Annotated in this window: 53 protein-coding genes (1 of these 53 cut by a window edge); 28 read left to right on the top strand and 25 right to left on the bottom strand. The window is 72.3% G+C overall.

What is annotated here, in order from left to right; translation table 11 throughout:
• Positions 1–25 carry the start of a GNAT family N-acetyltransferase gene (locus ABZU53_RS12020; protein WP_355065614.1) on the bottom strand. It extends 509 nt beyond the left edge of the window, so 25 of the gene's 534 nt are visible here — the first part of the coding sequence; the start codon lies at positions 23–25; its stop codon lies beyond the left edge, outside the window.
• Between the two features lie 157 nt (positions 26–182).
• On the opposite strand from ABZU53_RS12020, the gene ABZU53_RS12015 reads away from it, so the two are divergent.
• Together ABZU53_RS12015 and ABZU53_RS12010 are read left to right on the top strand one after the other, a co-directional pair.
• A complete protein-coding gene (locus tag ABZU53_RS12015; protein WP_354860163.1) occupies positions 183–668 on the top strand; it encodes a MarR family transcriptional regulator in 486 nt (161 codons plus the stop codon).
• Positions 669–678: 10 nt separating this feature from the next.
• Positions 679–1665: a pirin family protein gene (locus ABZU53_RS12010; protein ID WP_354860165.1), complete on the top strand. Its 987-nt coding sequence runs from the start codon at positions 679–681 to the stop codon at positions 1663–1665.
• Between the two features lie 55 nt (positions 1666–1720).
• Here the strand turns inward: ABZU53_RS12010 and ABZU53_RS12005 are convergent, their stop codons facing one another.
• Positions 1721–1918, bottom strand: coding sequence for a DUF397 domain-containing protein (locus ABZU53_RS12005; RefSeq protein ID WP_355065612.1), 198 nt, complete (start codon positions 1916–1918; stop codon positions 1721–1723).
• 618 nt (positions 1919–2536) lie between these two features.
• Between ABZU53_RS12005 and ABZU53_RS12000 the strand changes: the two genes are divergently transcribed.
• The gene (locus tag ABZU53_RS12000) at positions 2537–4030 is read left to right on the top strand and encodes a hypothetical protein (RefSeq protein ID WP_355065610.1); all 1494 of its coding nucleotides are present in this window, start codon (positions 2537–2539) and stop codon (positions 4028–4030) included.
• 109 nt (positions 4031–4139) lie between these two features.
• Here the strand turns inward: ABZU53_RS12000 and ABZU53_RS11995 are convergent, their stop codons facing one another.
• On the bottom strand, positions 4140–4268 hold the full coding sequence (locus tag ABZU53_RS11995) for a hypothetical protein (protein WP_354860174.1): 129 nt from the start codon (positions 4266–4268) through the stop codon (positions 4140–4142).
• Positions 4269–4396: 128 nt separating this feature from the next.
• On the opposite strand from ABZU53_RS11995, the gene ABZU53_RS11990 reads away from it, so the two are divergent.
• Positions 4397–5986, top strand: a complete 1590-nt coding sequence (locus ABZU53_RS11990; protein WP_355065767.1) for a phospholipase D-like domain-containing protein — start codon at positions 4397–4399, stop codon at positions 5984–5986.
• Here the strand turns inward: ABZU53_RS11990 and ABZU53_RS11985 are convergent.
• Entirely contained in the window at positions 5935–6690 is a 756-nt protein-coding gene (locus ABZU53_RS11985; RefSeq protein WP_355065608.1) for a hypothetical protein, read from the bottom strand. The genes ABZU53_RS11990 and ABZU53_RS11985 overlap by 52 nt on opposite strands.
• Positions 6691–7069: 379 nt before the next feature.
• Here ABZU53_RS11985 and ABZU53_RS11980 point away from each other — a divergent pair, with 379 nt between their 5' ends.
• The gene (locus ABZU53_RS11980) at positions 7070–7903 is read left to right on the top strand and encodes a SigB/SigF/SigG family RNA polymerase sigma factor (RefSeq protein WP_354860179.1); all 834 of its coding nucleotides are present in this window, start codon (positions 7070–7072) and stop codon (positions 7901–7903) included.
• Positions 7904–8020: 117 nt separating this feature from the next.
• On the opposite strand, the gene ABZU53_RS11975 is transcribed toward ABZU53_RS11980, so the two are convergent.
• Genes ABZU53_RS11975 through ABZU53_RS11965 form a run of 3 tightly spaced genes read right to left on the bottom strand, consistent with a single transcriptional unit; the run spans position 8021 to position 10806 of the window.
• Positions 8021–8611, bottom strand: coding sequence for a GNAT family N-acetyltransferase (locus ABZU53_RS11975; protein WP_354858269.1), 591 nt, complete (start codon positions 8609–8611; stop codon positions 8021–8023).
• Positions 8608–10131, bottom strand: a complete 1524-nt coding sequence (locus ABZU53_RS11970; RefSeq protein ID WP_355065606.1) for an APC family permease — start codon at positions 10129–10131, stop codon at positions 8608–8610. Before ABZU53_RS11970 ends, ABZU53_RS11975 begins: the two co-directional genes overlap by 4 nt.
• Positions 10132–10179: 48 nt before the next feature.
• Complete coding sequence (locus tag ABZU53_RS11965; protein ID WP_354858351.1) at positions 10180–10806, bottom strand: GPP34 family phosphoprotein; 627 nt, start codon at positions 10804–10806, stop codon at positions 10180–10182.
• Positions 10807–10990: 184 nt separating this feature from the next.
• Between ABZU53_RS11965 and ABZU53_RS11960 the strand changes: the two genes are divergently transcribed.
• From ABZU53_RS11960 to hrpB, 3 genes are read left to right on the top strand one after another with little or no spacing between them, the layout of a single operon-like run.
• Positions 10991–11815: a helix-turn-helix transcriptional regulator gene (locus ABZU53_RS11960; protein ID WP_355065765.1), complete on the top strand. Its 825-nt coding sequence runs from the start codon at positions 10991–10993 to the stop codon at positions 11813–11815.
• Between the two features lie 41 nt (positions 11816–11856).
• Positions 11857–12057 (top strand): DUF397 domain-containing protein, encoded by a 201-nt coding sequence (locus ABZU53_RS11955; protein ID WP_354858273.1) that lies wholly within the window; start codon positions 11857–11859, stop codon positions 12055–12057.
• 28 nt (positions 12058–12085) lie between these two features.
• Positions 12086–14605 carry an ATP-dependent helicase HrpB gene (hrpB, locus tag ABZU53_RS11950; RefSeq protein ID WP_354858355.1) on the top strand — a complete coding sequence of 840 codons (2520 nt, stop codon included), beginning with the start codon at positions 12086–12088 and terminating at the stop codon, positions 14603–14605.
• A gap of 7 nt (positions 14606–14612) precedes the next feature.
• Here the strand turns inward: hrpB and ABZU53_RS11945 are convergent, their stop codons facing one another.
• Complete coding sequence (locus ABZU53_RS11945) at positions 14613–15338, bottom strand: protein phosphatase 2C domain-containing protein (RefSeq protein WP_354858276.1); 726 nt, start codon at positions 15336–15338, stop codon at positions 14613–14615.
• A 250-nt stretch (positions 15339–15588) separates the two neighbouring features.
• Between ABZU53_RS11945 and ABZU53_RS11940 the strand changes: the two genes are divergently transcribed.
• The 5 genes from ABZU53_RS11940 to ABZU53_RS11920 all read left to right on the top strand — a co-directional run bounded on the left by ABZU53_RS11940 (position 15589) and on the right by ABZU53_RS11920 (position 21753).
• Positions 15589–18198, top strand: coding sequence for a glycoside hydrolase family 9 protein (locus tag ABZU53_RS11940; RefSeq protein WP_355065604.1), 2610 nt, complete (start codon positions 15589–15591; stop codon positions 18196–18198).
• A gap of 75 nt (positions 18199–18273) precedes the next feature.
• Positions 18274–18537: a hypothetical protein gene (locus tag ABZU53_RS11935; protein WP_355065602.1), complete on the top strand. Its 264-nt coding sequence runs from the start codon at positions 18274–18276 to the stop codon at positions 18535–18537.
• Between the two features lie 191 nt (positions 18538–18728).
• Positions 18729–19979, top strand: coding sequence for a DUF222 domain-containing protein (locus tag ABZU53_RS11930; protein ID WP_355065600.1), 1251 nt, complete (start codon positions 18729–18731; stop codon positions 19977–19979).
• A 311-nt stretch (positions 19980–20290) separates the two neighbouring features.
• A complete protein-coding gene (locus ABZU53_RS11925; protein WP_354858284.1) occupies positions 20291–20431 on the top strand; it encodes a hypothetical protein in 141 nt (46 codons plus the stop codon).
• The gene (locus tag ABZU53_RS11920) at positions 20431–21753 is read left to right on the top strand and encodes an MFS transporter (RefSeq protein WP_355065598.1); all 1323 of its coding nucleotides are present in this window, start codon (positions 20431–20433) and stop codon (positions 21751–21753) included. Before ABZU53_RS11925 ends, ABZU53_RS11920 begins: the two co-directional genes overlap by 1 nt.
• A gap of 43 nt (positions 21754–21796) precedes the next feature.
• Here the strand turns inward: ABZU53_RS11920 and ABZU53_RS11915 are convergent, their stop codons facing one another.
• From ABZU53_RS11915 to ABZU53_RS11895, 5 genes are read right to left on the bottom strand one after another with little or no spacing between them, the layout of a single operon-like run.
• Positions 21797–22054: a UBP-type zinc finger domain-containing protein gene (locus tag ABZU53_RS11915; protein ID WP_354858289.1), complete on the bottom strand. Its 258-nt coding sequence runs from the start codon at positions 22052–22054 to the stop codon at positions 21797–21799.
• Positions 22051–23625, bottom strand: a complete 1575-nt coding sequence (locus ABZU53_RS11910; protein ID WP_355065596.1) for a Na+/H+ antiporter — start codon at positions 23623–23625, stop codon at positions 22051–22053. Before ABZU53_RS11910 ends, ABZU53_RS11915 begins: the two co-directional genes overlap by 4 nt.
• Positions 23626–23662: 37 nt before the next feature.
• On the bottom strand, positions 23663–24628 hold the full coding sequence (locus ABZU53_RS11905) for a TIGR03885 family FMN-dependent LLM class oxidoreductase (protein ID WP_355065594.1): 966 nt from the start codon (positions 24626–24628) through the stop codon (positions 23663–23665).
• A 52-nt stretch (positions 24629–24680) separates the two neighbouring features.
• Complete coding sequence (locus ABZU53_RS11900; protein WP_355065592.1) at positions 24681–26096, bottom strand: NADP-dependent succinic semialdehyde dehydrogenase; 1416 nt, start codon at positions 26094–26096, stop codon at positions 24681–24683.
• Positions 26097–26108: 12 nt separating this feature from the next.
• On the bottom strand, positions 26109–26372 hold the full coding sequence (locus ABZU53_RS11895; protein ID WP_354858297.1) for a DUF6343 family protein: 264 nt from the start codon (positions 26370–26372) through the stop codon (positions 26109–26111).
• Positions 26373–26559: 187 nt separating this feature from the next.
• Here ABZU53_RS11895 and ABZU53_RS11890 point away from each other — a divergent pair, with 187 nt between their 5' ends.
• Complete coding sequence (locus ABZU53_RS11890; protein WP_355065590.1) at positions 26560–27411, top strand: GDSL-type esterase/lipase family protein; 852 nt, start codon at positions 26560–26562, stop codon at positions 27409–27411.
• A gap of 19 nt (positions 27412–27430) precedes the next feature.
• Here ABZU53_RS11890 and ABZU53_RS11885 read toward each other — a convergent pair whose 3' ends face one another.
• The 3 genes from ABZU53_RS11885 to ABZU53_RS11875 all read right to left on the bottom strand — a co-directional run bounded on the left by ABZU53_RS11885 (position 27431) and on the right by ABZU53_RS11875 (position 29337).
• Positions 27431–28180 (bottom strand): EcsC family protein, encoded by a 750-nt coding sequence (locus tag ABZU53_RS11885; protein WP_355065588.1) that lies wholly within the window; start codon positions 28178–28180, stop codon positions 27431–27433.
• A 46-nt stretch (positions 28181–28226) separates the two neighbouring features.
• Positions 28227–28373 (bottom strand): hypothetical protein, encoded by a 147-nt coding sequence (locus ABZU53_RS11880; protein WP_354858304.1) that lies wholly within the window; start codon positions 28371–28373, stop codon positions 28227–28229.
• A gap of 106 nt (positions 28374–28479) precedes the next feature.
• Complete coding sequence (locus ABZU53_RS11875) at positions 28480–29337, bottom strand: peptidase M23 (protein WP_355065586.1); 858 nt, start codon at positions 29335–29337, stop codon at positions 28480–28482.
• A gap of 401 nt (positions 29338–29738) precedes the next feature.
• Here ABZU53_RS11875 and ABZU53_RS11870 point away from each other — a divergent pair, with 401 nt between their 5' ends.
• The 4 genes from ABZU53_RS11870 (at position 29739) to ABZU53_RS11855 (ending at position 32050) form a co-directional block, all read left to right on the top strand.
• Positions 29739–30659: a PAC2 family protein gene (locus ABZU53_RS11870; protein ID WP_354858309.1), complete on the top strand. Its 921-nt coding sequence runs from the start codon at positions 29739–29741 to the stop codon at positions 30657–30659.
• A gap of 37 nt (positions 30660–30696) precedes the next feature.
• The gene (locus ABZU53_RS11865; RefSeq protein ID WP_354858311.1) at positions 30697–31494 is read left to right on the top strand and encodes an exodeoxyribonuclease III; all 798 of its coding nucleotides are present in this window, start codon (positions 30697–30699) and stop codon (positions 31492–31494) included.
• A gap of 26 nt (positions 31495–31520) precedes the next feature.
• Positions 31521–31838 (top strand): antibiotic biosynthesis monooxygenase, encoded by a 318-nt coding sequence (locus tag ABZU53_RS11860; RefSeq protein WP_354858312.1) that lies wholly within the window; start codon positions 31521–31523, stop codon positions 31836–31838.
• A 71-nt stretch (positions 31839–31909) separates the two neighbouring features.
• On the top strand, positions 31910–32050 hold the full coding sequence (locus ABZU53_RS11855) for a hydrolase (RefSeq protein ID WP_354858314.1): 141 nt from the start codon (positions 31910–31912) through the stop codon (positions 32048–32050).
• A gap of 20 nt (positions 32051–32070) precedes the next feature.
• Here ABZU53_RS11855 and ABZU53_RS11850 read toward each other — a convergent pair whose 3' ends face one another.
• Complete coding sequence (locus ABZU53_RS11850; RefSeq protein ID WP_355065584.1) at positions 32071–32736, bottom strand: class F sortase; 666 nt, start codon at positions 32734–32736, stop codon at positions 32071–32073.
• 178 nt (positions 32737–32914) lie between these two features.
• On the bottom strand, positions 32915–33631 hold the full coding sequence (locus ABZU53_RS11845; protein WP_354858356.1) for a hypothetical protein: 717 nt from the start codon (positions 33629–33631) through the stop codon (positions 32915–32917).
• Positions 33632–33842: 211 nt separating this feature from the next.
• Between ABZU53_RS11845 and trmB the strand changes: the two genes are divergently transcribed.
• Positions 33843–34463, top strand: a complete 621-nt coding sequence (gene trmB / locus ABZU53_RS11840) for a tRNA (guanosine(46)-N7)-methyltransferase TrmB (RefSeq protein WP_354858358.1) — start codon at positions 33843–33845, stop codon at positions 34461–34463.
• Positions 34464–34539: 76 nt separating this feature from the next.
• The gene (locus tag ABZU53_RS11835; protein ID WP_355065582.1) at positions 34540–37053 is read left to right on the top strand and encodes a DUF3516 domain-containing protein; all 2514 of its coding nucleotides are present in this window, start codon (positions 34540–34542) and stop codon (positions 37051–37053) included.
• A gap of 14 nt (positions 37054–37067) precedes the next feature.
• Here the strand turns inward: ABZU53_RS11835 and ABZU53_RS11830 are convergent, their stop codons facing one another.
• Positions 37068–38171 (bottom strand): hypothetical protein, encoded by a 1104-nt coding sequence (locus ABZU53_RS11830; RefSeq protein ID WP_355065580.1) that lies wholly within the window; start codon positions 38169–38171, stop codon positions 37068–37070.
• A 403-nt stretch (positions 38172–38574) separates the two neighbouring features.
• Here ABZU53_RS11830 and ABZU53_RS11825 point away from each other — a divergent pair, with 403 nt between their 5' ends.
• From ABZU53_RS11825 to ABZU53_RS11815, 3 genes are all read left to right on the top strand, one after another.
• The gene (locus ABZU53_RS11825) at positions 38575–39798 is read left to right on the top strand and encodes an MFS transporter (protein WP_355065578.1); all 1224 of its coding nucleotides are present in this window, start codon (positions 38575–38577) and stop codon (positions 39796–39798) included.
• A gap of 456 nt (positions 39799–40254) precedes the next feature.
• A complete protein-coding gene (locus ABZU53_RS11820; protein WP_354858325.1) occupies positions 40255–40899 on the top strand; it encodes a hypothetical protein in 645 nt (214 codons plus the stop codon).
• Positions 40900–40963: 64 nt separating this feature from the next.
• Positions 40964–41998 (top strand): hypothetical protein, encoded by a 1035-nt coding sequence (locus tag ABZU53_RS11815; protein WP_355065576.1) that lies wholly within the window; start codon positions 40964–40966, stop codon positions 41996–41998.
• Positions 41999–42127: 129 nt separating this feature from the next.
• Here ABZU53_RS11815 and ABZU53_RS11810 read toward each other — a convergent pair whose 3' ends face one another.
• Genes ABZU53_RS11810 through ABZU53_RS11795 form a run of 4 tightly spaced genes read right to left on the bottom strand, consistent with a single transcriptional unit; the run spans position 42128 to position 46189 of the window.
• A complete protein-coding gene (locus ABZU53_RS11810; protein WP_355065575.1) occupies positions 42128–43075 on the bottom strand; it encodes an iron-siderophore ABC transporter substrate-binding protein in 948 nt (315 codons plus the stop codon).
• Positions 43075–44028: an ABC transporter ATP-binding protein gene (locus tag ABZU53_RS11805; RefSeq protein WP_355065573.1), complete on the bottom strand. Its 954-nt coding sequence runs from the start codon at positions 44026–44028 to the stop codon at positions 43075–43077. The genes ABZU53_RS11810 and ABZU53_RS11805 overlap by 1 nt, the downstream gene beginning before the upstream one ends.
• Before the next feature lie 20 nt (positions 44029–44048).
• Positions 44049–45146 (bottom strand): iron ABC transporter permease, encoded by a 1098-nt coding sequence (locus ABZU53_RS11800; RefSeq protein ID WP_355065571.1) that lies wholly within the window; start codon positions 45144–45146, stop codon positions 44049–44051.
• Positions 45143–46189 carry an iron ABC transporter permease gene (locus tag ABZU53_RS11795; protein ID WP_354858335.1) on the bottom strand — a complete coding sequence of 349 codons (1047 nt, stop codon included), beginning with the start codon at positions 46187–46189 and terminating at the stop codon, positions 45143–45145. Before ABZU53_RS11795 ends, ABZU53_RS11800 begins: the two co-directional genes overlap by 4 nt.
• A 147-nt stretch (positions 46190–46336) precedes the next feature.
• Between ABZU53_RS11795 and ABZU53_RS11790 the strand changes: the two genes are divergently transcribed.
• A complete protein-coding gene (locus ABZU53_RS11790; RefSeq protein WP_354858338.1) occupies positions 46337–46696 on the top strand; it encodes a YciI family protein in 360 nt (119 codons plus the stop codon).
• 15 nt (positions 46697–46711) lie between these two features.
• On the opposite strand, the gene ABZU53_RS11785 is transcribed toward ABZU53_RS11790, so the two are convergent.
• A complete protein-coding gene (locus ABZU53_RS11785; RefSeq protein WP_354858340.1) occupies positions 46712–47080 on the bottom strand; it encodes a cytidine deaminase in 369 nt (122 codons plus the stop codon).
• A gap of 120 nt (positions 47081–47200) precedes the next feature.
• On the opposite strand from ABZU53_RS11785, the gene hrpA reads away from it, so the two are divergent.
• Entirely contained in the window at positions 47201–51265 is a 4065-nt protein-coding gene (gene hrpA / locus ABZU53_RS11780; RefSeq protein ID WP_355065569.1) for an ATP-dependent RNA helicase HrpA, read from the top strand.
• 49 nt (positions 51266–51314) lie between these two features.
• On the opposite strand, the gene ABZU53_RS11775 is transcribed toward hrpA, so the two are convergent.
• Complete coding sequence (locus ABZU53_RS11775) at positions 51315–52244, bottom strand: LysR family transcriptional regulator (RefSeq protein WP_354858343.1); 930 nt, start codon at positions 52242–52244, stop codon at positions 51315–51317.
• Positions 52245–52327: 83 nt separating this feature from the next.
• Between ABZU53_RS11775 and ABZU53_RS11770 the strand changes: the two genes are divergently transcribed.
• From ABZU53_RS11770 to ABZU53_RS11760, 3 genes are read left to right on the top strand one after another with little or no spacing between them, the layout of a single operon-like run.
• Positions 52328–53011 (top strand): succinate dehydrogenase cytochrome b subunit, encoded by a 684-nt coding sequence (locus ABZU53_RS11770; protein WP_354858344.1) that lies wholly within the window; start codon positions 52328–52330, stop codon positions 53009–53011.
• Position 53012: 1 nt separating this feature from the next.
• Entirely contained in the window at positions 53013–54950 is a 1938-nt protein-coding gene (locus ABZU53_RS11765) for a fumarate reductase/succinate dehydrogenase flavoprotein subunit (protein WP_355065567.1), read from the top strand.
• Positions 54947–55708 (top strand): succinate dehydrogenase/fumarate reductase iron-sulfur subunit, encoded by a 762-nt coding sequence (locus ABZU53_RS11760; RefSeq protein ID WP_355065566.1) that lies wholly within the window; start codon positions 54947–54949, stop codon positions 55706–55708. The genes ABZU53_RS11765 and ABZU53_RS11760 overlap by 4 nt, the downstream gene beginning before the upstream one ends.
• Positions 55709–56611: the final 903 nt, after the last annotated feature.

The following is a 56611-nucleotide window of genomic DNA, read 5'->3' as shown; positions in this document are numbered from 1 at the left end:
CGGCGGCGAGCTCCACGTGTTCCACGAAGCCGGAGTCTGGCACACCCCGCGCCGGCGCCGCCGCCCAATTACCCCGAGCTTTGTTCAAAGCTGTACGAAGCACACCACCAACCGGACAGACGTGACGCAGAAAACGCGCGATAGCGCTAGTTAAATTTTGAACTAGCGCTATCGTGATGGGCGTGACCGAGAGCCTGGACAGCACCCGAGCGGCCGCCTGGCGTGCCTACATCGAGGCCAGCCAGCGCCTGTTCACCCAACTGGAAGACGACCTGCGCGCCGACAGCGACCTCACCTTCGCCGACTACCACGTGCTGGTCCTGCTCTCCGAGGCGCCGGGGCAACGACTGCGGATGGGCGAGCTGGCCGGCCGGCTGGTCTTCTCCCCCAGCCGACTGACGTACCAGATCTCCTCGATGCAGCGGCGCGGGCTGGTCAGCAAGGAGGCCTGCCCGGACGACCGACGCGGCAGCGAGGCCGTGCTCACCGCCGCCGGACTGCTCACCCTGTCCGAAGCCGCACCCCACCACCTGGCATCGGTGCGTACCCACCTGATGGACGACCTCGACGACGCCGAGGTCGCCTGCCTCACCCGGGTCTTCGACCGGCTCGGCCGCCGCCTGCGGGCGGCCGGCACCACGTCGAGCAACACCCACGCCACACGTTAAGGAGCCCCCGATGCCCGCGATCACCGTCGACAACGTCCTCGTCCTGCCCCGCCTGCCCAAGCTCGACGAGTCCACCAGCTTCCGCAAGGTCCGCACGGTGACCACCGCGCCCAGCGGCTTCGAGGGTGAGGGCTTCCCGGTCCGCCGGGCCTTCGCCGGGGTCTCGACGACCGACCTGGACCCGTTCATCCACCTCGACCAGATGGGCGAGGTGGACTACGCGCCGGGCGAGCCGAAGGGCACCCCGTGGCACCCGCACCGCGGCTTCGAGACCGTCACGTACATCATCGACGGCGTCTTCGACCACCAGGACTCGCACGGCGGCGGTGGCACCATCACCGACGGCGACACCCAGTGGATGACGGCCGGCAGCGGCCTGCTGCACATCGAGGCCCCGCCGGAGCACCTCGTGCTGAGCGGCGGGCTCTTCCACGGCACGCAGCTCTGGGTCAACCTGCCCCGCGCGGCCAAGATGAACCCGCCCCGCTACCAGGACATCCGGGGCCGGGAGTCGGCTCTGCTCACCACGCCCGACGGCGGCGCGCTGATCCGGGTCATCGCCGGTGAGGTGGCCGGGCACCGGGGCCCGGGGTCGACGTTCACGCCGATCACCATCACCCACGTCACGGTGCAGCCGGGCGCGCAGGTCGACCTGCCCTGGAACCCCGACTTCAACGCGCTGGTGTACGTCCTCGGCGGGCGCGGCACCGTCGGCGTCGAGCGCCGGCCGGTCCGCACCGGTCAGCTCGCGGTGCACGGCCCGGGCGACGCGCTGCGCTTCAGCGCGGACCCCACGCAGGACAGCAACACCCCGGCGCTGGACCTCTACATCATGGGCGGTCAGCCCATCCGGGAGCCGGTGGCACAGTACGGCCCGTTCGTGATGAACACCCGCGACGAACTGCTCCAGGCGTTCGAGGACTTCAAGGCCGGCCGGCTCGGCGTCATCCCCACCGAGCGGGTGCCGCACACCGACGGCCAGGGCCCGCGTCCCTGACCCTGACCACGCGAAAGGCCCCCGGTTCGCGCCGGGGGCCTTTGCGTAGTACTGGTCAGGCCGCTTGGTGGGCCTTCGCCATGTCGACGAACGCCCGCCAGGCCGCCGGGCTGAAGACCAGCGCGGGGCCGGCCTGGTCCTTCGAGTCCCAAACGCCAACGACGCCGGGCAGGTTGTCGGCAACCTCGACGCAGGCCCCTTGATTGCTACCGCTGCGGGTGCTCTTACGCCAGCGTGCGCCGGTCAACTCCATGTCCCTGCCACTTCCCTTATGAGTTCGATCGACTGCTCATGGGACAGTGCCATGCCGCGTACGTTCTCCCGTGCTATTCCAAGGGTTCCGTGCGCGAAGGTGTTGGCGCGCCTGATGGTCGAAAACCGCGCCGGCGACGCCGTCCCGGGGCGAGGGAGGCAGCCAGCAGGGTAGATCTTGGACACTTTCCGTTAGCTGCTAACGGAAAGTGTCCAAGATTGCCAGCGATGGTGGGTGAGGCGGGCCGGGGTCGTGCCGGTACGGGAGGGTTTGGTTCTGTCGGCGGCCGGAGGTCAGCTCGCCGCGACACGTCACCGACGGCCGGGCGTTCGACCATCATGGTCGGGAGCCGACGTGCACGATGGACACCGTGCGCAGAGTTCCGCAGAGTGATGCCACGCCCAGCCTACATCGGGGCCCGGACTGCTGTCAGTCGGGCGAAAAGCCCTGTTGAGCTGGGGTTTCGCCGCTATAACCTCGCTGATCGTGATTACCGACGACTCTTGGACGACGCTCCGACCGACCGCCGATTCTTCGACGAACGACGGCCACCTTGGCAGCCCCAGGGTCGTCTACATCCGCGGCAACCTCTGGCTGGACGGTCCGGCTGGAGACCCGGTGGCGCGGGGTTTGGCGGGCAATCCGGCGGCACCGCTCGACGTGCTGCTGCGCCTCCTCGATGACCACGCCGAGGCCGTTCCGGCAGCATTCCGGCGACGGGCCGCCCTGCCGCCTGCGGTCGTCGCGGCGGCGACGCGTCACCCCGTGGCCCGCGTACGCGGCGCGCTCGCGGCCAACCCGCACGTCGACCCGGCGATCCGGCTCCGCCTCGCGGACGACCCCGAGCACCGCGTCGTCGAACTCGTTCGCGAGGATCCGGGCCTGGCATTGCCGGACCGCGCGTTCATGCGGTCCGTGGACCGGCTCCTCGGGTACTTCCGGCGTGGCCTCATGACACCGACCGAGCTGCGCGGCGAGGTCATCGACCTGGGGACGCGCGACCGGCGTGCGGTCCGCAGCATCGCCACCCATCCAGAACCCCTTGTACGCGCCGCCGCGGTCGACCTGCTCGGCAGCGTGCACGAGACGTCCCGCGAGCAGTTGCGCGAAGTCCTGCTGCACGACGACGTACCGGAGGTACGGGCGGCGACGGCCCACTTCTTCGCCGAGCGGGAACGGGCACAGGAGCCTGCGGACCTGCCCGGCAACGGGTACGCGTACCGAGGCATGCTGAGCGACCTGCGGCTCGCGCCCGCGCTCATCGAGTACGTGCTTGCCGACCGGGACGGCCGGCAGGGCGCCGACGCGATGGCGACCAACCCGACACTGCCGCCGGAGGTGGTCGAGGCGTTGCTCGGCCACCCTTCGGCAGATGTCCGGTGCGGCCTCGCCCGGCGCGACGACCTGACCAGCTCGCAACTGGCGCGGCTCGCCGCTGATCCGGACGTGTCCGTCCGCACCGCCGTCTCCGTCCATCCCGCGCTCAGCGAGGTGGACCGCGCGGCGATCGACATCGACCTGACCACGGCACCGTGGGACCGCCGGACCGGCCTCTGCTGGCACCACCGGTCGGTGTTGCCGCCCCCACCACTGCCGCCGTTGGCGGAATCGGTGCGCATCGCCTCGTCGGTCAACCCGCTGCTGCGCCGGCGGGCCGCGGTCGATCCGCGACTGCCCGCCGACGTCGTCGCCGCGCTCGCCGACGACCCCGATCCCGATGTAAGAACCCTCCTCGCCCACCACCATCCGGCCGCACCACCCGACCTGCTGCTGCGGGTGTTCCGCGAGTACGAGCACCGCCGGTGCGACCGCTATCGGCTGCTGGCTCTGCCGAACTTCCCGACTGCGGCGCTGGCCCGGTTCGCCGACGACCAGGATCCAGCGGTCCGGCGGCTCGTCGCCCACGACCCACAGGCGGATCCGGCGCTCATCGACCGACTCACCCACGACCCCGACGCCGCAGTACGCCAGGCGATGGCGGTATGCCCTCGACTACCGGTGGACCGAATCGTCGAGTTGCTCGGCCACGCCGAGCTGGCCGAGGCCGCAGCGGCGAACCCGTCTCTGCCCGTGCACGTCATGCGAAAGCGAGTCGCCTCGCCCTCCCCTTGATCTACTCCAGATCGGCGACGTGGGGGTATCTCGTCGCGAGGAAGCCCCCACATCGCCGATCTGGAGACGATCGGCGCACCGGAGCCGATCCGGCTGACCCGCCGCGGCCTTACGAGACCGCGAAAATCCCCGCGACGCCCAGAATCACCATCAGCAACACCGCTACCAGCGCACCCCGTTCGCTCTCCACCGCCGGCTCGCGGTACTCGGTCACGGGGTTCGTCGTCTCGCGGTGCATGGTGTGGCCTCCTCGGCTGTTCGGTCGTGCTCGCGTCGTCATCCAGGTCACCGTTCGGCCGGCCTGGCATGCGGACCCGCCTCGGGGGTCCTACCGTGAGGACGTTGTCGACCTCCGGGGGGCTGGACGTGCCGTTACAGGACTGGTTCCTCAGCGCACAGGAACGCGCCAACCCGGTCTCTGGGTTACCCGTCTGGACCAGAGGAAACCTCGCCGAGCCGTTGATTCACGGCGCAGCGTACTTCGACCGGCTGGTCGAGGAGGTGGAGGCGCTGACCGACGGTGACCACCTCTTCTTCACCGACTGGCGGGGCGACCCGGACCAGCGGCTGCGCCCCGACGGCCCCACAGTGGCCCAGCTCTTCGCCCAGGCCGCCCAGCGCGGCGTGGTGGTCAAGGGGCTGATCTGGCGCTCACACCTGGACGCGCTGGCCTACAGCGAGGCCGAGAACCGCAACCTCAGCGAGACGATTTCGGCGGCCGGCGGCGAGGTGCTGCTCGACCAGCGGGTCCGCCGCGGCGGCTCGCACCACCAGAAGCTGGTGGTGCTGCGGCACCCTGGCGCCCCGGAGCGGGACATAGCGTTCGCCGGCGGGATCGACCTGTGCCACAGTCGCCGCGACGACGCCGCGCACGGCGGTGACCCGCAGCCGGTGCAGATGTCTCCCCGGTACGGCCCGAACCCGCCCTGGCACGACGTGCAGCTCGCGGTGCGCGGCCCGGTGGTCGGCGCGCTGGACACCGTGTTCCGGGAGCGCTGGACCGACCCGATGCCGCTGGACTCGGAGAACCCGATGGCGTATCTGCGGGATCGGTTGCGCGGCGCGGACCTGCGGCCGGACCCGCTGCCCGAGCAGCCCGCCGACCCGCCCGAGTGCGGGCCGCACCAGATCCAGGTGCTGCGCACCTACCCCGCCGTCCGGCCGCGCTACTCCTTCGCGCCCGACGGCGAGCGGACCGTGGCCCGGGGCTACACCAAGGCGGTCCACCGCGCGCGACGGCTCATCTACCTGGAGGACCAGTACCTCTGGTCGACCGAGGTGGCCAACCTGTTCGCCCAGGCGCTGCGGGAGAATCCCGAGCTGCACCTGGTCGCCGTGGTGCCCCGGCACCCGGACGTGGACGGCCGGCTCGCCCTGCCACCCAACATGGTCGGCCGGGAGCAGGCGCTGTCGCTGTGCGAGCGTGCCGCGCCGGACCGGGTGCACGTGTTCGACGTGGAAAACCACGCCGGCACCCCGGTCTACGTGCACGCGAAGGTCTGCGTGGTCGACGACGTCTGGGCCAGCGTCGGCAGCGACAACTTCAACCGCCGCTCCTGGACGCACGACAGCGAGTTGTCCTGTGCGGTGCTCGACGACACGCGCGACGAGCGGACGCCCACCGACCCGGCGGGCCTCGGCGACGGGGCACGCGCCTACGCCCGGGACCTGCGGCTGCGGCTCTGGCGCGAGCACCTGGACCGGGACCCGGACGGCACGGACGACGCCGACCTGCTCGACCCGGCCGACGCCGTCGCGGCCATCACGGCCGCAGCCGACGAACTGCAACGGTGGTACGACGGCGGCCAGGTCGGCGATCGTCCGCCCGGCCGGCTGCGCCCGCACCGCCCCGAGCGGCTGCCCTGGTACATCCGCACCTGGGCGCTGCCGGTGTACCGGCTGGTCTACGACCCGGACGGCAGGCCGCTGCGCGCCAGGCTGGCCGGCACCTGGTGAACCTGCCGGGCCGGCTCGGGCAGGCCGGCTCCGCCCGGGTGCACGGTCAGCCCGCCGGGGTAGGCGAACGAGGAGCGCGGCGAGAAGTAGCCGAAGCCGATGGTCAGCGGGTTGGCGGGGCGCAGCGCGTACATCGGGTGTCGGGGTTGCAGGAACTCCACCGACTCGATCTCGAACGGCGCGACCGGCTCGGCCACGAACGGGTAGACCGAGCTGAGCAGTTGGCCGTCGCGGCACGTGAAGTAGCGGTGGTGCCCGCTGCTGATCACGTGACCGGTCTCCCCCACCCGACACCGGGCGCGGATCAGCGGCGCCCCGTCCGCCTCGGTCTCGGCGAGCAGCGCCTCGCCGCTCACCTCGATCCTGGTATGACCGGCGAGCACCGGGGCGCCCCGCGCGGTCGCGTACTCGCGGACCAGCCGGCTGGAGGCCACGTAGTGGGTCCACCAGCCGCCCGGGTTGAGCCCGCCGGGCGCGTCCACGCCCGCGAGTGAGACGCCGAGGTACGTCAACGAGTAGGCGCCGAAGCCGGAGGTCTGCGTCTCGTCCTCGACGACGTACTGGTTGAGGAACACCTGCCGGTCCGCACGGGGACGCAGCCCGGTGGGGACGAGGGCGGCGACCGCGTCGGGATCCGCTGGCAACCAGCTGAAGTACAGGGTGCGACTGTTCACGACGAGCTGGGGAGCCGCTGGATCGAGCATGGTGCCTCCGAACCGGGTGTCTACCCAGCGACGCTACGGCCGGTCCCGCCGACGGGACAACGACGGATAGTTGACACTGCCGCCCGAATGTCGGATTTCATGTTGACCACTTGGCGGAGGGTGCGGCACCGACCGGTTGGGCCCAGAGGGACGACCGGGTGCCGCAGGATCGCCCGGCACATGGGTAAGAGACCCCACAACCTGCTCGACGGCTGCCGCTTTTGCGCGTTTTGTGGTTCAACACGCCTTAAGTACATCAACCTTTCGGCTAGATTTCTCGGAGCCGATCAGGTTAAGGTGAGTCCCGAACGGCCCATTCGAAGCTAAACCAAAGCGTCACGTCTTTTTGTCCGCGGACGAGGTGCAGGGAGGACCACCCATGACCGCGCCAACGATCACCGAGCAGGCGAGCACCACGGCTGCCGAGCAGACGAGCACCACCAAGCTGGACCCGCGGGCGCTCACCGACAGCGCCGCCGACCTGCTCAACGCCATGGCCGCACTGCCCGCCAACCACCCGTCGCGCGCCGCTCTGCGGGACCGCGCGATCGAGGCCTGGCTGCCGCTGGCCAACCACCTCGCCCACCGCTACAGCGGGCGGGGCGAGCCGACCGACGACCTGGCGCAGACCGCTGCCGTCGGCCTCATCAAGGCCATCGACAAGTTCGACCCGTCCCGCGGTGTCGACTTCGCCGGCTACGCGATCCCCACCATCATCGGCGAGCTCAAGCGGCACTTCCGCGACCGCACCTGGGACATCCGGGTGCCGCGCCGCCTCCAGGAGCTGCGGCTGGCCATCTCCGACGCCAACAGCTCGCTGCTGCAGACCCTCGGCCGCTCGCCGACGGTCGCCGACATCGCCGCCCACCTCAAGCTCACCGAGGAAGAGGTCCTGGAGGGCCTGGAGGGCGCCCGCGCGTACAACGCGGTGTCGCTGTCCACCCCGACCGGCGACGGCGAGCGGGCCACCGAGCTGGGTGACATGCTCGGCGGCGAGGACAACGAGTTCGAGCTGGCCGAGCTGCGGGTCGCCCTCGGCCCCGCGCTGGCCACGCTCGACGAGCGTGAGCAGAAGATCCTCACCCTGCGGTTCTACGGCAACCTGACCCAGTCGCAGATCGCCGACCAGATCGGCGTCTCGCAGATGCACGTCTCCCGGCTGCTGGCCCGGGCGCTGACCAAGCTGCGCGGCCAGCTCGACGGCACGTACTAGGCACCACACGATGAAGGGCCGGGTCAGCGTGGACCCGGCCCTTCATCGTGTGTCGGGACGTTCGAACGGCGCACCGGCCGGGTCGCTCCCCCAGGGGCAGCGGCCCGGCCGGCCCCGTCAGCGGCCGGCGGGCTCCCGCCACATCGGCCAGAACGGCGTGCCGTCGGGCACCCGGAAGGGCTCGCCGGCCCGGTAACCGTGCCGCGCGTACAGGTCCCGGCTGCGCGGGCTGCTCGCCTCCAGGTAGGCCGGCATCCCGTTGGCGTCCAACCAGGCGTGGTGGTGCCTCATCAACGCGGTGCCCAACCCGTGCCCCTGCCGTCCCGGCTGCACGGCCAGGAAGGCCATGTGGTGGTGGTCCGGATGCGGGTGGTTCGCCGCGAACAACTCGTCGAGATGCTGGAACCGGTCGGTCCACTCGCCGCACGCGGCGGCGAGCCGGGCGTCGTAGTCAGGCGGCGGCGGGGCCGGCTCACCGACCGACGGAAACCAGACCGCGACTCCGGCCCGGTCCGCGGTGGCGTGCACGAACCCGTGCCGCATCGCGTGGTCGACCAGGATCTCGAAGTCCCCGGCCAGCACGGCCTCGCGCTTGCTCGCGTCGGGCACCAGCCAGGAGGTCACCTCCAGGGCCGTGAACGCCTCGGCGATCCGGTTGGCGACCAGCGCCGTGTCCTGCGGCCCGAGCCGTTCGACGGCCACGCTCATCGGGACACCTCCGCACTGGCCGGCGTCGGCGCCGGCTGCTCCCCCGACCGCACGGCCGCCGCAGCGCTCGCCGCGCCGAGACCGATCCGGGCGTACGTGTCCGGACGGTTGGCGCGCAGCAGCAGCGCCCACGCGATGCCCAGCGCGGCCGCCACCGGGTAGACGGCGGGCAGCTCCCAGCGCAGGTTGGAGTCGGGTGCGACGCCGAGCAGGTTGGCGAAGTTCGACACGGCCAACCAGATGATCACGACGAGTGCGACGGTGGCCAGGCCGGGTGCGATGGCCCGGCGCCAGAGGGTCTCGCCGCCGTGTCGGACGAAGTAGGCGATCACCGCCACCGAGGTGGTGGCGATGAGCAGCAGGACGCCGAACCCGCCGGTGGTGCCGCCCCAGAAGAACAGCTGGACCACCGGGTCCCAGCCGTTGACTGTGTAGAGCAGGATGACCAGCAGCCCGAGGACGCTCTGTGCCAGCGACGCGGCCCGGGGCGAGCCGGTCCGCGGCGAGGTCTGCCCGAACACCGCCGGCAGCACCCGCTCCCGGCCCAGCGCGAAGGTGTAGCGGGCCGTGGTGTTGTGGAACGAGATCATCGCGGCGAGCACCGAGGTCAGGAAGAGCGCCTGCCCGATGGTGACCGCGGTGTCGCCGAGCTGGGCGGCGGCCAGGTTGAAGATCAGCCCGACGCTCTGCTCCCCGGCCTCAGCGACGATCTTGTCCGGCCCGACGGCGACGGTCATGGTCCAGGACGAGAGCGCGTACAGCCCGGCGATGATCGCCACCGAGAGGTACGTCGCCAGCGGCACCGTCCGCTTCGGGTCCTTGCTCTCCTCGCTGAACACCACCGCGGACTCGAAGCCGACGAACCCGAGGATGGCCAGCACCAGCACCGCGCCCACCCCCGGCACGAAGAGGTTGTCCGGCGACAGGGCGGCGAAGCTCACCTGACCGTCGGCCGGGTTGCCGAGCTGGCCCAGGTCGAAGACGAGGATGACCACGATCTCGGCGACCAGCAGCGCGGCGAGCACCAGGCCGTTGATGTCGACCCGCAGCAGGCCGAGCAGGCCGACCAGCGCCCACGCCACCAGGGCGACGATCGACCAGTGCGGGTGTCCGCCGAAGATCCGGTCGAGCACCGGCTCGGCCGCGACGCCGATGGTGCCGTAGAGCCCGACCTGGAGCGCGTTGTACGCGATCAGTGCCACCCAGGCGGCGCCGACGCCGGCCGGCCGGCCGAGGCCACGCGAGATGTAGGCGTAGAAGGCGCCCGCGTTCTCGACCTGGCGGGACATCGCCACGTAGCCGACCGAGAACAGGGCGAGCACCGCGGCGACCACCAGGAAGGCCAGCGGAATGCCGGTCACGCCGATGACGCCGTAGCCGGTGGTGACGACGCCGGCCACCACGGTCAGCGGCGCGGCTGCGGACAGGACGAAGAAGATGACCGAGGGGACGCCGAGGCGTCCCCTCGCGAGGGCTTCGGAGACATTGCTGGGTCGGTCGACTGTCGATGTCGATGGCATACGACTACTCCGGTTGTCGAGGGGGAGGGGTTGGGGTTACCGGGGGAATCAGGGGATGCCGCGCAGCACGGCTGCGCCGACGGCGGCCTCGGTGTGCCCGACGAGCTCCTTCAGGGGCGCCGGTAGCGCGGGGATGAGGACGTTCAGCCGGTGGTGGGCGCGGGGGCCGGCGCTCCACAGCACCTCGCGGGTCAGCCCGGCGGCCACGACCAGGCCGAGCAGCAGCGCGTCCGGCACGCTCGGCGGGTCGGGGCGTTCCAGCAGCGCCCGCAGCCGGGTGGCCGGCCAGGCCACGGCGTTGAGGTCGATCGGCAGATAGCTGACCGAGGTACGGAGCAGCCGCCGGCTCTCGTGGCGGCGCAGTACGCCGGCCCGGGCGAGCCGCTCGCCCACCGAGGTCGTCGCGCTCTGCGCCAGAAAGCTGAGCCAGACGTTCACGGCCCGGTGCTGCGACTCACCGATCAACTGGTCGAGCACGGTGTGCGCCAGCGCGTCGGCGGGTGGGCGCCGGTCGATGACGGTGACCTGTCCACCCGAGACGGTGATGTGCCCGTAGAGGGTCAGCTCACCGAGGAGCCCGGCGGCCAGGCCGAGGCCGGTCGCCGCCGGGTGGAGCTTGGCCTTGCCGCGGGTGTCGTTGTGGGCGATGAGAAAGAACTCGTCGGCGATGAGCAAACGGTCCTCCCGCTCGGCTGTGTCCACAGTGTTCGCGCCCGGAAAAGGATGCACCGACGGCTACTGCAACGCAACTCCCAGATTTGAAAGTTGCACTCCGTGCAGGCGCGACCTGCGGATCTTGTCGTGACAGACTCGGACGGTGACCGCCGCCTCCACCATCCGGCCCGCCGCCAGCCCCACCGTGCGCCGTCGGCGCATCGCACGCGAGCTCCGCCAGCTCCGGGAACGGGCGGGCATGACCCTCGACGTGGCCGCCCGCCAGCTCGACATGTCCAAGAGCAACCTGTCCCGAATCGAGACCGCGCAGATCGGCATCAAGCCCCGCGACGTGCGGGCGGCGCTCGCCCTGTACCAGGTCACCGGCGCGGACGCCGAGGCGCTGATCGAGATCGCCCGGGGCGCGCAACAGCGCGGCTGGTGGCAGAACTACAGCGACGTGTTGCCGGAGTGGTTCGAGTTCTACGTCGGACTGGAGGCGGAGGCGGCGGCGCTGCGCACGTACGAGGCCGAGTCGGTGCCCGGACTGCTGCAGACCGAGGCGTACGCCCGGGCGATCTTCCGCCGCACGGCCGGCGAGGACGGCGTGGAGCGCAAGGTCGCGGCCCGGCTGCGCCGCCAGGAGGTGCTGCGCCGCGAGGACCCCGTCGGGTTGTCGGTGGTGCTCAACGAGGCCGTGCTGTTGCGCCCGGTCGGCGGCCCCGCCGTGATGGCCGAGCAACTGGCCCACATGAGCCACATCGCCCAGTTACCCAACGTGACAATTCAGGTACTGCCGTTCGCGGCCGGCGAGCATCCCGCGATGACCACCCCGTACGTGATCCTCAACTTCGCCGACGCCGCCGACGCGTCAGTGGTTTACCTGGATAACCTTACGATGGGCCTGGCTCTGGAGGATGCCGATCATGTGCTCGGGTATAGCCTTCTGCACGAGGAGCTGTGCCGGATGGCACTCGATCCGGGGGCGTCGCTGACCCACCTCAAGGAGGCTTCTCGTAACTTTGCGTGACCGCGTCTGCGGCACGCCGACGCAGACGAGAGGTACCACGGATGACGGCGCTCGACCTGACCCGGGCGGACTGGCGCACCAGCACGCGCAGCAGTGGCAACGGCAACTGCGTGGAGGTCGCGACAGTCGACGGTCGGGTCGCCGTCCGGGACAGCAAGGATCGCTCCGGCCCGGTGCTCGCGTTCGGCTCGGCCGCCTGGCGTTCGTTCCTGCACGGTCTTCCCGAGGTCCGTCGCGGCTGAGTCCCCCGCACCGGTGCGAGACTGGGCCGTGCTCTCCGACGTAACCCTGGACCTGCCGGTCCGTCCGGCGTTGCCGGCGCTGCTGACCGCGCTCGACGCGGCCGGCGCCGCGGTCCTGGTGGCCCCGCCGGGCACCGGCAAGACCACTCTCGCGCCGTTGGCGGTGGCCGACCGGGTCGACGGCCGGGTGGTGATCGCCCAACCCCGGCGGGTGGCGGCACGCGCCGCGGCCCGGCGGATGGCCGAGCTGCTCGGCGAGCGCGTCGGCGACCGGGTCGGCTACGCCGTACGCGGTGAGCGCCGGGTCGGCCCGGCCACCCGGATCGAGGTGGTCACCACCGGCCTGCTGGTCCGCCGGCTGCACCACGACCCGGAGCTGCCCGGCACCGGTGCGGTGCTGCTCGACGAGTGCCACGAGCGGCAGCTCGACGCCGACCTCGCACTCGCGTTCACGGTGGAGGCCCGGGCCACCCTCCGACCGGACCTGTGGCTGCTCGCGATGTCCGCCACGCCGGACACCGACCGGTTCGCCGCGCTGCTCGGCGGGACCGCCGCCGCCCCGGTGGTCCGGGCCGAGTCGGCGCTGCACCCGGTACGGCGGATCTGGGCGCCGCCGCCGCGGCCGGTCGCGCCGCCGGGGGCCGGGCCGGTGGACCGCGCCCTGCTCGACCACGTGGCCGCCACCGTCCGTCGGGCGCTACGCGAGCACGACGGCGACGTGCTGGTCTTCCTGCCCGGGGCCGGTGAGATCGCCGCGGTCGCCGGACGGCTCGGCGACCTGCGGGACACCGTCGACCTGCTGCCGTTGCACGGCCGCCAGCGCGCCGCCGAGCAGGACGCGGCCCTGCGGCCCGGCGTCCCCGACGGCCGGCGTCGCGTGGTGCTGTCCACCGCGCTGGCCGAGACGAGCCTCACCGTGCCGGGCGTGCGGGTGGTGGTGGACGCCGGACTCTCCCGGGTGCCCCGCATCGATCTGGCCCGTGGACTGGGCGCGCTGATCACCGTGCCGGTCTCCCGGGCCGCCGCCACCCAGCGGGCCGGCCGGGCCGGCCGGGAGGCCCCGGGGTACGTCTACCGCTGCTGGTCCGAGGCGACCCACGAGCGGCTGCCCGCCCGGCCGGAGCCGGAGATCGCCACCGCCGACCTGACCGGGTTCGCGTTGGAGCTGGCCGCCTGGGGGCGCCCCGACGGCGTCGGGCTGGCGCTGCCCGATCCGCCGCCGGCCGCGGCGATGGCGGTGGCCCGGGACACCCTCGAGACGCTGGGCGCGGTCGACGGGACGGGCCGGATCACCGGGCGGGGCCGGGTGATCGCCTCCGCCGGGGCGCACCCGCGGCTGGCCCGTGCGCTGCTCGACGGCGCCGGTCGGGTCGGCGCGGACCGCGCCGCCGAGGTGGTGGCCCTGCTCGCCGAGGAGAGCGCGGCCGGCCCGGGCGACGACCTGGTGGCCGGCTGGCGTCGGCTGCGCGCCGGGACCGACGCGGGCGCCACGGCCCGCTGGCGCACCGAGGTACGCCGGTTACGCGCCGCGCTGCCCGCCGGTGGGCGGGCAGCCTCGGGCGGACTCACCGACGATCTCGCCGCCGGGCTGCTGGTCGGTCTCGCGTACCCCGAGCGGCTGGCCCGGGTGCGGCGGCCGGGCGGGTCCGCGTACCTCATGACGGGTGGGACCGCCGCGGAGCTGGCGGTCGGATCGGGGCTGGCCGGGTCCGACTGGCTCGCGGTGGCCGTCGCCGACCGCCGCCCCGGCGCGCCGTCGGCGCGGATCCGTCGGGCCACCCCCCTGGACGAGGCGACCGCCCGAGAGGCGGCCGGCCCGCTGCTGTCCACGCGCCGCGAGGTGGGCTGGTCCGACGGGGACGTGGTGGCCCGGGAGGTGACCCGGCTGGGCGCGATCGAGCTGGTGGCGCGGCGGCTGGACCGCCCGGACCGGGCGGAGGTGGCGGCGGCGCTGCTGTCCGGCCTGCGCCAGGAGGGGCTGGGGCTGCTGCCGTGGACGCCGGCGGCACGGGGGCTGCGCGAGCGGATGGCGTTCTGCCGGCACCACCTCGGCGACGAGTGGCCCGACGTCAGCGACGAGGCGCTGCTCGCGACCGCCCCGACGTGGCTGGGGCCGGAACTGGCCGCTGCCCGGCGACGCTCCGACCTGAGCCGGGTGGACGTGACCTCGGCGCTGCGCCGGCTGTTGCCGTGGGCCCAGGCCGCGCGCCTCGACGAGCTGGCGCCGGAACGCATCGAGGTGCCCAGCGGCTCGCGGATACGGGTCGACTACGCCGATCCGGCGGCGCCGGTGCTGGCGGTCAAGCTTCAGGAGACGTTCGGCTGGCCGGCGGCCCCGCGCGTCGGAGGCGGCCGGGTGCCGGTGCTGCTGCACCTGCTCTCCCCCGCCGGCCGCCCGGTGGCGGTCACCGCGGATCTCGCGTCGTTCTGGCGTACCGGCTATCCGCAGGTCCGCTCGGAGCTGCGCGGCCGCTATCCCCGACATCCGTGGCCGGAGGACCCGGGCACGGCGACGCCAACCCGGCGTGCCGCGCCGCGTCGGCGCTGAGGAGGGGCTACTCCTCGACGACGTCGGCCACCACCACTGTGACGTTGTCCGGCCCGCCCGCGTGCAGCGCCAGGTCGATCAGCTTGCCGGCGCAGGCGGACCGGTCCGGGTAGCCGGTGAGCACCTCGACCAGGGTGTCCGGGCGGACGACGTTGGAGAGGCCGTCGCTGCACAGCAGCCACCGGTCGCCGGCCCGGGGCACCATCGTCGCGTACGACGGGGAGACGTCCTCACCCTGCAACGCCTGGGTGACGACCGCCCGGCGCGGGTGGCTGCTCGCCTGGTCCGCGGTGATCACGCCCTGGTCGACGAGCATCTGGACGAAGGTGTCGTCGCGGGTGACCTGCTTGAGCACACCCTCGCGGAACAGGTAGGCCCGCGAGTCACCCACGTGGGCGAGGGCCAGGCAGCTGCCGGTACGCGCGAAGAGCAGGGCGGTCAGCGTGGTGCCCATGCCCTGGCGCTCGGGGTCGTCGGCGACCGCCTGCCGGATGCGGGCGGTGGCCAGCGCGATGCCGTCCTGCAGGGCGGCCACCAGAGCGTCCTCGGGTGTCTCCACGTCCAGCGGAGCGACCGCGTCGATGGTGAGCGAGCTGGCCAGGTCACCGGCGGCCATTCCGCCCATGCCGTCGGCGACGGCGACGAGCCAGGTGCCGGCGTGCAGGGCGTCCTGGTTTCCGCTGCGGATCAGCCCACGGTCGCTCGTTCCCACGGAACGCAGCTTCAGGGTCATGGGAGGCAGCCTGCCAGGCGAAGGGCGCAGTTGTCTCTAGGAGATCAGGACGACGGGGCGTGGCGCGGCCAATCTCACGTCTCGCGTTCCGTCGCCTCGCGCTCCTTGCACCCTCGTCGGACGGCAGATCCCATCCAGTCGGATCAATTGACAGGAGGTACCGCCACTGGAAACATCGAGCCGCAACCTGGGAGCGCTCCCAGGTCGCCACCGCCACCTGCCTCACCTCCCGTCCCGGAAGGACTACCCCGTGACGCCATCCAAACGTCGCCTCCTCCTGGCTGCGGCGACCACCCTGGCCCTCACCGGCGCGGGCGCCGGAGCGGCCTACGCCGATCCTCCACCGGACGCCCCCGAGCAGATCGACAACGGGGATTTCAGCGCGGGCGTGAGCCCGTGGTTCTCCTACGGCACCAACCCGCTCGCGGTCACCGACGGCCGGCTCTGCGCCGCCGTCCCCGGTGGACTCGCCAACCCGTGGGACGCCGGCATCGGCCAGGACGGCGTGCCGCTGATCGCCGGCGCCGAGTACACGCTCGGCTTCGACATCACCGCCACGCCCGGCACCGCCGTCAAGGCCGTGCTCCAGCTCGGCAGCGCCCCGTACACCACGTACGCCGCCGTGGACGCCGCCGCCACCGGCACCGTCCGGCGCGTCGAGTCGACCTTCACCGTCCCGGACGACAACCAGAACGCCCAGCTCATCTTCCAGGTCGGCGGCAGCGCGCAGGCGCAGACAATCTGCCTCGACAACGTGTCGCTGCGCGGCGGCGAGCCACCCGCGCCGTACGAGCCGGACACCGGGCCCCGCGTCCGCGTCAACCAGGTCGGCTACCTGCCGGGCGGGCCGAAGAACGCCACTGTGGTCACCGAGGCGACCGCGCCGCTGCCCTGGCAGCTCCGCTCGGCCGCCGGCGCGGTCCTGGCCAGCGGCACGACCACCACACGCGGCGTGGACGCCGCCTCCGGGCAGAACGTGCAGACCGTCGACTTCTCCAGCTACCGCACCCCGGGAGCGGGGCTGACGCTCACCGTCGACGGCGAGACCAGCCACCCGTTCGACATCTCCGGCACCCTCTACGACCGGCTGCGCGCCGACTCGTTGCAGTTCTTCTACGCCCAGCGCAGCGGCATCGCCATCGACGGTGACCTGATCGGCGACGAGTACGCCCGCCCGGCCGGTCACCTCGGCGTCGCGCCCAACCGGGGCGACACCAGCGTGCCCTGCCAGCCGGGCGTCTGCGACTACTCGCTCGACGTGCGCGGCGGCTGGTACGACGCCGGCGACCACGGCAAGTACGTGGTCAACGGCGGCATCGCCACCTACCAGCTGCTCAACACGTTCGAGCGGACCAAGACGGCGGCCACCGCCGACGGTGGCGCGAGGCTGGCCGACGGCTCGCTGCGGGTGCCCGAGCGCGGCAACGGCGTGCCGGACATCCTCGACGAGGCCCGCTGGGAGCTGGAGTTCCTGCTGCGCATGCAGGTGCCGGCCGGTAAGCCCCTCGCCGGCATGGTCCACCACAAGATCCACGACCAGAACTGGACCGGGCTGCCGCTCGCCCCGCAGGACGACCCGCAGCCACGTGAGCTGCACCCGCCGTCGACCGCGGCCACCCTCAACCTGGCCGCCACCGCCGCCCAGTGCGCGCGGCTGTTCGCCCCCTACGACGCGGCGTTCGCCCGCCGCTGCGCCACTGCCGCGAAGACGGCCTACGCCGCCGCCAAGGCCCATCCCGCGGTGTACGCCAGCCCCAACGACGGCACCGGCGGCGGCGCGTACGACGACGGCAACGTCACCGACGAGTTCTACTGGGCGGCGGTCGAGCTGTACCTCAGCACCGGGGAGCAGACCTACCTGACCGACCTGAGCGCCTCGCCGCACCACACCGGCGACGTGTTCGACCCGCGGGGCTTCGGCTGGCAGAGCGTCGCGGCGCTCGGCCGCCTCGACCTGGCCACCGTGCCGAGCGGGCTGCCGGCCGCCGAGCTGACCCGGGTCCGCGCCTCGGTCACCGGCGCCGCCGACGCGTACCTGGCCGAGCTGCGCCGGCAGGCGTACGGGCTGCCGATGCCCGGTGACGCCAACAGCTACTTCTGGGGCGGCAACAGCAGCATCATCAACAACGCCATCGTCCTGGCCACCGCCTTCGACCTGACCCGCAACGCCACCTACCGCGACGGCGCCGTCCAGGCGATGGACTACATCCTCGGCCGCAACGCCCTGAACATCTCGTACGTCACCGGCTGGGGCGAACACAACGCGCAGAACCAGCACAGCCGGATCTTCGGCCACCAGCTCAACCCCGACCTGCCCCGCCCGCCCGACGGCTCCCTCGCCGGTGGCGCGAACGCGGCCCTGCAGGATCCGTTCGCGGCGCAGTTGCTCGCCGGCTGCAAGCCGATGTTCTGCTACGTCGACGACATCAACTCGTACTCGACCAACGAGGTCGCGATCAACTGGAACTCGGCGTTGGCCTGGATCTCGTCGTTCCTGGCCGACCAGGGCGAGGCCGGCGCGGTGCCGGCCAGCACCTGCTCGGTGAACTACGTCAACTACGGCGCCTGGCAGGGCGGCACCGGCTTCACGGCGCAGTTGACCGTGCGCAACACCGGCGCCACCGCCGTCAACGGCTGGGCCGTGCGGTTCGCGTTCACCGGTGACCAGCGCGTCCGGGAGGCATGGCTGGCGAAGGTCACCCAGGCCGGCGCCACGGTGACGGCACGCAACGAGTCGTACAACGCCAAGATCGCGCCCGGCGGCACGGTGACGTTCGGCTTCAACGCCACGACCAACGGCGGCGCCAACCCCAGGCCGGGTCTGGTCACCGTCAACGGGAACCCCTGCTCGCTGTCCTGAGCAGGCACGGCTGGTGGCCGCCCTCCCCCGGGCGGCCACCAGCACGGCTGGACCTGCGTACCTACCATCACGAGCATGGATGGACGAACGTGGCTCCTGGCCGGGGCGGCGGCAGCGCTATTGCTGGCCGTCCTGCCGGTCTTCGCACTGCGGCGCCGTCGCCGCACCCGGGCCGACGGGCCCGAGGAGGCGATGCGCCGAGCCCGCCAGGCGATCCGGACCAGCGGACACGAGCAGCGCCGCCAGCGCCGTGGCAGTCTGCGCGGCAAGGGGTACGGCGGGGACGACAACCGGGCCTACGACAGCGGCGTCGCCAGCGACTCCGGCGGCATGCCCTGAGGCCCGCTTCCATTGTCGATCTGACGGCCGGCGCCAATCGGGACAGCAGTGCGGCCCGCACCCGGCAGGTGTGGGCCGCTTCAGCGTGCGTCAGGGTCGGCGAGCAGCCGGCACCCAGCCTCAGCCGCATGAGACGACCGCCGATGTAGGCAAGCATCCAAGTTGTCGTACGCCTGTTCTATTCTCGGTCCATGGTGGAGGAGTTGACGCAGGCTGAGGCGGCGGTCGCGGCGTGCGTCGACGCGCCGGCCTGGGCACTCACCGAGCCCGACCTCGTCGCGGCACTCGACACCGCGCACCGGCTTGAGCAGCGCCTGGCGGCCGTGCAGCTGGCCCTCGTGCGTGAGCTGGACGGCCGCGGCACGGCCCAGGCGCAGGGCGCGTCCTCGACGGCCGTCTGGTTGCGTGAGCGGCTACGACTCACGGTCTCCGCCGCCCGCCGCCTGGTCGACCTCGCCAGCGCGCTGGACACCGGAGCGCCGGGGGTGCGCGCCGCTCTGGCCGGCGGCGACATCACAGTGGAGCAGGCCCGCGTCATCGGCGACACGGTCAGCACGGTGCACATGGCCGCCGGCGCCGAGGCCGCCGACAAGGCGGTCGGCGTGCTGGTCGGGTGGGCCGGGCAGTTCGAGCCGACTCTCCTGCGCAAGCTGGGCACCCGGATCCTCGACCATGTCGCACCGGAGGTCGCCGAAGCCGCTGCCCGGGCCGCGTTGGAGGCCGAGGCCCGCCGCTCCGACCGGGACCGTCACGTCACCCTGTCCGAGCTGTCGGACGGCCGCCTGCGGCTGAGCGGCACCCTGGACGCCGAGGCCGGCGGCCTGCTCCGCGCCGCGATCGACCCGCTGACCGCGCCGTCCGGCCCGGACGACGCGCGCAGTCCCGGGCAACGCCGCCACGACGCCCTCGCCGACCTCTGCCGCCTCACCCTGCGCACCGGCGAGCTACCCGAGCACGGCGGCGAGCCCGCGCAGATCGTCGTCACCACCAGCTTCGACACGCTGGCCCGGCAGCTCGACGCCGGCACCCTCGACGCCGGCCCCCGCCTCACCCCGGAGACGGTCCGCCGCCTCGCCTGCGACGCCGCCATCCTCCCCGCCGTCCTCGGCAGCGCCGGCCAGACCCTCGACGTCGGCCGACAACGCCGCCTCATCACCGGCCCACTCCGACGCGCCCTCGTCCTGCGCGACCGCGGCTGCGCCTTCCCCGGCTGCGACCGCCCACCCCGCTGGTGCGACGCCCACCACATCCACCACTGGGCCGACGGCGGCAACACCAGCCTGCCCAACGCGGTGCTCCTCTGCGGCCACCACCACCGACACATCCACCACAGCGACTGGACCGTCCAGTTGAGCGGCGACGGCCACCCCGAATTCATTCCACCGGCCTGGCTCGACCCCGACCAACTCCCCCGCCGCAACCACTACCACCGGCGGACGTGACCGGAGCCCATCCGGCCAGGCATGACGAGCCCGGCACCCAAGCCCGCGTACGACATCGCGCGTGCGCGCCGAGCGCCGCCGCCTCCTGAGGACGGTGTCGCTCGCCGTCCGGCGGCATCCCTACGGACTCTCCTGGCTAGTGCCGCACCCGATTCGTCCGCCAGAAGACGGCGGAACGACAGGCGTACCGCGCACCGGAGCGTCGCCGACGGCATGCCCCCCGGAGTGCATGCCATCGTGGCGGAGCGGTGTGACCGGCCTCGCGTCTTTCGGGACCGCCAACTCCGCCCGGCCTGCCTAGCGTCGCCACCATGACGGTCAACGGCGACACGTTCGAACGGGCCACCGGGAACAACCGGGCCACGCGCCGCGCCCAGGCCACCGACGGCGACCCAGCCACCCACAGCGACCGGGTCATCGACTCCGCCTCGGCCATGGTCATCTCACGCTGATGCGGGGTGTGTCGCCGCTGCCGCCGGCCGGGCGGCTGCGCACCCTCTCCCTCGCCACGTTGGCGAACACCGTCGGTTCGGGACTGTGGCTGACCGGCGCGGCCATCTATCTCACCCGGGACGTGGGGCTGTCCGCCGCCCAGGTGGGCGTCGGGCTCAGCGTCGCCGGGCTGGTCGGGTTGACCGCCAGCGTGCCGCTCGGCAGTCTGGCCGACCGGCGCGACCCGCGTACGCTGCGAGCCGTCCTCCAGGTGCTCCAGGCTGTGGTCGCGGCAACGTACCTGCTGGTCGGCTCGTTTCCGGTGTTCCTGGTCGTGGCGGTGCTCGACCTGCTGCTGACCTCGGGCAACCTCGCGGTCCGCGCCGCGCTGGTCGCCGCCGTCGCCGGCCCGCAGGGTCGGGTGCACGCCTTCGCCACGCTACGGGCGGTGGCGAACCTGGGCATCGCGGTCGGGGCGGGTCTGGCCGGGTTCGCGCTGGCCGCCGACACGCACCTGGCGTACCAGATCCTGGTGGCTGGCAACGCGGCCACCTATCTCGTGTCGGCGGCGCTGCTGTTGCGGCTGCCGGCCTGTCCCCCAACCGCGCAGCCCACAACCGCGCCGGCCCCAACCGCACAGCCCACGACCGCGCAGCGCCCGACCGTGCCAGCCCCGGCTGCGCAGCCCACGACCGTGCCGGCCCCGACGGTCACTGCCCGCCGTGGACGGCCGCTGCGTGACGGCCGTTTCCTCGCGGTCAGTGGCGCGTCGGCGGTGCTCGCCCTGCATCAGACGGTCCTCACGCTGGTGGTGCCGCTCTGGGCGGTGACCGTGGTCGGAGCGCCCCCGCCGGTCGTGTCGGCGGTGCTGCTGACCAACACGGTGCTCACCGTCCTGCTGGCGGTACCTCTGAGCCGCGGCGCGGACACCGCCGCTGCGGCGGCGCGGACGATGCGCCGGGCCGGCCTGGTGCTGGCCGCCACGATGCTGCTGTACGCGGCCACCGCCCGCCTGCCCACCGCCGCGGCTGTCGCACTGCTGCTGGTCGCCACCGTCGTCTACACCGCCGGTGACCTGTGGCACAGCGCTGGTGGAGCGGGACTCGCCTACGACCTCGCCCCGCCGGACGCGGTCGGCGCCTACCAGGGAGCGGACGGCATGCTGGCCGGTCTGGCCCGCGCCGCCGGCCCGGCCCTGTTGACGCTCGTGGTGCTCGACGGCGGGACGCCCGGTTGGCTGGCCGTCGGCGCGCTCTTCGCCGTGGTGGGCCTGGCCAGCCCCGCGCTCACCCGGTGGGCCCTGGCCGGCCGCCCCGCGACGCCGCTCCGAACCGACCGCTGAGCGGTGGCCGAGCGCCAGGCCGGCCAGCGCCGTCCGGGACCGGTCAGCCGATCTCCTCGTCGACGAAGCACCAGCGCCAGGCCTCGCCGGGCTGCGCCGAGCGGATCACCGGGTGGCCGGTGGACGCGAAGTGCTTGCTCGCGTGCTGGTTCGGCGACGAGTCGCAGCAGCCGACCTGGCCGCAGCTCAGGCACGTACGCAGGTGCACCCAGTAGGTGTCGCCGATGGCGACGCAGTCGGCGCACTCGTCGGGGGTGCGCGGCTCGGCGGTGCCGGCCTCGGTCAGGTGCTGACAGCTCACTGCTCGACCTCCTGCCGCAGCAACGACTCTTCCAGGTCCAGGTCACGATAGGCCCGCACCAGCACCTCCTCAGGAATTCGACCGGCGTCCCGGGCGGCGCGGAACACGTCCCGCTCGGCGTCGATCATCTCTTGTCGCAGCCGACCGTACGCCTGCGACGGGGTTTCCCGCTCGTCGCCGCCGAGCCGTTCCCAGGCCATGTTGGTGCGGTCCTCCTGCACCCGGCGCAGCCGATCCACCACGGACCCCGGTGCGCTCTCGGCCAACTCCTCCAACCGGTCCCGTGCGGCCCTGCTGGCCTGCTGCTGCACCCCGGCGGCCGACAACGCGTCCTGCACCGGGTCGTCCTGGGGCAGCTTCAACCGCCGGGCGACCAGCGGCAGCGTGGCGCCCTGACCGACCAGGGTGACCACGATCACCGCGAAGGCCAACCAGATGAACAGGGCCCGGGGGTACGGCTCGTCGTCGGCCAGGGTCAGCGGGAGGGCCAGGGCGGCGGCGAGCGTCACCACGCCCCGCATTCCAGCCCACCCGATGATGATCGGGAACTTCGGTGACGGGGCCGGATCCCGACGGCGGATCCGGGGAACCAACCGGGCCAGGTAGGTGGCCGGGAAGAGCCAGACGAACCGGGTCAGGAAGACGGTGGCGAGCACCGCGAAGGTGATCAGGACCAGCGAGCCGGTCGGCTCGTCGAGCTCGCGCAGCACCTCCCGCAGTTGCAGCCCGACCAGCAGGAAGACCAGTCCCTCCAGCAGGAACCGGACCAGCCGCCAGAACGCGCCGACCTGCAACCGGGACGCCGCCGACAGCAGTTGCGGCAGCTTGTGCCCGAGCACCAGACCGGTGACGACCACCGCGACCACACCGGAGGCGTGCAGGTGCTCGGCGGTGAACACCACCGCGAACGGGATGATCAACGACAGCGCGTTGTCCAGCAGCGGGTCGCTGATCCGCCGGTGCAGGAAGCCAAACACCAGCGCCCCGAGCGCCCCGATCAGGATGCCGCCGCCGGTGGACCGCAGCACCTCGAGGGCGATCTTGTCGGTGCCGACGGCCGTGCCGATGGAGGCCATGGTCGCGACCCGCAGCAGCACCAGCGCGGTGGCGTCGTTGACCAGGCTCTCCCCCTCCAGGATCGTGACCACCCGGCGGGGAAGCCCGACGCGGCGGGCGACGGCCGTGGCGGCCACGGCGTCCGGCGGGGCGACCACCGCGCCGAGGGCAAGGCAGATCGCGAACGGGACCTGCGGCAGCAGCAGGTGCAGCACGACGCCCACCGCGAACGCGGTGAACAGCACCAGGCCCACGGCGAGCAGCAGGATCGGCCGGATGTTGTTCTTGAACGCCGGCACCGACGTCTCCAACGCCGCGACGTACAGCAGCGGCGGCAGGATGCCGATCAGCACCAGCTCCGGTTCGAGCCGGATCTGCGGGAAGCCCGGCACGAACGAGAGCACCAGGCCGAGTACGACCAGCACGATCGGCGCGAGCAGGCCGAGCCGGCGGGCCAGCGCCGCGCCCAGGGTGGCGATCGCCAGGAAGACGACGACCGGAAACAGGCTTTCCATGGGGTACGAGCCTAGGGGTCGGTCGGCCGACGCCCGATCAGCCGCCCGGGCGCAGCTTCGGCAGCACCTCGGCGCCGAACGCGTCGATGAACCCGCGCTGCTCCTGCCCGACGTGGTGCAGGGCGATCTGGTCGAAGCCGAGCGCCACGTACTCCTCCAGCCAGCCGACGTGCCGGCCCAGATCGGCCGAGATGTTCACCACCTGGGCGATCCGCTCGGGTGGCACGTCGGCCGAGACGACGTCGAAGTGCTCGACGGTCTCCAGGTCCCAGCAGACCGGAGGGACGAAGACGTTGCTGCGCCACTGGTCGTACGCGAGCGCCTCGGCCTGCGCCTGCTCCGGCGCCCAGGAGACGTGCACCTGGAGGTGCAGTGGGCCGCGCCCACCGGCGTCCCGGTACGCGTCGATCATCTCGCGCAGGTGCTCCACCGGCGCGTTCACGGTGATCAGCCCGTCGGCCCACTCGGCGCACCAGCGGGCCGTGGCCACGCTGACGGCCGCGCCGACCAGCGCGGGCGGCTCTTCGGGGCGGGTCCACAGCCGGGCCCGGTCCACCCGGACCAGACCGTCGTGGCTGACCTCCTCACCGGCCAGCAGCGCCCGGATCACGTCCACGCACTCGCGCAGCCGGGCGGCGCGGACGTCCTTGCGCGGCCACGGGTCGCCGGTGATGTGCTCGTTGCTGGCCTCGCCGGTGCCCAGCGCGGCCCAGAACCGACCCGGGTACATCGCGCCGAGGGTGCCGATCGCCTGCGCGATGATCGCCGGGTGGTACCGCTGGCCGGGGGCGTTGACGACGCCGAACGGCATGCCGGTGGCCTGCAGCGCGGCGCCCAGCCAGGACCAGGCGAAGCCGGACTCGCCCTGCCGGGCGCTCCACGGGGAGAAGTGGTCGGAGCACATGGCGGCGTCGAAGCCGGCCCGCTCGGCGTGCATCACCGCCTCCAGCAGGGCGCGCGGAGGGATCTGCTCGTGGGAGGCGTGGAATCCGAACGACGTCATGGGCGCACTTCCTACCCATGACGGCGTCCGGTGATGCGTGCCGCGCGGGAAGCTACTCGGCGTGCGCGCCGGCGCCGGCGGAAGCCGCGCCCTCGCCCACCCAGACCGTCTTGATGTTGCAGAACTCCCGCATGCCCAGCTCGGACAGCTCCCGGCCGTAGCCGGAGTTCTTCACGCCGCCGAACGGCAGCTCCGGGTAGGAGGTGGTCATCCCGTTGATGAAGACGTTGCCGGCGTCCAGGTCGGTGGCGAAGCGCTCCTGCTCGGCCGCGTCCCGGGTCCAGGCGTTCGACCCGAGGCCGAAGCTGGTCCCGTTGGCCACCTCGATCGCCCCCTCGTACGAGGACACCCGGTACAGGCCGGCGACCGGCCCGAAGACCTCCTCGGACCACATCCGCATCTGCGGCGTGAGGTCGGTGACCACGGTCGGCGGGTAGTACCACCCGTCGCCGGCGGGCAGCTCGCCGCCGCAGAGCACCGTCGCGCCCTTGTCCACCGCGTCGCGCACCTGGGCGTGCACCTCGTCGCGACCCCGTTCGCTGGCCAGCGGACCCACGTCGGTGCCCGGGTCCATGGGGTCGCCGACGCGCAGCGCGGCCATGTTCGCGGCGAACTTCTCGGCAAAGGCGTCGAAGACGTCGGTGTGCACGATGAACCGCTTGGCGGCGATGCAGGACTGGCCGTTGTTCTGGCAGCGGGCCGTGGTGGCCACCTCGGCGGCGGCGTCCAGGTCGGCCGAGGGCATCACCACGAACGGGTCGCTGCCGCCCAGCTCCAGCACGGTCTTCTTGACCTCCCGGCCGGCGATCTGGGCGATGGAGCGCCCGGCCGCCTCACTGCCGGTGAGGGTGGCGGCGCGGACCCGGGGGTCGGCGAGGATCCGCTCGACAGCGTCCGAGCCCACCAGCACTGTGGTGAACGCCCCCTCGGGGAAGCCGGCGCGACGGAACACGTCCTCCAGCAGCAGCGCCGTCTGCGGCACGTTCGAGGCGTGCTTGAGCAGGCCGGTGTTGCCGGCCATCAGCGCCGGGGCGGCGAAGCGCATCACCTGCCAGAGCGGGAAGTTCCACGGCATCACCGCGAGCACCACGCCGATCGGCTGGTAGCGGATGAACGCCCGGGTCGCCTTCACGGCGGCGGCGTCGGCCGGCTGGTCGGCGAGGAACGCGGGCGCCTTGTCGGCGTAGAAGCGGGCGGCCGTGGCGCACTTGGTCACCTCGGCCTGGGCCGCGACGTACGTCTTGCCCATCTCCGTGGTCATGATCCGGGCGATCTCGTCGCGCTCGGCGTCCAGCAGGTCGGCGGCGGCGTTCATCCACCGGGCGCGCTGGTCGACTGTGGTGCCGCGCAGCTGCCGGTACGCGAGGTTGGTGCGCTCGATGGCGGCGTCGAGCTGTTCGGTGGACATCGCCTCGTAGGTTTTGAGCACCTGGCCGGTGGCGGGGTTGGTGGTGGCGATGTGGGGCATCTCGTCCTCCTGTCACTCGAACAGCGAGTGTCGTACGCCCGGCTCCTCACGGCGGCGAGCGGCGCGGCGGCGCTGGATCACGACCAGGTCGACCACGGCGACGACTGCGAAGATCGCGCAGAGCACGCCGAGCCAGGCGAGCCCCGCCCAGAACGCCAGCACCGCGAACAGCACCATGATCACCAACCCGAAGCCGGCGAGGGTGAGCCGGAGGTTCAGCGCGCTGTACGCGTGGCCGACCGTGCCACGGGCACGCCGGGGCTGCGATCTCGTCATACCTCCTGAGCTACCCCCGATCGGCGCTGTTAACCGGTAGCAATCGCGCGCGCTGGTGGCGCTTATAGCACTCATGCGGCTCTTTCGACGGCGCTCGGCCACATACCCGACAGCAACTTCCCGCCCGACCACGTCCAGCGCATAGAGTTACCGAGCTGTCGCTCTGTGCTGCGAGACGGGGGATGTCATGCCTCGACGCTGGGTTGCCGCCCTGGCCTGTCTCGCCGCGCTGGTCGCGCTGGCCTGCGAGGGCGGCACGTCGGCCTCCCCCCGTCCCACGAAGAGCCCGCCGTCGTCCGGCGGGCCCGGCGGCATCGCCGCGCTCGGCGACTCGATCAGCACCGGCTTCGCCTCCTGCCTGGTGCTCACCTCCTGCGAGCGCAACTCCTGGTCGACGGGGGACGGCCTGCGGGTGCAGAGCCACTATCGCCGGCTGCTCGACCAGAATCCCGCGATCCGCGGCAAGGCGTACAACCACGCCCGGCCGGGCGCCCGCGCCGACGCCCTCGAGGGCCAGGCCCAGGCGGCCGTACGCGACCGCGCCGACTACGTCACCGTGCTGATCGGCGCCAACGACATCTGCCGGGGCGGCGTGGACGCGATGACCCCGGTGACCCAGTTCCGGGCCGACGTCGACCGGGGCCTGCGGGTGCTACGGACCGGCCGGCCGAAGGCCCGGGTGCTGGTGGTGAGCATCCCCGACCTCTACCGGCTCTGGGAGGTGGGGCACGGCGACGCGCGGGCGGCACGAGCGTGGCGGCGGGGCATCTGCCCGGCGCTACTGGCCAACGCGACGTCGACGGCACCCGCCGACAAGGCCCGCCGGGCCGCCGTCCGGGCCCGGATCGACGCGTACAACGCGCAGTTGGTAGCGGCCTGCCGGGCGTACGGGTCGCGCTGCCGGCACGACGGGGGCGCGGCGCACAAGGTCCGCTTCACCCTGGACCTGCTCAACCCGCTGGACTGGTTCCACCCCAACGCCACCGGTCAGGGCCGGCTGGCCGAGGTGACCTGGCGCTCGTCCGGCCTGGCCGACTGAACCACCCCGCCCAGGCGGTTCAGGAGCGGCGAGGCTCCGGGACGGCGGTGCCGCGCCGACGATAGAGCGCCCGTGAGCGCTCGGCCAGGTCTTTGGTGGCGGACGAGTTGGCCCAGGTGCCGAGCACTATCGCCGCACCCGGAACGATCTTGGCGACGAGTCGCTTGGCGGCCCGGACGCCGGCCATCTGCGCCAGCCGGACGCCGAGCTGCAACATGACCCGCCCGAGCGGGCGCTGGCCGCCCAGGCCGAAGAGCGCGGCGGCGCGTTCCCGGCCGGCGGCCACCCCGAGCGCCAGGCGGGCGCTCTCGGCGACCTTGTGCACCCGCTGGAGCACGAGCAGGTCGGTGGCCCGGTCGCTGTGCAGCGGGTCGACGTCGTACGCGGCGGCGATGTGCAGGACCATGCGCGCCTGGGTCCAGGCCAGCACGCCGACGTCGAGGACGGCGCCGGGCAGCCCGGCCGCTCCGGAGACCGCCCCGGACAGGCGAGCCAGGTTGACGAACTTGCGGGCCGCCTGGTCGGCCAGGACGTCGGACGAGACACCGGGGTGCTCGCTGCGGGCGCGGGCGGCCCACTGCGCGGCCTCCGGCCCGAGCCGGCGCACCGCCTCCAGGGCGAGGTGCTCCGGGGCGTACTGCGGATCGTCGCGCATCCGGTCCCAGAGTCGGGCCGGCGGGCCCTCGGGCGCGGCCGCCGGCACGGCCGGCAGGCCGGCCGACGGCTCGGGCGCGGCGGGCTGACCGCCGGCGGGCGGGGTGTCGGTCACCGGGTCTCCCCAGGGGTGGGTACGGGCAGGACGGCCGGTGGCGCGGTCAGCGACGGCGGTTGGACAGTCGCGCCGCCAACCCCTTGAGCTTCTGCTGGTTGGCGGGCTTGGCCAGCTCGCGCCGACCCCGGTCCACCAGCTGCTGACCCTTGGGCGATCTCAGGAAGGTGCTGATCCGCTGCATCAAAGACATAACGTCCTCCTGTCGGTGATCCCTCAGTCATGTGTACCCCGAACCCGCAACGGATGTACCCGGGACGCGACAGGCTCAACCCTCACCATCCACAGTGGTCGGTAGGCTACCGCCCGGCCGGCACGATGGCGTCGACCACCCGGGTGGCCCGCCACTCGTGCTGCTGGTAGTGCTCGGGGTACGCGGAGACCTGCACCGCCTGCGCGGCGTCGGTGAGCCGCATCTGCTGCCAGCCGGGCACCTGTTCCAGCGCGCTGAGGAACTGCCGGGTGGCGAACTCGGGGTCCATCAGCCGGCCGACCGGGCCCCAGCCGCTGCTGGAGCGCTGCTGGAACAGACCGACCGAGTCGTGGTCCCAGCCGACGCCCTGGTGCGGGTAGTCCTGCGACTCCGGCAGCACGCCGCTGGCGACGTTGTAGAGGTTGCTCTCCTGCATGGCGGTCGCCACCGCGATGACGAGGCCACGGCGCGGGACACCCATCTTGCGTCCGGTACGGACGATCGCCTCGGCGTTCTCCATCTGGTCGTCGTCCAGGCCGGCGACCGGCGCCGGGTCGGTCGGCTGCGCCGGGGCGACCGTGCGGGCACGCGAGGTGGTGTCCGGGTCGGCGGAGGTCGCGGAGGCGGACGGGGTGGCAGAGGGGGCAGCAGAGGGGGTCGCGGCGCGGTCGAGAGAGCGGGACGCGCGCTCCTGCTCGGCGCGCTGCGCCAGCTCGGCGCTCGAGTCGACCCGCGTCGCCGCGCCGGCGGTCTCGTCGCGGACCTGTGCGACGGCGGCCAGAGCGAGGCAGCAGACCACGCCGGTGGCGAGGGCCACCTGGGCGCGGCGTCGACCGGTCAGGTCGCGGGCGTACGCCCGAAGCCGACTCGCGGCGGTTGTCCGTTCGGCTGAGGTGCCTTCCTCCATTTCGGTAGTGGGGCTGCTCGGGGCGTACGGGTCGTCGAGGGTGCCGTCGTCACGCATCAACCGAGGCTAGGCAGGCGGAAACCCCGATCACGCACGGTGATCACGTGGCCCTCGCCACAGAATCGGGGTCCTCGGGTGGACGAGCGGGGCGGCTCGACCCGCCCGGGGAACGGACCTCGCGTACCGGAGGAAACCGGCGCGGCACGTGGGCCGGCACGGACGGCGACAGGTGCGGACATCGGGCCGCGCGGACCGACATGATCGACAAACTCGGCCTTTGGGCCGAACCGCCCATCGGCCGTTCGGCGTAATCGGGTGGTTCGTCCGATCGCGCCCAGTCGGCGGTCGACGGATCGCCCGACGCAGGAATGCGCCAGGATGGCGGGTACGTTGCCCGAATCGGGTGCCGTCCACCGCGCCGGCATCCGCGTAGGCACATTCCAGGGAGGTCCGCACCGGTGCTCGACCCACACGAGCTCTATCAGCTCACCGACGATCTGCCCGACCTCGGGCAGCCGGTCCTGGTCCAGGCCCTGACCGGGTTCGTGGACGCCGGCAACGCCAGCCGGCTGGCCCGCGAGCAGCTGCTCACCTCGCTCGAGGGGCGGCCGATCGCCACCTTCGACGTGGACCAGCTCTTCGACTACCGCTCCCGGCGACCGGTGATGACCTTCGTCGAGGACCACTGGGAGAGCTTCGACGCCCCCAAGCTGGAGCTGCACCTGCTCAACGACGACGACGAGACACCCTTCCTGCTGCTCACCGGCCCCGAGCCGGACCTGCAGTGGGAGCGGTTCACCGCCGCCGTCGCGGGGCTCGCCGCCCGCTTGGACGTACGGCTCACCGTCGGGCTCAACTCGATCCCGATGGCGGTGCCACACACCCGGCCGACCGGCGTGACCGCCCACGCCACCCGTCCGGAGTTGATCAGCGGGTACGAGCCCTGGCTGCAACGGGTCCAGGTGCCCGGCAGCGTCGGTCACCTGCTGGAGTTCCGCCTCGGCGAGCAGGGTCGCGACGCGCTCGGGTTCGCCGCGCACGTGCCGCACTATGTGGCCCAGACCGAGTACCCGGCCGCTGCCGAGGTGCTGCTGAGCGCGGTGTCGCGCAGCACGGGGCTGCTGCTGCCCGGCGACGGGCTGCGCTCGGCCGCCGAGGTGGTCCGGGTGGAGATCGACCGGCAGGTCGCCCAGACCGAGGACGCTGCCGCCCTGGTCCAGGCCCTGGAGGAGCAGTACGACGCGTTCGCCCGGGGTCGCGGCGAGCGGAACCTGCTCGCCCCCGACGCCGGTCCGCTGCCCACCGCCGACGAGCTCGGCGCGGAGCTGGAACGGTTCCTGGCCGAACAGACCCGTCCCGGCGACACCCCGGGCAGCTGACCCGGCGACACGGCACCGGATGCGGCAGGGTGGAGACATGCGCCTGGCGACCTGGAACGTGAACTCGGTGAAGGCCCGGCTGCCCCGGCTGTTGGAGTGGCTGGCCGGCACCGGGCCCGACGTCGTCTGCCTGCAGGAGACGAAGTGCCCGGACGGCGCGTTCCCGGTGGCCGAGGTGGGCGAGCTGGGCTACACCGTGGCCAGCCACAGCGACGGCCGCTGGAACGGGGTGGCGATCCTGTCCCGGGTCGGCCTGGACGACGTCCGCGTCGGCTTCGCGGGTGAGCCGGGCTTTCCCGCACCGGAGGCCCGGGCCATCTCCGCCACCTGCGGCGGGCTGCGGGTCTGGTCGGTGTACGTGCCCAACGGCCGGACGCCGGACGACCCGCACTACGCGTACAAGCTGGCCTGGTTCGCGGCGCTGCGCGACGCGTTGGAGGCGGAGCTCGCCGGTGGCCTGCCGCTGGCCGTCTGCGGCGACTTCAACGTCGCCCCGACCGACGCCGACGTCTGGGACCCGGCCGTCTTCACCCACTCCACGCACGTCACCCCGGCCGAGCGGGCCGCCCTGGCCGCGCTGCGCGACCTCGGGCTCAGCGACGTGGTGCCGACCCCGATGAAGGGGCCGCACCCGTTCACCTACTGGGACTACCGCGCCGGGATGTTCCACCAGAACAAGGGCATGCGAATCGACCTGGTGTACGCCTCGGCGCCGTTCACCCGGGCGGTCCGCTCGGCGTACGTGGACCGGGAGGCCCGCAAGGGCAAGGGCCCCTCCGATCACGCCCCGATCGTGGTCGACGCGGATCTGGTCCCCGCCGTCGAGGCGTTCTGAGCGCCGGCGCTGGCTAGGGTGGGCAGATGGCAGTCGTGAAGATCAACGCAATCGAGGTTCCGCCCGGCGCCGGCCCCGAGTTGGAGAAGCGGTTCGCGGCGCGGGCCGGCGCGGTGGAGAACTCCCCCGGCTTCCTCGGCTTCGAACTGCTCCGGCCGGTGTCCGGCGAGACCCGCTACTTCGTCTACACGAGGTGGGAGAGCGAGGAGGCGTACCAGGCCTGGGCCTCCGGCCCGTCGCGCGAGGCCCACGCCGCCGCCCCCGGCGACAAGCCCCGCCCGCCGGTCTCCACCGGCGCCAGCCTCCTGGAGTTCGAGGTGGCCCTGCACGTCCCCCAGCCCTGACCACCTCTGCCGACGATCCCGGGCTCGACGGAACCCGCCCGGGCGGCGACGTGCGCTGATAGCGTCCGGCCATGTTCGACGGGTTCGAAGAGTTCGCGATCTGGCGGGAGTGGGCCGACGACGTGCGCGGCGGGCCGGTGCCGGTCGGACACTTCATCCCGGAAGAGGCCCCCGACGAGACCACCCGCCAACTCCTGGACTTCCTGAGCTGACGCGGCCCGGCGGGCGCGGGTCAGGGCTTGCGCGACGACTGGAGGGTGGCGAAGGCGATCACGTTGTCGGCGTAGCCGGTACGACCGCCGATGAACTGGCCACCGCAGGTGATCAGCCGCAGGCCGGCGGGGCCGTCGTGGCCGTAGATCCGCTCGGCGGGCAGCCGGTCCTTCGGGAAGTGCTCGACGGTGTCGACCTTGAACACCACCGTCGACCGGTCCGCGCGGGCCACCTCGATCAGGTCACCGGGCTTCAGCTTGCCCAGGTCGTAGAAGACCGACGGGCCGCTCTTGGTGTCCACGTGCCCCACGATGACCGCCGGACCGGGCTCGCCGGGCGTCGGCCCACGGTCGTACCAGCCGGTCTCGTTGTGCCGTTCCAGCGGCGGTACGGCGATCGTGCCGTCCCGCGCCTGCCCGACGGGCGCCACCGGCGCCGCCACCTTGATCGCCGGGACGGTGAGCCGCACCGGGCGACTGGCCGACAACCCGACCGTCTCGCTGCGGGCCGGGCGGTCACCACCTGCCGGGGCCCAGTCGAACGGGCCGACCGAGCGGCCCAGTCCCGCCCCGGTGGCGAAGACGCCCGCCAGGACCAGCACCACCGCCAGCGGCACCGACCAGGGGCTACGGCCCGACGGACGGCTGCGCCGAGGAGCGACGGCGGTCGGCGGACGGGCGGCCACCGGTGGTCGGTCGGCGACCGGTGGCCGGTCGGCGGGGACACGCGAATCGCGCGCCGGACGCGAGCCCGCGGGCGGCTCTGCGTCGTCGGGCGACCACGAACTGGCGGGCGGGCGGGAACCCGGGGGCGGGCGGGAGCCGGCGGGCGGGGGTGTGGGGCGGAAGATTTCCATGGCGGGCTCAGCGGCGCGCGACGCCACGGACGGTACGGGGTCGACGCAGGGCCATCACGGCGAGGATCAGCCCGGTGATGGTCAACGCCGCGCCGCCGGGCAGCAGCAGGTTGCCGGTCATCCCCCCGGCGCTGCCACCGAAACCGGTGGCCGGGCCTCGGCTGGGCTGGGGCGACGGCACCTTCTTGACCACCTGGAGCATGGTCGACGCGGTCTCACCGTCGCGGCACTCCAACTTGACCCGGTAGTTGCCGGGGCGGGTGCGCTCGCGGACCATCGGCGCGGCGGTGAGCACGCCGCGCTGCGGTTGCACGCCGACCGCGCCGAACGCGTCGGAGACGACGGTGGCGCCCACCGAGTTGTCCCGACAGCTGGCCCGGATGCCGACCAGGTAGCCGGGCTGCACCGTGCTGGGGCTCACCTCGACGAAGACGTCCACCGGCGGAGCGGGCTGGGGCGCGCCTCCGGGTTGGCCCTCGGGCTGACCCCCGGGCGCCGGCGCGACGAGCACGAGCGGGCGGGCGACGGGCACGAGACCAGCGGAGACGAGCGCACCGGGCACGGCGGCGACGGAGACGAGGGCAGCCGGCGCGGCGAGCACCGACGCGGCGGCCACCGGACCGCCAGCGGCGTGTGCGGCGTGTGCGGGGAGGGCGGCCAGCAGGGGGCCGGCGAGCACGGTCACCATCGACAGGGTCACGCCGCCGCGGGTCACTGCCACGATGCCCCCTCTCGACGCCGTAGGACCGCGCCGGGCAGCGGACCGCCCGGCCTGCCGTACCAGATCGATCCTCTCATTACCGGTCGCACATCACATCCGATCCGCGGACGACGTCGCGTACGCTCGGGTCGCTGTGACCACCACCGACCCTGACCCCGCCACCGTCCCGCCCGCGGGCCGGACGATCCGCACCTTCCACCCCCGACGGGGCCGGATGAGCGGCCGCCAGACCGACGCGCTGGAGCGGCTCTGGTCGTCCTACGGCCGGGACGTGTCGGGCGAGCCCGTCGACCTGACCGCCCTGTTCGGCCGTCGGGCCCCGGTGGTGCTGGAGATCGGCTCGGGCATGGGCGACAGCACCGCCGCGATGGCCGCCGCCGACCCGGATCGAGATTATCTGGCGGTCGAGGTGCACACGCCGGGAATCGCGAACCTGCTCGACCTGGTGGACCGCAGTGACCTCGGCAACGTACGGGTGGCCCAGGGCGACGCGTTGGAGCTGGTCAGCGGCCTGCCGGAGGGCGTCCTGGACGCCGTGCACATCTTCTTTCCCGACCCCTGGCCGAAGGCCCGCCACCACAAGCGGCGGATCATCCAGCCGGCGCACGTGGCGCTGCTGCGCTCCCGGCTGGTCCCCGGCGGGACGCTGCACTGCGCGACCGACTGGGCCGAGTACGCCGAGGCGATGCGGGAGACCCTGGACGCGGACCCGGAGCTCGTCGACGCGTACGGCGGCTTCGCGCCGCGTCCGGCGCACCGCCCGGTGACGAAGTTCGAGCGGCGGGCGATCATCGCCGGGCGGCCGGTGGCCGACCTGATCTACCGCCGACGGTGACGAGCCGGCCCGGACGGGTGCCCGGCGGAGGTCGGGTTGGCGCGCGGGGGCATGATCCAGGCACCATGGATGGGATATGACGCTCACCGCCGCGCTGCCGACAAGCGCCGACCCCGACACCCTCTTCGACGCGTTCGCCAGTTGGGCGAAGGAGCGCGGCCTCGACCTCTATCCCCATCAGGAGGAGGCGGTCATCGAGATCGTCTCCGGTGCCAACCTGATCATGAACACACCCACCGGCTCGGGCAAGAGCCTGGTGGCCATCGCCGCGCACTTCGCGGCCCTCGCGGACAGCCGGACGACCTTCTACACCGCGCCGATCAAGGCCCTGGTGTCGGAGAAGTTCTTCGCGCTCTGCGAGGTCTTCGGCGCCGAGAACGTCGGCATGCTCACCGGCGACGCCAGCGTCAACGCCGACGCCCCGATCATCTGCTGCACCGCGGAGATCCTGGCCAACCTCGCGCTGCGCGAGGGCGCCAAGGCCGACGTCGGCCAGGTGATCATGGATGAGTTCCACTTCTACGCCGAGCCCGATCGGGGCTGGGCCTGGCAAGTGCCGATCATCGAGCTGCCGCAGGCCCAGTTCGTCCTGATGTCCGCCACCCTGGGCGACACCACCCGGTTCGTCGACGACCTGACCCGGCGCACCGGGCGGCCGACCGCCGTCGTGCGCTCGGTGGAGCGGCCGGTCCCGCTGATCTTCTCGTACGCGATGACCCCGCTGCACGAGACGCTCGAGGAGCTGCTGGAGACCAAGCAGGCCCCGGTGTACGTCGTGCACTTCACCCAGGCCGCCGCGCTGGAACGCGCCCAGGCGCTGATGAGCGTGAACGTCTGCACCCGCGCCGAGAAGGACATGATCGCCCAGGCGATCGGCGGTTTCCGGTTCACCTCCGGCTTCGGCAAGACGCTGTCCCGGTTGGTCCGGCACGGCATCGGCGTGCACCACGCCGGCATGCTGCCCAAGTACCGCCGGCTCGTGGAAACCCTCGCGCAGGCCGGCCTGCTCAAGGTCATCTGCGGCACCGACACCCTCGGCGTCGGCATCAACGTGCCGATCCGCACCGTGCTGTTCACCGGCCTGTCCAAGTACGACGGGGTGCGTACCCGGCTGCTCAAGAACCGCGAGTTCCACCAGATCGCCGGGCGGGCCGGCCGGGCCGGCTACGACACCATCGGCCGGGTCGTGGTGCAGGCCCCCGAGCACGTCATCGACAACGAGAAGGCGCTCGCCAAGGCCGGCGACGATCCGAAGAAGCGCCGCAAGGTGGTCCGCAAGAAGCCGCCGGAGGGCTCGATCGGCTGGGGCCAGCCCACCTTCGACCGGCTCGTCGACGCCGAGCCGGAGCCGCTGACCTCCAGCTTCGGAGTCAGCCACTCGATGCTGCTCAACGTCATCGGCCGCCCCGGGGACGCCTTCACGGCGATGCGGCACCTGCTCACCGACAACCACGAGGAGCCGGCCGCCCAGCGCCGGCACATCCGCCGGGCCATCGCCATCTACCGGGCCCTGCGCGCCGGCGGGGTGGTCGAGGAGCTGCCCGAGCCCGACGAGACGGGCCGGCGGATCCGCCTCACCGTCGACCTCCAGCTCGACTTCGCCCTCAACCAGCCGCTCTCCCCCCTCGCCCTGGCCACCATCGAACTGCTCGACGCCGAGTCCCCGTCGTACGCGCTCGACGTGCTGAGCGTGATCGAGTCGATCCTCGACGACCCCCGGCAGATCCTGTCCGCGCAGCAGTTCAAGGCCCGCGGCGAGGCCGTCGCCGCGATGAAGGCCGAGGGCATCGAGTACGAGGCCCGCCTCGAACTGCTCGACGAGGTGACCCACCCGAAGCCCCTCGCCGAGCTGCTGGAGGCCGCGTACGAGATGTACCGGCAGGGCCACCCGTGGGTCGCCGACCACCAGCTCTCCCCCAAGGCCGTCGTCCGGGACATGTACGAGCGGGCCATGACCTTCACCGAGTACGTGCAGTTCTACGGGCTGACCCGCTCGGAGGGTCTGGTCCTGCGCTATCTGGCCGACGCGTACAAGACGCTGCGCCAGACCGTGCCCGAGGACGCCAAGACCGAGGAGCTGATCGACCTCATCGAGTGGCTCGGCGAGCTGGTCCGCCAGGTCGACTCCAGCCTCATCGACGAGTGGGAGCGGCTGCGCAACCCGTCCGACGTGGCCGAGGTCGCCCAGGCGCACGCCTCCCTGACCGACCGGCCACCGGCGGTGACCCGCAACGCGCGGGCGTTCCGGGTGCTGGTGCGCAACGCGCTGTTCCGCCGGGTCGAGCTGGCCGCGCTGCGCCGCTGGGACCTGCTCGCCGAGCTGGACGCCGAGGACGGCTGGGACTACGACGCGTGGGCCGACGCCCTCGCGCCGTACTTCGAGGCGTACGACTCGATCGGCGTCGGGCCGGACGCCCGTGGCCCGGCGCTGCTGATGATCGAGCAGGGCCGGGAGCGGTGGACCGTCCGGCAGATCTTCGACGACCCGGACGGCGACCACGACTGGGGCATCAGCGCGGAGATCGACCTCGTCGCCTCGGACGAGGTCGGGGCGGCGGTCGTCCGGATCACGGACGTCGGCCAGCTCTGACGCGTCGCCGCCCGTCAGACGGTGAACCAGATCCGACGGCGACGAGCCACGACGAACAGGGTCGCGCCCGCGACCAGCAGCAGACCGGCGGCGGCGAGCACGCCGCCGGTCCACTGACCGGTCACCGGCAGGCCGCCTCCCCCGCCGTCGGCACAACCGGCGGGCTGCTCCCACCTGTACGGACCGTTGAGGTGGCTGGCCTGCGGATCGAACGCGTCCGACCGAAGCGCGACGGCCAACCCCGCGACGGCCGGGAAGGACACGTCGACGGTGGTGCCCATTTCGACGAGCCGCCGCTGCTCCGGGCCGTGGTTGGGATTGAAGAGGACCAACGAGTTCACACCGACATTCGGTCCCGACACCGCGATGACGAGCTTTTCGCAGGTCGAGCGGGCACGGATGTCCGGGACGACGCAGTGACCCGGATCGAACTCCCAGGAGTACACGGCGAACGCCTCGCTCGCGCCCGCGACGGTCACCGAGAAGAAGTCGTATCCCCGGGGAACCACGATGCCCTTCGCCGTCGCTCCCGGCGCCAGCGAGACGGTTCGTGAGTAGCCCTTGGGGTAGGTCGCGAGCACCACATCGACCGTCCGCCCGGCGGGCGGGTTAGCCAGGTCGACCAGCACGGTGCCGTCGCACCGAGGCTGGAAACTGGCCGTCGGATCGGTGGGCGGCTGCCCGCACCTGCCATCGAGCGGGGCGCCAGCGGCGACGCCAGACGTCTCGGAGTAACCGTCGTCCCACTGCACCCACACGGCCAGGTCGGCGAAGGTGGCGGTGCCCGGCAGGGTCTGGGTGCCGGTCACCGGCTTGCCCAGGGAATGCGGGAAGACGCCTTCGGGGCTGGCAGCGATGGGGTCGATGCTGGTGTCGGGCGGATACACCTCGACCTTGACGAACCGGTATCGCGTCGCGTCGGTCGAGGCGGTCTCGGCAAGGACGGTCCACTGGATCTGGTAGGTGCCGTCGGCCATGCACCGTGCCTCGTGGTTGACGGTGAAACCCGGGGGATCTGCGTTCGCCGTGGGCATGAAGGCCAGCGTCCCGGCGAGGCTGACCACAACCGCCCCGAGGGCAGCCAGTGCTCGCCGTCGCCACGATCGGACATTGATCACGGATGCTCCTGCGATGAGGTGAGCGGGAGTGGATCGACCCGGCCGGCGCGACGCCCTGATGCCGGATACGGGTGCCCCTACGCCGCGTCACTCCGGGATGGGAACGGCCGGTGAGCTCGGGCAGATGCTACCGCCGAAGACCCACCGACAGTGACCCGTGTCACTCACCCGACCGGACGAAACGTCCTGTTTCCAGGGCGCGGCTGTCCGGTCCCGCAGGTAATTGGCCAGCAGTCGTGGCGTCGGCCAGGACTGGGACAACTCGGCGCGGACGCCGTACCCCATGCCACCCCGAGCAGCTGAGCCGCCGGGGGCGCGGCGCGGAACTGAACAGCCATCCGCCTTCCAGGCGCTCACCGAACCGTGATGATCACGATCTCGACTGGAACACTAGAGTAAGGGGATGACAGAGGACCGGCCCCTTACCTTGTGGGCGGGACGCGCGGCCGCGCTGCTGGGCATCGTGCTCGTCGCGCTCACCCTGCGCCAGACGGTTGCGGTGATGTCACCGATCCTCGGTGACATCCGGGTGGACATCCCGATATCGAACATCGGCGCCGGGCTGCTCGGCACGTTGCCACCGATCCTGCTGGCGGTATCGGGGTTCGCCGCGCCGCGCGTCGCCCGCGGCATCGGCCTCGACGGCGGCATCGTGCTGGCGCTGCTGCTCATGACCGTCGGCCATCTCGTGCGCGCGGCCGCCCCGGACTACGCGGTGCTGCTCGTCGGCAGTGTCGTCGCGCTCGCCGGCACGGGCATCGGCAATGTGCTGCTGCCGCCGATCGTGCGGCGCTACTTCCCCGACCGGGTAGCGCTGCTGACCGCCGTCTACGTCTGCATCCTGGGCGTGAGCACGGCCCTGCCCGCGGCGGTCGCCGCCCCGGTCGCCGAGCAGGTCGGGTGGCGGTTCTCGCTCGGCATCTGGGCGGCGAGCTCGGGGGTCGCGCTCGTTCCGTGGCTCGTCACCATCGCGCGGGAGCGCCGCCGCCGACTCCCGGATGCCGACGCCGTCGAGTCCTCGCCCACCACCCTCGTCACGCGACTGTGGCGGTCCCGCACGGCCCTATCGATCACCGTCGTGTTCTCGACCAGCACGATCCTTACCTACGCGTGTTTCGCGTGGCTGCCCGAGATCCTCGGCGACATCGCCGGCTCGACGCCGACCGAAGCCGGTGCGCTGCTCGCCGTCACCGGCATCATCAGCGCGCCCATCGCGCTCGTTGCGCCCCTGCTCGTCACGCGGCTGCAGGGTGTCGGCCGGCTAATCGCCGCCGGTATCGCCAGCTTCGCGCTCGGCTACCTCGGCCTGCTGCTCGCGCCCGCGACCCTCACACTGCTCTGGGTGCTGCTTATCGGCTCGGGTTCGATCCTGTTCCCGGTCAGCCTCGTGCTCATCAACGTACGCACCCGAACCCAGGCCGGCACCGTCGCGCTGAGCGGCTTTGCCCAGGGGGTCGCGTACGCGCTCGGCGCGCTCGGTCCACTGCTCGTCGGCCTGCTGCACGACGTGAGCGGCGGGTGGACCCTTCCGCTGCTGTTCCTGCTCGCCGTCGCCCTCGTGGCGGCCATCCCGGCGTTCACGCTGGCCAAGCCCACGTTCGTCGAGGACGAGCTCTCCCGCCCGTAATCCAGCCGAGGATCATGATCATGATCATGGTTCGATGAGCGCCTCTTCGTCCTCTCTCAAGCGCGCCGCGCCGTGATGTCCATCCTCGCTAACCGAGCCCTGGACGAAGGCCTGACCACGGGGCTGCTATCCGCCACCGCCGACGGGCGAGGGCTCTACTCCGCTCTGGGCTGGCAGATCCGCGGCGAACCGGCCGGAGCGTTCCGACCGGAATGACCAGGCCGGACGGCGCCCACCCCGGCGCACCGGCTTCCGTCGATGCCGATCTTGAAGTTAGCCCGGACCTGCCTCTGTCGCGGGCAGCATCTCCGGGACGGTGCCGCTGGCCACCTTCGATCGGACTGGCCACCTATCGGCGGACGGGACAGCGGTCCACCCCTCAACTTCGCTGGGCAATGTCAGACCTGTCGATTAGAATGTATGTACTAATAAAGATCCTGACCTGGGAGGACGCCCGTGACCGCGCCCACCTCCACGCCCATCACCCCCTACGCCACACTGCTCGGTTTCACCCGCTACGTCGACCGCACCGGCCCCACCAAGGCGACCTTCGTCGGCGGGCTGCGCAAGCAGCGCGCCAGCCGGTCCGGCTTCAACCCGCACGGCCAGTTCGTCAAGGCGCTCAAGGCCGACATCGCCTTTCACACCGGCGGCACCCACCTGACCGGGGTGGTTGACGTGGTCAAGCCGCGCTGGCGCCCGCTCTACCAGTCGCTGGTCCCCGGCGCCACGGCCTGGCTGCACTCCCTCGGCGAGCCGGCCGCCGTCGATCTCGCCCAGACCCGCGACGCCCTGGCCATGCTGGGCGACCTACCCGTCAAGATCAACCCCCATTTCGGGGTACGCCACGCCGACGGCCGCGCCGAAGCGGTCCGCCTGCACTTCGACGAGGCCCCGCCGACCGAGGAGTCGGTGCTCGCCACCCTGCACCTGATGGCCCGACACATGGACGCGGTCCTTCCGCACGCCGAGCCGGTCCTGGTCGACGTCCGCCGAGGCCAGGCCCACCGCACACCCGCCGACGCCAAGCCCGACCAGATCGAACGATGGCTCTCCGGCGAAGCCGCCGCCTTCCGCGCCATCTGGTCCACCGCCGCCTAACGACCCACCCCCGCCGCGCCCGCCTCCCAGACCCACATTCACCAAGATCCGCGCAACTTCAGGGATGCTGCTGCTTCAGGATGTCGGGAGGCAGCAAGAACCCCGAAGTTGCGCGGATCTTGGCGTTCCGGAAGCGGCGAGGGGTTATCCACAGGGGCTGCCAACGGGCAGTTCCGGCGGTCAGGGTGACCTCATGCCTGTTTCCCCACGACGGCCGGCGAGGCTGCAGGGGCGCGTCTTCCGCGGCTCTCACGTCGTCGCTCAAGGCCTGCTCACCCGGACGGAGTTGCGCAGCGCGGCATGGCGCCCCATGTTTCGGGACGTGTACGCGGATGCCAACCTGACGCTCACCCATCGCACTCGCTGCGCCGCCGCGGCACGGTGGGTGCTGCCACCGGGCGTGGTGATCGCTGGCCGCAGCGCGGCAGTGCTCTACGGCGCCGCATCGGCCGCCGACGCGCAGCCCGTGGAGGTGCTCGTGCCCGCCGGTCAGCGATTCGGGCCGGTATCGGGGTTCGTCGTGCACACCGGCACGCTCGCCAGCACCGACGTGGCGGTACGCCAGGGCGTCCCGCTGACCACGCCGACGCGCACCTGTTGGGATCTGGCCCAGTGGCTGCCGACAGAGGAGGCCGTCGCCATTGTGGACCGCTTTGCCCACCAACACCTGGTGGATCTCGCCCAACTGCACACGGACGCCCGAGCGCAGATCGGTAAGCGGGGCTGGAGAAGCATGGCAAGGGTGGTCGAGCTGGCCGACGCCGGGGCGGAGTCGATGCCGGAGTCCCGACTGCGGGTGCGGATCGTGCTCGCCGGGGTCACTACTCCCGTGACCCAGTTCGTCGTGGAGCGCGACGGGAAGTTCCTGGCTCGTCTCGACCTGGCCTGGCCGCATCTCAAAGTGGCAGTCGAGTACGACGGATTGTGGCACCACGATCCCGAGCAGTTCCACCGCGACCGGCGTCGCCTCAACCGTCTGCTCGGTGAGGACTGGATCGTTCTGCACGTCACCGCGAAGCGATTCCGCGAGGACTTCGCCGGCTTCCTGACCGAACTCCGCCAAGCCCTGGCTTCTCGCGCCGGTGCCCACCCCCGCTGACCGCAACGGCCAAGATCCGCGCAAATTCAGGGATCCTGCTGCCTCGCGATCTGGTGAGGCAGCAGTTTCCCCGAAACTGCGCGGATCTTGGGGCCGCGATTGCGTGGGCACCCGCGTCGGGGGGCTTTGTCAGGCGGCGGGGAGGTACTTGGCCAGGTCGTCGAGGATCTTGTTGGCCGCGCCGACGCCGATGCCGGTCATCCAGACCTCGTCGGAGACCGGGTACGCCTTGCCGGCCTTGACCGCGCCGAGGCCCTTCCAGAGAGTGCCGCCGGCCACCTTGGCCTGCTCGGCAGCGGCCTTGTCGCCGTACGCGGTCACGAAGATGACGTCGCCGTCGACCTCGTTGATCCGCTCGGGGCTGACCAGGTCGAAGCGCTTGTCCTCCTTGTTGGCGAGCAACTGCCGCTCGGGGCGGCCGAGGCCGGTGTCGCCGATGACGATGCCGGAGAAGGAGTCCGGGCCGTACACCCGGATGTTGCCCGGGATGAACCGCACGATCGACACCTTGCGCGCGGCGGGGTCGCCGAGGGTGGCGCCGAAGTCCTTGGCCCGCTTCTCGTACGCGCCAAGCAGGTCCTTGGCCTGCTGCTCCCGGCCGAGCGCCTTGCCGTCGAGGAGGAAGTTGTCCTTCCAGGTGATGCCCACCTTGTCGGTGAACACGGTGGGCGCGATGGCGGCCAGCTCGTCGTAGAACTTCTCCTGGCGGAACTTGCTGCCGAGGATGAGGTCCGGCTTGAGTGCGTTGATCGCCTCCAGGTCGGGCTCGGTGAGCACCCCGACCTCCTTGATGCCGGCGAGCTTGTCCGCGCCGAAGTACGTCGGCCAGCTCTTCGCCTCACCGGCGGTGGCGGCGCCGACGGGGGTGATGCCCAGCGAGAGCGCCGTGTCGATCTTGTCGGTGTCGAGCACGACGACGCGCTTGGGGTCGGCCGGGACCTTGGTGGTGCCCATGGCGTGGGTGATCTCCCGGGTCTCCCCGGTGGCGGAGCCGGCGACCGGGTCGCTCTCACCGCAGGCGGTGAGGCCGGCCCCGAGGGCGACGGCCGCGGCGAGAGCGGCGACGAGACGACGCATCAGAGTCCTTTCGAGGGGTACGTGCCGGCGAGCGGGGTCGCCGCGTCGCCGGTGGCGGGTCGGGCGTCCGGGACGGACGCCGTCGACGAATCGGGGTCGCCCGCGTCAGCGGACGCGGCAACCGAGTCGCCCGCGTCAGCGGACGGGGCACCAGGGCCCGACGGCCGGGCGGCGGGGCCGCCGGTGTGCGCGGGCACCACGAGCGGCGCACCGGTCACCGGGCAGGGGACGACGACGCAGGCCAGCCCGAAGACGTCCCGGACCAGGTCCGCGGTGAGGATCTCCCGGGGCGGCCCGGCGGCCACCACCGCGCCGGCGCGCATCGCGATCAGGTGGTCGGCGTAGCGGGCGGCCTGGTTGAGGTCGTGCAGCACGGCGACCACGGTGCGGCCGCGCTCGACGCGTAGCCGGTGCAGCAGGTCCAGCACCTCCACCTGGTGGGCCAGGTCGAGGAAGGTGGTCGGTTCGTCCAGCAGCAGGGCGTCGGTGTCCTGGGCCAGGGTCATGGCGATCCACACGCGTTGCCGCTGGCCGCCGGAGAGGCTGTCCACCGGCCGGTCGGCCAGGTCGGCCACGTCCGCCATGGTCATCGCCTCGTCCACCGCCGCGCCGTCGGACGACGACCACTGCCGCCACCACCGCTGGTACGGCTGTCGGCCGCGCCCGACCAGGTCGGCCACGGTGACGCCCTCGGGCACCAGCGGGCTCTGCGGCAGGACGCCGAGCCGACGGGCCACGTCGCGGGTGGGCAGGTCACGGATGGCGGCGCCGTCCAGCAGGACCGTGCCGCGTCGCGGGGTGAGCAGCCGGGCCATCGTGCGCAGCAGGGTGGACTTGCCGCAGGCGTTGGGGCCGACGATGACGGTGAACGCGTCGGTCGGCAGGTCCAGGGTGAGCCCGTCGAGCACGGTCCTCTCGTCGTAGCCGACGACCAGGTCGCGGGTGGAGAGCATCACACGACTCCTTGAGGGCGTCACGACGACGGCCGCCGTCCACGAAGCAACAGGAAGATCAGGTACGGGCCGCCGATCGCGGCGGTCAGCACACCGGCCGGCAGTTGGGTGGGTGCGAACAGCCGCCGACCGGCCAGGTCGGCCAGCACCAGCAGCAGCGCGCCGAGCAGCGCGGCGCAGACCAGCGGGGGCCGTTCGGCGCGGACCAGCCGGCGGGCCAGTTGAGGTGCGACGAGCGCCACGAAGTCGACGGCGCCGACCTGGGCGGTGACCATGGCGGCGACGAGCACGCCGGTGCCGGCGAGCCCGATCCGGCGGGCCACCGGACGCAGCCCGACGCCGCGCGCGGTGTCGTCGTCCAGGGCGGTGCTGTTCAGGGCCCAGCCGGCCCAGGCCAGCACCGGCAGCAGCACCAGCAGGGTGCCGGCGATCCAGCCGGCCTCGGTCCAGCCCTTGCCGGCGAGGGTGCCGATCAGCCAGATCTGCGCCCGCAGGCCGTCGATCGGGTCGGCGGTGAGCATGACCACCTCGGTGAGCGCCCGGAAGGCGAACGCGACCGCCACGCCGGCGAGGACGAACCGCTGCGCGGCCAGTCCGTGCCGGGCGCCGAGGGCGAACAGCAGCACCGCCGCCAGCAGGCCGCCGACCAGCGCGCTCGGCGCCACCAGCACCGCCGCCGCACCGCTGGTCAGCGCCACGGTCGCGGCGAGGCCGGCGCCCTGGGTGATGCCGATGACGTCCGGGCTCGCGAGCGGGTTGCGCGCCACGCTCTGGATCAGCGTGCCGGCCACGCCGAAGGCCGCCCCGGCCACCGCAGCCAGCACGATCCGGGGCAACCGCAGATCAAGGACAACGAGGTCGTACGGGGTGCCAGCGCCGGAGAGCGCGCGCAGCACGTCGGCCGGGGCGACGTACGGGGTGCCCAGGGACAGGCTGAGCAGCATCGCGAGCAGGAGCAGCACGGTCAGCGCGGCGGCGACCAGCACCGCCCGGCGGCGGATCTGCAGGCTGACCGGGCCGACCCGCAGCAGTGACCGCCCCGGCAGCCGTGCGGAGCCGCCACCGGCCGAGGCGGCGGGGCCGGCCGGGCCGGGGACCGGGCGCTGGGTGGTCGTCACGCGGTCACCACCCGGGCGCGGCGGACCAGCACGGCCAGCAGCGGCGCGCCGAGCAGGGCGGTGATGATCCCGGCCGGTATCTCGCCGGGCGGGGCGACGAGTCGGCCGACGACGTCGGCGCCGAGCAGCAACGCGGGCCCGAGCAGGGCGGAGACGGCGAGGGTCCAGCGGTGGTCCGCGCCGACCAGGGCGCGGGCCAGGTGCGGCACGGCCAGCCCGACGAAGGCGACCGGTCCGGCGGCGGCCACCGCGGCGCCGGTCAGCAGCACCGCGGCGAGGCCACCGGTGAGGCGGACCAGCCCGATGCGGTGGCCCAGCCCTCGGGCCACGTCGTCGCCGAGAGCCAGCGCGTCCAGGCCCCGGGCCACCAGCGCCGCCAGCAGCAGCCCGACGAGGACGAACGGCAACACCTGGGCGGTGACGCCGAGGTCCCGGCCGGCCAACCCGCCGACGACCCAGAACCGGTACTCCTCGAAGGTGCGGGCGTCGATACTGAGCAGCGCGTACACCCCGGAGGCGAGACTGGCGTCGAGCGCCGCGCCGACCAGCGCGAGGGTGACCGGGCTCGCGCCCTCGCGGGCCCGGCTGGCGATGGCGAAGACCAGCAGCCCGGCGACCAGTGCCCCGGCGATGCCGAACCAGACGTAGCCGGCGAGTGTGCCGACGCCGAAGACGGAGATGGCGAGCACCACGCCGAACGACGCGCCGGCGCTGATGCCGAGGATGCGGGGCTCGGCGAGGGGGTTGCGGGTGAGCGCCTGGAACAGCACCCCGGCCACGGCGAGCGCGAGCCCGACAGCGAGGCCCAGGGCGGTACGCGGCATGCGCAGTTCCCGGACGATCGTGCTCGCGTCGCTGCCGTCCGGCGCGACGAGGGCGTGCCAGACCGCATCCACACCGAGTGGCCGGCTGCCCAGCGCGAAGCTCGCCAGCACGGCGAGCAGCAGCACCAGTGCCGCCCCGACGGTGACGGCCACCCGTCGGCCGGTACGGGCACCGGACCGGTTGCGGGCCGGCGTCGGCCGGTCGACGAGGGTGGTCACGAGTCTCCTGCACGTTCGAGCTTAGGTTCGCCTAACCTTAGCCGACCTGCAGAAAGTGACCTAACCGGCGTCGGTCGATACCGAAGCGGACGCCTCCGGTTCGCGCCGTCCCCGGCCGCCGCGCCCATCGCGCCATAGGGTGTGACCATGCGATTCGACCAGCACACGGTCGTCCTCCTGGTCCGGCCGTCGGATCCGCCGGACCTGCCACCGGAGGCGATCGACCGGGTGCAGAGCGCCCACCTGGCCCACCAGGCGGGGTTCGTGGAGCAGGGGCTGGTGCTGGCGGCCGGGCCGTTCCTGGACGCCGACGACGGCCAGCTACGGGGCTTCGTCGTGTTCTCGATCTCCCCGGACGAGGTGCGCGCGCTCTACGCCGACGATCCGGCCGTCCGCGCCGGCCTGCTCGTCGCACGGGTGACGAGTTGGATGGTGCCGGAGGGCAACGTGCGGTTCGAGAGCGTGCCGATGCCCCGGTCGATGCTGGAGGCGGCCTCCGGCGACTGAGGCCAGCCGAGCTCGTCAGCCGAGCAGGCCCTCGATCGGGACCACCCGCAGGTCGTCCCCCTCGCCGACGATCACCCGCAGCGACGGAAAGTAGGCGGCGAGCACCTGCCCGCACCGGTCGCACGGCTCGACGACCTCGCGTCCCCGGTCGGTGACCGTGACGATCGTCTCCAACTCGGTCACGCCCTGCGTGGCGGCGGTGCCGATCACGACCAGTTCCGCGCAGATGTCCCCTTTGTCGTGCTGGACGTTCACGCCGGAGAACACCCGCCCGTCGGCGGTCCGGGCGGCCGACGCGCCGGTATGGCGCTGGCTGCGGCACCGCAGTTTGGCGACCGCCGTGGCGGCCTGCACCAACGCCCGGTCGGTGTCCCGCAGCTCCATCCCGGCCCCCCAGCGCTCGACGTCGGCCGCAACTCTAGACGGCCGTCCCCGCGCTGCCGCACCCCTCGCGCGGTAACCCAGGGGCGATCCGCCGCCGCGCTGCCTATCCTTGGGCACGACATGCAGAATCCAGCCGCCTCCGCCGCGACCGATCCCGTCCGCGAGCTGCACCGCCGCCTCACTCCCCTGATGTTCCGCGACCAGCGCCGGCTCCAGCGGCGCCTCGACGGTGCCCGCAAGCTGCGCGACCCGCAGCGCCGGGAGGCGGCGCTGACCGAGATCACCGCCGAGCTGACCCGGGCCGAGCAACGGCTGGCTGCCCGGCGGGCGGCGGTGCCGGTGATCACGTACCCGGCCGGGTTGCCGGTCAGCGAGCGCAAGGACGACATCGCCGCCGCCATCCGTGATCACCAGGTGGTGATCGTGGCCGGCGAGACCGGCTCCGGCAAGACGACCCAGATCCCCAAGATCTGCCTGGAGCTGGGGCGCGGGGTGCACGGCCTGATCGGGCACACCCAGCCTCGGCGGTTGGCCGCCCGGACGGTGGCCGACCGCATCGCCGACGAGCTGGGCACCGAGCTGGGTGACGTGGTCGGCTACAAGGTGCGCTTCACCGACCAGGTCAGCGAGCGCAGCCTGGTCAAGCTGATGACCGACGGCATCCTGCTGGCCGAGTTGCAGACCGACCGGATGCTGCGCCAGTACGACACGTTGATCATCGACGAGGCGCACGAGCGCAGCCTCAACATCGACTTCATCCTCGGGTACCTGCGGGAGCTGCTGCCCCGGCGTCCCGACCTCAAGGTGATCATCACCTCGGCGACCATCGAGACCGACCGCTTCGCCCGGCACTTCGCCGGCCCGCCCACGGCCGACGAGCCGCAGGGCGTGCCCGCGCCGGTGGTCGAGGTCTCCGGGCGCACCTACCCGGTGGAGGTGCGCTACCGGCCGCTGGTCGAGGTCGCCGACGGCGAGGAGGAGGGCGACGGCGACGAGGAGAACGTCCGCGACCAGATCCAGGCGATCGGCGACGCCGTCGAGGAGCTGGCCGCCGAGGGCCCCGGCGACATCCTGGTCTTCCTCAGCGGCGAGCGGGAGATCCGCGACACCGCCGACGCGCTGGGCAAGCTGGTACAGAAGAAGCGCTCCCTGCTCGGCACCGAGATCCTGCCGCTGTACGCCCGGCTGTCCAGCGCCGAGCAGCACCGGGTCTTCGCCGCGCACAGCTCGCGCCGGGTGGTGCTCGCCACCAACGTCGCGGAGACCTCGCTGACCGTGCCCGGGATCAAGTACGTGGTCGACCCGGGCACCGCCCGCATCTCCCGCTACTCCAGTCGGCTCAAGGTGCAGCGGCTGCCGATCGAGCCGGTCTCCCAGGCGTCGGCCAACCAGCGCAAGGGCCGCTGCGGGCGGACGTCCGACGGCATCTGCATCCGCCTCTACGACGAGCAGGACTTCCTGTCCCGCCCCGAGTTCACCGACCCGGAGATCCTGCGCACCAACCTGGCGTCGGTCATCCTCCAGATGACCGCGATCGGGCTCGGCGACCTGGCGGCGTTCCCGTTCATCGACCCGCCGGACAAGCGCAACATCACCGACGGCGTCAACCTGCTGCACGAGCTGGGCGCGCTGGACCCGACCGAGGCCGACCCGGCGAAGCGGCTCACCGCGCTGGGCCGGCGGCTGGCCCAGCTACCGGTCGACCCCCGCCTGGCCCGGATGGTGGTCGAGGGCGAACGCAACGGTTGCGCCACCGAGGTGCTGGTGATCGCCGCCGCGCTCTCCATCCAGGACCCGCGCGAACGGCCGGCGGAGAAGCAGGCCCAGGCCGACCAGGCGCACGCCCGGTTCGCCGACAAGGAGTCGGACTTCGTCGCGTACCTCAACCTGTGGCGCTACCTGCGCGAGCAGCAGCGGGAGCTGTCGTCCAGCGCGTTCCGCCGGATGTGCAAGGCGGAGTACCTGAACTACCTGCGGATCCGCGAGTGGCAGGACATCGTCAGCCAGTTGCGCCAGGTGCTGCGTACCCCGGCGGAGAGCGACCGGCGGGGTGGGCGGCCGGCGCGCGACACCTCGGACGAGGCGGATGCCGGCCGGGGCCGGCGCGGTGGCGCGGACCTGCCGGAGGAGATCGACACCCCGAAGGTGCACCAGTCGCTGCTGCCGGGTCTGCTGTCGCACATCGGGCTGAAGGACACCCAGAAGCACGAGTACCTGGGAGCGCGGGGCGCGAAGTTCGCGCTCTTCCCCGGCTCGGCATTGTTCAAGAAGCCGCCGCGCTGGGTGATGGCCGCCGAGTTGGTGGAGACCTCCCGGCTCTGGGGCCGCATCGCCGGCCGGGTCGAGCCGGAGTGGGTCGAGCCGCTCGCACAACACCTGGTCAAGCGCAGCTACAGCGAGCCGCACTGGGAGAAGAAGCAGGCCGCGGTGATGGCCTACGAGAAGGTCACCCTGTACGGCGTCCCGCTGGTCACCTCCCGCAAGGTCAACTTTGGGCGGATCGACCCGACGCTGAGCCGGGAGTTGTTCATCCGGCACGCCCTCGTGGAGGGCGACTGGCAGACCCACCACCAGTTCTGGGCGGACAACAAGCGGCTGCTCGCCGAAATCGAGGAGCTGGAGAGCCGGGCGCGACGCCGGGACATCCTGGTCGACGACGAAACCATCTTCGGCTTCTACGACCAGCGGATTCCGGCCGACGTGTCCTCCGGCCGGCACTTCGACAGCTGGTGGAAGAACACCCGCCGGGACCAGCCCGACCTGCTCACCTTCACCCGCGAACTGCTCATCAACGACGGCCGGGCCGGGGTGGACGAGAGCGACTACCCCGACGAGTGGCAGGCCGACGGGGTGAGTCTGCCGCTGACCTACCGCTTCGAGCCGGGCACGCCGACCGACGGTGTCACCGTGGACATCCCGCTGCCGCTGCTCAACCAGGTGCCGGCGGAGACGTTCGACTGGCAGGTGCCGGGGCTGCGCGAGGAGACGGTGATCGCGCTGATCCGCTCGCTGCCCAAGGCGATCCGCCGCAACTTCGTGCCGGTGCCGGACTACGCGCGGGCCGCGCTCGCCGCGATCACACCCGGCGAGGAGCCGTTGCTGGACGCGCTCACCCGCCAACTGCGGCGGATGACCGGCGTCACCGTGCCCCGCGACGCCTGGGAGCCGGGCAAGCTGCCGGCACACCTGCGGGTCACCTTCCGGGTGCTCGACGCCGACGAGAAGCCGGTCGCCGAGGGCAAGGACCTGCCGGCCCTGCAACGCCAACTGCGCCAGGAGGTACGCCAGGTGGTGGCGGCCGCCGCGCCGGAGGTCGCCCGGACGGGGCTGCGCGAGTGGAGCATCGGCACCCTGCCTCGGACCATCGAGCAGGTGCGCGCCGGTTACGCGGTGACCGCGTACCCGGCGCTTGTCGACGAGGGTGCCACGGTCGGGGTGAAGGTGTTCGACTCCCCCGCCGAGGCGGAGGCGGCGCACTGGGCGGGTACCCGCCGGCTGCTGCGGCTCACCGTGCCGTCCCCGGCCCGGTTCCTTCAGGGCCGGCTCAGCAACGAGGCGAAGCTGGCGCTGAGTCGCAACCCGCACGGCGGCGTGCAGGAGCTGATCGAGGACGCGGCGGGCGCGGCCATCGACCGGCTGATCGAGGACGCCGGTGGCCCGGCGTGGGACGCCGAGGGGTTCGCGGCGCTGCGCGAGAAGGTTCGCGCCGACCTGGTCGACACTGTCGTCGAGGTGATGGACCGGGTCCGCCGGGTCCTCGCCGCCGCGTACGCCGTCGAGCAGCGACTCGGCGCCACCCGCAACCTCGCCGTGGTGGCCGCGCTCGCCGACATCCGCAAGCAGCTCGCCGGGCTGGTGCACGCCGGTTTCATCACCGAGACCGGGTACGCCCGCCTGCCCGACCTGCTGCGCTACCTGACCGCCATCGAGCGCCGGCTGGACCGCCTGGGCGGCAACCCCCAGCGGGACCGGCAGCAGCAGGACCGGATCGCGGCGGTGCAGAAGGAGTACGACGACCTGCTCGCCGCCCTGCCGCCGGCACGCCGGCAGGAGGCGGCCGTCCGGCAGATCCGCTGGATGATCGAGGAGTTGCGGGTGAACGTCTTCGCCCAGGCGCTGGGCACCCCGTACCCCGTCTCCGAACAGCGGATCTACCGGGCGATGGACGACGCCGAGGGCCGCTGAGACCGACGGACCGGCCGGACGCGACGGCGGCCGGCCGGGCCTGAGGGCTTCACAGTGGTTCCACGCCGGGCGGCAGCTCGCCCCGGTCGATCGCCGACTGGATGTAGTCGAGCAGGATCCGCCGCAGTTCCCGACCCGCGTGGGTCGGCACGATGTCGCGGCGGCGGGCCACCGCGATGGTCCGCCGCACCCCGGGCGGAGCGAGGGGCGTGATCCGCACGCCCGGCCTGCGGGCCAGCACGATGCCCGGCACGAGCGCGATGCCCAGCCCCGCCTCGACGAAGCTGAGCACCGCGTCCATCTCACCGCCGTCCACCGCGAAGCTCGGTTCGAAGCCCGCCTCGCGGCACGCCTGGATGGTTGCGTCGCGCAGGTCGTAGCCCTCTCGGAACATCACCATCGGCTGGTCGCGCAGGTCGGTGATGCGCAGCTCGCCGGTCGGCGACGCGGTGGGCACCTCCCCCACCGAGGCCACCACCAGGCTCTCCCGCAGGATCGGGTCGACCCGCAGGCCCGGGTCCGCGCCCTGGGCCGGCATGATGATCAGGGCCAGGTCGAGGTCACCGCGGAGCAGGTTCCGGACGAGATCCTGCGAGCCGCCCTCCTCGACGCGCAGGTCGACGGTGGGATGCGCGTCGCGGAACCGGCGCAGCACCGGCGGGGCGAGCGAGGTGGCGAGGCTCGGGGTCGCGCCGAGCCGGACGCGACCCCGCCGGAGCCCGACCAACTCCTGCACCTCCCGGGTCGCGGTCTCCACGTCGGCGAGGATCCGGGTCGCCAACGGCAGGAGCACCTCGCCGGCCGCGGTGAGGGCGATGTTGCCCCTTACCCGCTCGAACAGCGGCGCTCCGAGGTCGGTCTCCAGGGCGTGAATTTGCTTACTGAGAGAAGGCTGAGTGATGCCGACGATGTCGGCGGCTTGGGTGAAATGTCGTACTTCGGCCACCGCAACGAAGTACCGGAGCTGATGGAGCTGCATCTACATAGCCTAAAGCTATTAATGCTACGAGTTTGATGCATTGGACGACTGATCGAAGTGCTCCTAGCGTCGGTCCCGTGGTAATGACGAAAACTCGGTCGCCCATTCGCTCGAACGTCGGCCTCAAGGCCGTCATGGCGGTGACGGGCATCCTGCTGGTGCTGTTCCTGATCGCGCACATGCTCGGGAACCTGAAGGTGTTCACGGGGGAGACCTCGTTCGACCACTACGCGCACTGGCTGCGCGACATCGGCAAGCCGCTGCTGCCCGGTGTCTGGTTCCTCTGGATCCTGCGCACCGTCCTCGTGGTGGCCGTCGTCGCCCACATCTGGGCCGCCACCGTGCTGGCGTTGCGCGCCCGCGCCGCCCGACCGGTGAAGTACGCCCACCGCAAGAAGGTCCGGGGCAGCTACGCGGCCCGCACCATGCGCTGGGGTGGCGTGATCATCCTGCTGTTCGTGATCTACCACCTCCTGGACCTGACCACCGGCACGCTCAACCCGGTCGGCAACGAGGGCAAGCCCTACGGCAACGTCGTCGCCGACTTCGCGCCGGAGCGCTGGTACGTCACGCTCTTCTACACCCTGGCGATCGTCACGCTCGGCTTCCACCTGCGCCACGGCGCGTTCAGCGCGTTCCGCAGCCTCGGCCAGCAGACGCCCCGGGGCGAGCGTCGGGCGCGCAACGCCGCGCTCGTCTTCGCCGTGGTGCTCTGCGCCGGATACCTGGTGGTCCCGTTCGCCGTTCTCACCGGATTGGTGTCCTGACATGGAACTCTTCACCCAGGGCGACCCGATCGCCGACACGAAGGCTCCCGCCGGCCCGATCGAGAAGCGCTGGGAGACCCGGCGCTTCGAGGCCAAGCTGGTCAACCCGGCCAACCGCCGCAAGATGACCGTGATCGTGGTCGGCACCGGCCTGGCCGGCGGCTCGGCCGCGGCGACGCTGGCCGAGCAGGGCTACCACGTCAAGTCCTACTGCTACCAGGACAGCCCGCGCCGGGCGCACTCGATCGCCGCGCAGGGCGGCATCAACGCCGCGAAGAACTACCGCAACGACGGCGACTCGGTGCACCGGCTGTTCTACGACACCGTCAAGGGCGGCGACTTCCGCTCCCGGGAGTCGAACGTGCACCGCCTGGCCGAGGTGTCGGTCAACATCATCGACCAGTGCGTCGCCCAGGGCGTGCCGTTCGCCCGCGAGTACGGCGGCCTGCTGGACACCCGATCCTTCGGTGGCGCCCAGGTGCAGCGCACCTTCTACGCCCGGGGTCAGACGGGCCAGCAGCTGCTGCTCGGCGCGTACCAGGCTCTGGAGCGGCAGATCGGCCTGGGCAACGTCGAGATGAACTCCCGGCACGAGATGCTGGAGCTGGTCATCGTCGACGGCAAGGCCCGCGGCATCGTCGTCCGGGACCTGGTCACCGGCGAGATCAGCACCGAGATGGCCGACGCGGTCGTGCTCGCCTCCGGCGGCTACGGCAACGTCTTCTACCTCTCTACCAACGCCAAGGGCTGCAACGTCACCGCCACCTGGCGGGCGCACCGCAAGGGCGCGTACTTCGCCAACCCCTGCTACACGCAGATCCACCCGACCTGCATCCCCGTCTCCGGCGACCACCAGTCGAAGCTGACGCTGATGAGCGAGTCGCTGCGCAACGACGGCCGGGTCTGGGTGCCGAAGACCAAGGGCGACGACCGCAACCCGCGCGACATTCCGGAGGACGAGCGGGACTACTACCTCGAGCGGATCTACCCCTCCTTCGGCAACCTGGTCCCCCGCGACATCGCCTCCCGCGCCGCGAAGAACGTGTGCGACGAGGGTCGGGGCGTCGGGCCGACCAAGCTCGGCGTCTACCTCGACTTCGCCGACGCGATCGGCCGGCTGGGCCGCAACGCCATCGAGGCAAAGTACGGCAACCTCTTCGAGATGTACGAGCGGATCACCGGCGAGGACCCGTACGAGGTGCCGATGCGGATCTACCCCGCCGTGCACTACACGATGGGCGGCCTGTGGGTCGACTACGACCTCCAGTCGAGCATCCCGGGCCTGTTCGTGATCGGCGAGGCGAACTTCTCCGACCACGGCGCGAACCGCCTCGGCGCCTCGGCGCTGATGCAGGGCCTGGCCGACGGCTACTTCGTGCTGCCCACCACGATCGCCAACTACCTGGCCTCGGGCCCGCTGGAGAAGGTCGACGCCAGCCACCCGGCGGCGGTCGAGGCGCGTACCGACGTCGAGGACCGGATCCAGCGGCTGCTGGCCGTCAACGGGGACCGGACCGTGGACTCCTTCCACCGTGAGCTGGGCCAGATCATGTGGGAGCACTGCGGCATGGAGCGCAGCGAGGCCGGGCTGCGCAAGGCGATCGGCGAGATCCGCGACCTGCGCGACGCGTTCTGGCAGCGGGTCAAGGTGTCCGGCACGGGCGAGGAGCTGAACCAGTCGCTGGAGAAGGCCGGCCGGGTAGCCGACTTCTTCGAGCTGGCCGAGCTGATGTGCATCGATGCCCTGCACCGCGAGGAGTCCTGCGGAGGGCACTTCCGGGCCGAGCACCAGACCCCCGACGGTGAGGCGCAGCGCGACGACGACCGGTTCGCGTACGTGGCGGCCTGGGAGTTCACCGCCACCGGTGAGCCCTCGGTCCTGCACAAGGAAGACCTGAAGTTCGAATACGTCCACCCCACGCAGCGGAGCTACAAGTGAACCTGACCCTGCGCATCTGGCGCCAGAAGGGCCCTGAGGACAAGGGTCGGATGGTGACCTACCCGGTCAACGACGTGTCCCCGGACATGTCGTTCCTGGAGATGCTCGACGTGCTCAACGAGCGGCTGATCCTCGACGGCGAGGACCCGGTGGCGTTCGACCACGACTGCCGCGAAGGCATCTGCGGCATGTGCGGCCTGATGATCAACGGTGACGCGCACGGGCCGCAGCGCGGCACCACCGCCTGCCAACTGCACATGCGGCAGTTCACCGACGGCGAGACGATCGACATCGAACCGTGGCGGGCCAGCGCCTTCCCGGTCATCAAGGACCTGGTGGTCAACCGGGGCGCCTTCGACAAGATCATCGCTGCCGGTGGCTACATCACCGCGCCGACCGGCAGCGCACCCGAGGCGCACTCCACCCCGGTCGCCAAGGCCAACGCGGACGCCGCCTTCGAGTCGGCCGCCTGCATCGGCTGCGGCGCGTGCGTGGCGGCCTGCCCGAACGGCTCCGGCATGCTCTTCACCGCCGCCAAGCTCACCCAGCTCTCGCTGCTGCCGCAGGGCCAGCCGGAGCGCTACACCCGGGTGATCGGCATGGTCGACGCGCACGACGAGGCCGGTTTCGGCGGCTGCACCAACGCCGGCGAGTGCACGGTGGTCTGCCCGAAGGGCATTCCGCTGAACACGATCGGCCGGCTCAACCGCGACTACCTCGCGGCCACCACGAAGGGCGGCAACACCCCCGGCTCCTGACCCGCCGCCCCGGCCAACCCGGCCCTTTCTAGCCACTCCTGGCCACCCCTGACCGCCGTGCCCCGACCCTCGGGGCACGGCGGTCAGGCGTTCGGTGGGCACCCGCCGAACGCAGCGACCGTCCCGGTCCGACTCCGGCCCGCCCCGCCCCGGCCCTGGCCCGGTGGGCCTGGCCCGAGCGCAAGATCCACTCCATATCGCCGATGCGGCGGTATCCGAGGGCTGGGATGCCGCCGCATCGGCGAAACGGAGTCGATCATGCCGCCGCACCCTCGGCGTACGTGCCGCTTCGGTCCAGCGCGGTTGACAAAAAGGGTGAATGCCCGCGATTTTCGCCACCTCCGGGGGCGTTAGACGGGCAGCACGACCAGATCGACTCGGGTTCCAGGAAGTCGGGCTGTCCCGGCGCCCACGACACCCCGACTTCCTGGAACCCGAGTCGATCAAGAGGCGACCGCCTTTCCATCGGGGCAGGAGCACATTGCGGCCACCCCCGCACGCGCCAGCGACCACCGCGCCCAGCGACGAACACACCGACAGCCGCCCAGCCCGGACCACGAACGGCCAACCCAACCCCGACCGCACGGACGGCAACCCAACACGAACCACGAACGGCCACGCCAGCCCGAACGCACGCAGGACCCAGCCCAGACCACGAACGGCGCCAGCAGCGAGCACACGCACCAGGACCCGCCCCGACCACGAACGGCACGCCAACCCGAACGCACGCACGACCCAGCCCACTCCACGAACGGCGTCAGCAGCGAACGCACGGACGGCGACCAGCGCGGGCTGGGGGCGACCGTGTCCGGCGCAGGGATCAAGCCTGACCGCCCGGAGCCGGGCCCGGTCGCCCCCCCCCCCCACCCCCCCCACCCCCACACCCCCCCACCCAGGCAACCC

The organism is Micromonospora sp. NPDC005194, from assembly GCF_040608335.1.
GTDB lineage: Bacteria > Actinomycetota > Actinomycetes > Mycobacteriales > Micromonosporaceae > Micromonospora.
This window is presented reverse-complemented; position numbering and strand designations above follow the sequence as displayed.

Coding starts and splice junctions, on each gene's coding strand:
- ABZU53_RS12010 (WP_354860165.1), top strand. CDS start 679: ATGCCCGCGATCACCGTCGACAACGTCCTCGTCCTGCCCCGCCTGCCC.
- ABZU53_RS12005 (WP_355065612.1), bottom strand. CDS start 1,918: ATGGAGTTGACCGGCGCACGCTGGCGTAAGAGCACCCGCAGCGGTAGC.
- ABZU53_RS11995 (WP_354860174.1), bottom strand. CDS start 4,268: ATGCACCGCGAGACGACGAACCCCGTGACCGAGTACCGCGAGCCGGCG.
- ABZU53_RS11985 (WP_355065608.1), bottom strand. CDS start 6,690: ATGCTCGATCCAGCGGCTCCCCAGCTCGTCGTGAACAGTCGCACCCTG.
- ABZU53_RS11980 (WP_354860179.1), top strand. CDS start 7,070: ATGACCGCGCCAACGATCACCGAGCAGGCGAGCACCACGGCTGCCGAG.
- ABZU53_RS11975 (WP_354858269.1), bottom strand. CDS start 8,611: ATGAGCGTGGCCGTCGAACGGCTCGGGCCGCAGGACACGGCGCTGGTC.
- ABZU53_RS11970 (WP_355065606.1), bottom strand. CDS start 10,131: ATGCCATCGACATCGACAGTCGACCGACCCAGCAATGTCTCCGAAGCC.
- ABZU53_RS11955 (WP_354858273.1), top strand. CDS start 11,857: ATGACGGCGCTCGACCTGACCCGGGCGGACTGGCGCACCAGCACGCGC.
- ABZU53_RS11945 (WP_354858276.1), bottom strand. CDS start 15,338: ATGACCCTGAAGCTGCGTTCCGTGGGAACGAGCGACCGTGGGCTGATC.
- ABZU53_RS11935 (WP_355065602.1), top strand. CDS start 18,274: ATGGATGGACGAACGTGGCTCCTGGCCGGGGCGGCGGCAGCGCTATTG.
- ABZU53_RS11930 (WP_355065600.1), top strand. CDS start 18,729: ATGGTGGAGGAGTTGACGCAGGCTGAGGCGGCGGTCGCGGCGTGCGTC.
- ABZU53_RS11925 (WP_354858284.1), top strand. CDS start 20,291: ATGACGGTCAACGGCGACACGTTCGAACGGGCCACCGGGAACAACCGG.
- ABZU53_RS11920 (WP_355065598.1), top strand. CDS start 20,431: ATGCGGGGTGTGTCGCCGCTGCCGCCGGCCGGGCGGCTGCGCACCCTC.
- ABZU53_RS11910 (WP_355065596.1), bottom strand. CDS start 23,625: ATGGAAAGCCTGTTTCCGGTCGTCGTCTTCCTGGCGATCGCCACCCTG.
- ABZU53_RS11905 (WP_355065594.1), bottom strand. CDS start 24,628: ATGACGTCGTTCGGATTCCACGCCTCCCACGAGCAGATCCCTCCGCGC.
- ABZU53_RS11900 (WP_355065592.1), bottom strand. CDS start 26,096: ATGCCCCACATCGCCACCACCAACCCCGCCACCGGCCAGGTGCTCAAA.
- ABZU53_RS11895 (WP_354858297.1), bottom strand. CDS start 26,372: ATGACGAGATCGCAGCCCCGGCGTGCCCGTGGCACGGTCGGCCACGCG.
- ABZU53_RS11890 (WP_355065590.1), top strand. CDS start 26,560: ATGCCTCGACGCTGGGTTGCCGCCCTGGCCTGTCTCGCCGCGCTGGTC.
- ABZU53_RS11880 (WP_354858304.1), bottom strand. CDS start 28,373: ATGTCTTTGATGCAGCGGATCAGCACCTTCCTGAGATCGCCCAAGGGT.
- ABZU53_RS11875 (WP_355065586.1), bottom strand. CDS start 29,337: ATGCGTGACGACGGCACCCTCGACGACCCGTACGCCCCGAGCAGCCCC.
- ABZU53_RS11865 (WP_354858311.1), top strand. CDS start 30,697: ATGCGCCTGGCGACCTGGAACGTGAACTCGGTGAAGGCCCGGCTGCCC.
- ABZU53_RS11860 (WP_354858312.1), top strand. CDS start 31,521: ATGGCAGTCGTGAAGATCAACGCAATCGAGGTTCCGCCCGGCGCCGGC.
- ABZU53_RS11855 (WP_354858314.1), top strand. CDS start 31,910: ATGTTCGACGGGTTCGAAGAGTTCGCGATCTGGCGGGAGTGGGCCGAC.
- trmB (WP_354858358.1), top strand. CDS start 33,843: ATGAGCGGCCGCCAGACCGACGCGCTGGAGCGGCTCTGGTCGTCCTAC.
- ABZU53_RS11835 (WP_355065582.1), top strand. CDS start 34,540: ATGACGCTCACCGCCGCGCTGCCGACAAGCGCCGACCCCGACACCCTC.
- ABZU53_RS11825 (WP_355065578.1), top strand. CDS start 38,575: ATGACAGAGGACCGGCCCCTTACCTTGTGGGCGGGACGCGCGGCCGCG.
- ABZU53_RS11815 (WP_355065576.1), top strand. CDS start 40,964: ATGCTGCTGCTTCAGGATGTCGGGAGGCAGCAAGAACCCCGAAGTTGC.
- ABZU53_RS11810 (WP_355065575.1), bottom strand. CDS start 43,075: ATGCGTCGTCTCGTCGCCGCTCTCGCCGCGGCCGTCGCCCTCGGGGCC.
- ABZU53_RS11805 (WP_355065573.1), bottom strand. CDS start 44,028: ATGCTCTCCACCCGCGACCTGGTCGTCGGCTACGACGAGAGGACCGTG.
- ABZU53_RS11790 (WP_354858338.1), top strand. CDS start 46,337: ATGCGATTCGACCAGCACACGGTCGTCCTCCTGGTCCGGCCGTCGGAT.
- ABZU53_RS11785 (WP_354858340.1), bottom strand. CDS start 47,080: ATGGAGCTGCGGGACACCGACCGGGCGTTGGTGCAGGCCGCCACGGCG.
- hrpA (WP_355065569.1), top strand. CDS start 47,201: ATGCAGAATCCAGCCGCCTCCGCCGCGACCGATCCCGTCCGCGAGCTG.
- ABZU53_RS11775 (WP_354858343.1), bottom strand. CDS start 52,244: ATGCAGCTCCATCAGCTCCGGTACTTCGTTGCGGTGGCCGAAGTACGA.
- ABZU53_RS11770 (WP_354858344.1), top strand. CDS start 52,328: ATGACGAAAACTCGGTCGCCCATTCGCTCGAACGTCGGCCTCAAGGCC.
- ABZU53_RS11765 (WP_355065567.1), top strand. CDS start 53,013: ATGGAACTCTTCACCCAGGGCGACCCGATCGCCGACACGAAGGCTCCC.